Below are 57,671 nucleotides of genomic sequence, written 5' to 3'. Positions count from 1 at the left end.
CGTAAATGTCCTTACTGTGACTTTAATTCACATGCTATTAAAGATGACCTTTACCTATCTGAAAACTACTATAAAAAACTCATAGCTGATTTTGAGTACCATATAAACGATATTCAAGATAGAGAGATTATTAGTATATTTATTGGAGGTGGTACACCTTCTTTATTTAAGCCAAAATATCTAAGCAAAGTTTTAGAGCATATTAAATCACACTCAAAACTAAGTCAAAACTGTGAAATAACTCTTGAAATGAATCCTGGAACTGTTGAAAGAGGCTCTATACAAAGTTACCAAGAGATAGGGATAAATAGAATATCTTTAGGTGTGCAAAGCTTCCAAGATGACAAACTCAAAGCTCTAGGTAGAATCCACAATTGCACAAATGTGTACTCCACTATAGAGGAAATCCACCAATCTAAAATTACTAACTTTAACATTGATATAATGCATGGCTTACCCGACCAAAGTATAGAAGATGGTATATTTGATATATCTCAAGCTATAGCCATGCAACCTACGCATATTTCTTGGTATCAGCTAACTATAGAACCAAATACACTATTTGCAGCAAAACCTCCTATACTTCCAGACGAAACAACTTTAGAAAAAATAGAAATATTAGGTAAACAATTACTAGAAGAAGCAGGCTTTAGACAATATGAAGTTTCAGCTTATGCAAGAAGTGATTTAAATTCCGTACATAATACTAACTACTGGGAGTTTGGTGACTATATTGGTATAGGTGCTGGGTCACATAGTAAGATTACAAACCTTCAAACAAAACAAATTAAACGTATTTGGAAACATAAACATCCCAAAATATACACACAAGCTGACAGTTTTATAAAAGGACAAGACGTAATTTCAAAAGATGATTTAATATATGAATTTATGTTAAATACACTAAGGTTAAAAAATGGTTTTGGTCTTAAAACCTTTGAACAACAAACTTTTTTAAATAAGAACGATATTGAAAATATATTACAGCTTGGGGTTAATAAAGGTTTATTAGAATCTTCTAATAACCATGTTAAGCCAACAGATAAAGGATATTTATTTTTAAATGATTGTATCAACCTATTTGCCTAATCAAACTTTCTAGCATTTTAAAATAGATTTCTCCTCAATTACAATCTAAAATGTAATTTTAAAAAAATTTATTATTTTGAGTAAACTTATGGAAACCTTTTTTAAACTCAAAGAAAATAACACCTCGATTAAAAAAGAATTTTTAGCTGGGTTAGCCACTTTTCTAGCTATATCTTACATTATAGTTGTTAATCCTAAAATACTTGCTACTACTGGTATGCCAACTAATGCTTTGGTTACCAGCACGGTTTTAATATCTGTTATTGCAAGTATCTCTATGGGGCTATTTACACGCAATCCATTTGTAATAGCTCCTGGCATGGGAATGAACATTTTTTTTGCTTTTACAGCTGTAAAGATATATCACTTACCATGGCAAAGTGTTTTAGGTGCAACTTTTTGGTCTGGAATCATTTTTAGCTTACTTGTGATTCTTAATATCAGAACGAAAATAATGCTTAGTTTACCAAAATCCATAAAACAATCATTAGGTGCTGGTATAGGACTATTTATAGCATATATCGGGCTTATCAATAGTGGCTTTATAACCAGTAATTCTGGTATGCTTGCCTTAGCTGATTTAAATATTCATACTGGATTATTTCTGGTTTGTTTAGTAGCTTTAATAGTTTTATTCATAAAGAAAATACCAGCTCCAATAGTTATCGTTATAATATTTGGCTATATATTAGCTCTACCTTTAGAATATTTTTCTTCTGAAAAAATAATTACTCTACCAAACCAACTTGTAGCTCTACCAGACTTTTCATTACTTGGGCAAATTGATCTTGTTAACGGTCTTAAGTTTGCAATTTTACCTACCATCTTTACTTTTTGCTTTTTAAGTCTATTTGATGGCACTGGGACCATATCTAGTTTGTATAGCAGTATGAATAAAGAACATGACCACAAAGATAAAGAATTAAAGAAAACTTTCCTTGTTGATGCTGCTAGTGCAACAGCAGCAGGATTTATTGGCAGCAGTCCTTCTACCGTCGTTGTAGAGTCAGGTGTAGGTATAGCCCAAGGTGGACGCACAGGATTAACAGCAATATTTGCTGGAATAATATTTTTGCCATTTCTATTTTTATCACCTGTAATAACTTCTATACCGTTAGAAGTAGTTTCTCCCGCATTAGTTTTAATAGGAATAATGATGATGCAACAAGTAGTCAAGGTTGACTGGAATGATTTCGTTCAAGCAACCCCTGCTTTTTTCACAATTTTACTAATGACTTTATCTTCATCAATCTCTACAGGTATTGCTGGTGGGATTTTAGTTTGGTTTTTAGTCTCTCTATTTTGCAATAAAAAAGAATTAAATATTACAGCAAATATTATTGCTATATTCTGCTTGATAATGTTTTTACATGCTATGAATTTTTTTAGCTAAATTTTGGCTTATTTTTTTAAATTAAAAAATATTGACAAGTTATTAATAATTTGATAATTTTGTTTTAAAATAAATTAACTAAAAATAAAATGAAGTTATTTTTTATCACAATGTTAGCCTCTCTTGGCTTGTTTCAATTAGCATACTCAGACCATCCTACGCTTTGTAATAGAGACGTTTGTGTTTCTGTAAAAATAGTAAATGAAACTAATTACGCATTTGACTATTCAGCTATGTACATGCATGGTTACAGGGTGCCAGAAAATGATTCCCGCCGACCATTAAGTAATAATAACTTATCTTTCGGAAAATTACACTTAGCAGAGTTAACGTCTAATCCAATACTAATGCCTCACAGTGCCTCACCAGAGCAAATTTATGCTACTAATACTGGCTCTCGTTTATTAGCTGCAAACAGAGATCATGTACTTTTTAGTTTAATGATGGAAAATGGCACTAAAATGGGCCTAAAATATAAAGGAATAGTTGAACCACATTATTGTTCCGTCACAAAGGATGACACCTTTGGAACAGTATTATTCGTCATTATGAAAGATGGGCCTGACCTGAAACTGTATATCAAAATGCCAAAATCTTCAAATTGTAGCTTTCTGATTAATGAAGGTTTTGATCCATACCAAGAGTTTCAAGAACCTCCTAGTAGTAGCCAAATAGTAGATAGCTACTATAATAATACTATGTACGAAAATGAAAATAATTCTCCTTACAATGAAGAATTTTCCCCAGGACATATTGATTACCAAATAGATGTCGCTAAAGACCCCGACCTTGAGAAAAAACTAAATACCATATATGAAAAATATGCTCATAACGCCTAGCCAAGTCTAAATAATTTGTAAAAGTCTAGAGCTGAGTTTTTTACTATTGATTATCTAACCCCACATCTCTTCATACTCTTTTTTATTCCACCCTGTTCTAGCATAGTTACCATCAATTACTAGTGGCCTTTTAAACAATAGAGCATCTGTTACTAAAAGCTTAAATGCTTCTTCTTCTGATAGCTTGACAAATTTTTCTTTTAGATTCATTTCTGCAAAAAGTTTGCCATTTGAGTTAAATAAATCAATAGTTTCAAAATTGCCTAACTTTTTAATTTGTTGCATTTCTCGCCAAGTAGGCTTCTCTTTTCTTAAATTTACATATTCAACTTTTTTACCCTTTTCCTCAAAAAACTTAAGCGCATTTCTTACACTTGTACAATTATTAATTCCAAAAACTTTTATCATATTCCTCCTCCTACTCAAAAAATATTTCACCCGATTTATATGCCTGTAGAATAATATCTAACTCTTTTTTAGTAACTTTATTAGATAGCTTAGGCAGATTATCCATATCAAAAAACTTAACTTCATTAACTTCAAAATTAGGATTATTCTCTCCACCTATTATTTCCGCTAGAAACACTATACTATAAACGTTATAGATTTCACTTTGAATATGCTTATTGCGGTCTATCAAAGCCAAAAATTTCGTTACTTTTATATCAAATCCAGTCTCTTCTTTAACTTCTTTTATACAAGTTTCAACTGGAGATAAATCTATATCACACCAGCCCCCTGGTATTGTCCATTCATCTGGAGTATCAACATCTTGTGCCATTAAGAGTTTATTATTTTCAAAAATAACAACACGTACTCCCGGTTGAGGCGTTGGATAATATATATCTCGATAAATATTATACGGTTGTACATCAGAGTTAATATACTCATGGAGCATTTTTGTACTTAAGTCTAAAAGCTCATGGTAATTATCCAAAGCATAGGGACATTTTGAGTAAGTTACCCCAGTATGTGATATTGCCTGGACTTTTTTTATAAATTCAAAAATCTTGTCTTTCATCTTCTAACTATCTCAACCAACTGTAAATTTTTATCTTATAACTAATCCTTAATCAACATCATTTTCTGTGGATTGATGGTAATTGTATTCATACATAAGTTACTTTTATTCTAACAACTAAGAAGGTCAAAAAACTTTTGAAATTAGCAATAAAAAGCAAAATTTATGGGTTTGACTTAGTACTTTTAATCTCTGCGATCTTAGCTTTCCAAATTTTAGGCCCCTGCTGGTGTGCAGATACTCCTAATGAATCAACAGCAACTGTAACTGGCATATCTTCTACTTCAAACTCATAAATTGCTTCCATCCCAAGATCTTCAAAAGCCACAACTTTCGCTTTTTTAATAGATTTTGAAATTAGATAAGCCGCTCCACCTACCCCCATAAAATAAATTGCTTTATTTTTTTTGATAGAATCAATAGTTGCCTGACCACGCTCAGATTTACCAATCATTCCCATAATACCTGCTTTTTCTAACATAAATGGAGTAAATTTGTCCATACGTGTAGCTGTTGTTGGACCAGCTGGGCCTACAACCTCATCACCAACAGGATCAACAGGTCCCACATAGTAAATAAACTTATCTTTTAGGCTTACTGGAAATTCTTGGCCAGCTTCATACATGTCTTGCAAACGCTTATGCGCAGCATCACGCCCTGTCAGAATTTTACCACTTAAAAGCACATTATCACCTGATCTTAAATCTTCAATTTGCTCTTTAGTTACAGTATCCAAATTTATTCTCTTAACGTCTATGTTTTCAGCTTGCTCTATCACAGGCCAATCTTCAAGCTTAGGTGCTGGTAAATCCACAGCTCCTGAGCCATCTAAAACAAAATGCACATGGCGAGTAGCAGCACAGTTTGGAATAAGAGCTACAGGTTTACAAGCAGCATGTGTTGGGTATTCTTTTATCTTAACGTCAAGCACCGTAGTTAAACCACCTAATCCTTGAGCTCCTATACCTAGTGCATTTACTCGATTATAAATATCTAATCTTAGCTGCTCGGTTTCATTTTGCGGACCATTTTTTATTATATCTTGCATGTTTATTTCTTCACCAAGAGACTCTTTTGCAAGAAGCATTGCTTTTTCTGCAGTACCACCAATACCTATACCGATTATACCTGGAGGACACCAACCTGCTCCCATAGTTGGTAGCATCTCTTCCACCCAATCAATAATGCTATCACTAGGATTTAAAACCTTAAATTTAGATTTAAACTCAGATCCGCCACCTTTTGCAGCAATATCAATTTCAATTTTATCTCCATGCACCATATCAATATGGACAATTGCTGGAGTGTTATCTTTGGTGTTTTTTCTAGCGCCGTGTGGCGGAAAAACCATAGATGCTCTAAGAGGATTATGTTCATCAGCATAACCACGACGTACACCTTCGTTTACAAGCTCCGTAATAGTTCTATCCGTTTTATCAAGCTTAGCATCCATACCAACTTTAACAAAAGCACAGACCATCCCTGTATCCTGACAGATAGGACGCTTACCAATAGCTGACATTCTCGAATTTATAAGTATTTGAGCCATAGCATCTTTAGCTGGTTTAGACTCCTCACGTTGATAAGCCTCATACATAGCGTCAACAAAATCTTTCGGATGGTAATAAGAAATATATTGCAATGCGTCTGCAACACTATTGATCAAATCTTCTGCTTTTATAATAGCCATTTAAATAAAACCTCTTTGATTAAAATAAAAAATTTCGATGTCACAAAAAGATTATATCAGCTATCAGCTTTGGTTTTAAGCGGAGCTTTATTTTTTAGATTTATAATATGAGTTTAATAAACTTATCGTATTATAGGCTATCACTATAACTAATAGCCATTGTAACTGCTCTGTTGATAGTGCTGTGACAACATTAAAACCTATAAAAACTCCGATTATACCAAAAATTCCCACTATAAGGGCTTTTTTCAAGGGAATAGCATTATTAAAAGTAAATGCAAAAGTTGTTACTGGTTGCTGAATAGCACCTGCTGCAGTCATAATAGGAAAAGCAACAAGAGGTGACATCCCCAGTAAAAAGAGTATAGCCTGAACCAAAGCAAAAAGCCCCACACCAAAACACACCAAAAAACCCGCCACAAACATTCCAATAAAACCTAACACTAGTTTGATACCGGAAAGCTTCATCAAAGTGCCACCTATTGGTAAAAAATTTAGCAATTTACCAAGTAATAGAAATATAACCAAGATAAAAGCAAACATCATTATTAGCCTAATTGTTGCTGTGTTAATTTTTGAGGTAAATATCCCACCTATAAAGCCACCTAAGGTTGTCCCTAACACTAGTACAGTTAATGTTAGTATATCAACATGTAAAACGCCTAGGAAAAATATGGCTTCTATAGCTCCCGGTATTACTTGGGCACCATTAACAAAACCTGGAAGTTCAGCATCTTTTACAAGCTTAAAAGTTTTAGCTATTGCTATATTTACAGCAAAACTTCCAACCCCCACAGTATCTGCTAAAAATGCTGTGACTCCAGAACCTGCTAAGATAACACTCTCTTTAAGAGTTGGGTCAGGTGATTTATCTTGCTTTGTTATAAGCTTATACACCATATACACAGTGCAAAGGATAGAAAGCAAAATAATCAAAGAAATTATAAAGAAATACATAGTCTAACTCTAAAGACTCATAAAATATGCTAATGCTAATATTTTTTACATAAATAAACAACTAGCTAAATGGTTTTTGACAAGTTTTGTTCTTCCACTTCAAACTTCACTTAATTTATTCATACGTAGTTCATCTTGAGATTACTAAATGTCTTAGTAAAATTCATAAATTAAGCACAAAAAGTATGATTTAAAAATTAACCCGCATATACAGCATATACAATATTATGCAATCCGTCTTTAGTCGGAAAACTATAATCAAAAGATGGTTGACATACATGAGTATTTTGAAAGTTTGGAGCTGGTATATTCTGGCACCTTTGTGCCAAAACTTCCATTCTACTTTTTTTATGTGGACAATTTAATATCCCTGTAGTTATTTTTCTCACAGTATGTATATTTGGATAAGAAAAATGATGCTTCCATAACACTGCTCTTGCATGTATTGGCCATGCATCTACAGCAATATCTTCAAAAGAATTGTCTAAAGCAGATACGACCACTAAACAATGTCCAATAGGAGACAAGCTAACTATGAGACTTATTTTCACATTACTACTTAACATATCTTTACATAAACAGTAAGCTATCGCGTTAATATTATCACATGTCCCTGCCTGTGCCTTAAGGGCCCAAGCTGCAGCCCGTAACGGATGTGACTGATTATTGTCAATAATTTTTCGTTTGTTAATATCATAAGTTTTATGATTACCATAGCTCCAAGCTGCCCTTGAGGTAGTTGAACAATTATAAGGGTTATCATGGTAATGATTTTTCTGGTTAGAAGCTCCAAATAGCATCAATGATTTAGTTTTTCTAATTACCTCATCAGCTATTTTTAGTATTTCTAGAGTTTTTGGAGAAATTTTATATACATTGGACTTATTTAACGTTTTATCCACCACGGCTGGGCTGTATGGATTATTTACAATATGAGAAGGATTCTTAGTTTCATGACCTTTGACGTAGTTTATTATATGTGATTTATTTGTTGGTTTAGCCTCTACACCTGGCCCATATGTGTTCTTTAAAATATGAGGTGGGGTGGCGATTTCATGACTTTTAACGTGGTCGATTCTTAGTATACGAAAGTTATAATCATATTTTATTAGTAGCTTGCCACAATTTTTGGTTACGCAATTACAAAATACCTGATTTGTTGGTATATCTCTTGCATATAGATGGGATCCGATCATTGGTAAATTAACAGACATTAAAACATGGCATTTTACACATCTAATTACTGGAGCTTTAGGTAATATTTTCATTATCTTCATATCAATTAATTAAAAAAAACAACCTTGATTAGAATATAGACTAGTTAAAATATAATACACAGTCAATTAATATATGATACCTAGCCTGAAAACAATTAATGTTTAAGCAATTACAAAACTGGATATTTTTTGCTTATCCTTGCTATATTAAATGGTCATTTTGAGGTTATTTTTAACATAGTTAGCGCCGTATAATTTCACTTTGCAGCAATCTCTAAATGATTTTAGATGCTAAAAATATTTATCATAAGAATATAAAGTAAACTACTTACACAAAAAAATACAAACCCAACAATTATAGCATTGATAATATAATCCTTTCTTGACTGGAGCATGCCTTTCCTAAAGCTAAGCCTATACAACACTCTTGCTATTACCATTGTAAACACTAGAGCTATTACTATAGCCAAAACACTTGCTAGAACCATAATTAAACATCCACATACGTTATTCTTCGTTTAAACCATCTAGCTACTAGCTGAGGTATTGCTTCAGGATAATCCTGCCTTATTTGCTTAGCTAACCTAGATACCAACTGGTAATTGTCATAGTACTCGTTTATATCAAAAGTTATAAACGTTGATATACCAGATTGTTCCTTACCTAAAATGTCACCTGCTCCACGTATTTCTAAATCTTTTTCTGCTAAATAAAAGCCATCTTGAGATTGACGGATTAAAGATAGTCTTTTTTTACCAATTTCACTAATTTTATCACTATACAAAAGTATACAATAACTTTCTTTTGAGCCTCTACCGACTCTACCTCTTAACTGATGTAATTGTGAAATTCCAAGCCTTTCAGCATTGTCAATTATCATAATACTTGCATTAGGAACATCAACACCAACTTCTATAACCGTTGTTGCAACCAAAACATCGTATTTAGCTGCTTTAAAATCGTTCATAACTTGGATTTTTTCTTTGGACTTCATACTACCATATACTAACCCAACTTTATCATCTCCAAGCTCACCTGTAAGCTCTGCATACAATGTCTTTACATCTTGTAAAAAATCCATACTTTCAGATTCCTCAACAAGCGGACAAACCCAATAAACTTGCTCTTTTCTAGATATTGCTTGCTTTAATTTTGCTATTAAGTCTAATTTTCGTGAACGATTAAGAACGGTAGTAACTATAGGTTTTCTATTTGGTGGCAACTCATCTAATATAGAAAGTTCAAGATTTCCATATAAAGTCATTGCTAAAGTTCTAGGAATAGGGGTTGCTGATATTATAAGCTGATGAGGAGCTATTTTTTTTCCGTTAATGCCTTTTTTAATCAATGCTAACCTTTGCTCAACGCCAAATCTATGTTGCTCATCTACAACTACTAGTCCAAGATTGTTATATTCGACACGCTCTTGGAATATAGCATGAGTTCCAACTACAATACAATTTGATAAGTTTTTTATCCTATCTAAACTAGTTTTAGTTTGCTTTGCCGTTAATTTACCTAGCAGCGGTATAACCTCTATCCCAAAATCAGTCAAATAATCTGATAAAAACTTATAGTGTTGTTCTGCCAAAATTTCTGTTGGTGCCATAATTGCAGCTTGATAACCTGATACTGCAGCAGCATACAAAGCTACAGTTGCAACTATAGTTTTACCAGCTCCAACATCTCCTTGTAATAACCTTATCATTGTATTTGCTTTTCTAATATCAACTAAAATTTGCTTGATCGCTTTCTCTTGAGCATTAGTTAAACTATATGGCAATTTATTATAGAACTTCTCTACATCACCATCCTTTAGAGTAAGCTTAGGAGATAAAGTTTTTGAAAGATCTTTTTTTATATTTTCTTCGGCTAACTTATAAGCTAACATCTCCTCAAATTTAATAGAATACCTTGCTTTTGATAAATAGCGTTCATCTATAGTATCTGTTAGAGCATGGAGATAATATAAAGCATCAGTAAGCTTCATCAAACTATATGATTTTAGATAGGTTTGTGGAATTAAATCTTTTATTTGACTATCTTGCAAAATTTTGGTGATTATATTAGCTATTACTCTATCTGGTACTTTTTTTAGTCCATAAACTGCAGATAGTTTCTGCTCAAGTAAACATTTACCTTCTTTTATTACTGACCATTCTGGATGAATCATTTGGAAATCTTGTGATACATCTATTTTACCATAACACCTTACATACTGTGCGTTTTCTAGCATAGCAATTTGGTTTGGGTAAAATTTAAACAAAATCACAGAGCAAACACCTGTACCATCATTAATCAAAAAGCGTAAAAATTTCTTTCCTGTTTTTTTATAAGTAACATTTGTGATTCTACCTTCAATAACACTTTTTTTATCTACTACGAGATTTTTGATAGAAGTTATAAACCTAGTATCTTTATAAACTTTTGGAAAAACAAATAATAAATCCTCTGGCTGGTACAAGCTGTTTTTAGCCAAAGCCTTTATAGTAGCATCACCAACCCCTAAAAAATCTAGAAATTTCATCAAATTTTCTCTAACTAAATCCTTCTTTTGCTCAAACTTATTCTATCATTTTAAAAGCCCAATAAACAAAGCATTTGCCAAATTACATGATTACTGTTAAATTAGTCCTACTAACAATATTTTAGAACTACATAAAAAATCATGAAAAAATTATTTTTACCAATTTTTATTAGTTTCTTCCTAACCGGATGTGGACAAACAGGCCCTCTATATCTTCCTGAAGATCAACAAAAAGATAGCGATCAAACAACTAAAATAACATCTGGATCTACATTAGCTACTAAGCAAAGTACCTCAAAAGTAGATGATGATCCGACTTCACCATCTAGAAATACAAACACACCTACAAGCGAGCTTGTAGATAGTGGCGATAATTTTAATTACGACGCTAATATTCAAGACTCATCAGAAGCTGGTGGAACCCCGTAATCAATAGGTTAAGTCACCTATTAGTAAGTTTTAATATAAAATTTCAGTTTACTTTTAAATTCAAACGTAATAAAATCTTGAAGATATATGTAAAAATAATAAAAAAATTTTGCCCAAGGAGAGTTTCTAAATGTCTAAAGTTTGTATTATTACAGGTAAAAAACCCATTACAGGGAATAACGTATCACACGCACAAAACAAAACTAAAAGAAGGTTTTTACCAAACCTTCACACGCATAGATTTTGGGTAGAAAGCGAAAACAGATATATAAAATTAAGGGTTAGCTCTAAAGGTATGAGAATAATCGATAAAAAAGGTATTGATGTTGTTCTTAATGACTTAAGAACTCAAGGTCATAAAATCTAAATTCTAGAAAAGGAATTCAAACAATGAGAGAAAAAATAAGATTAGTTTCTTCTGAAAAAACAGGTCATTTTTATACTACTACTAAAAATAAGAAGAATATGCCAAACAAAATGGAAATCAAGAAGTTTGACCCAGTTGCTCGTAAACACGTAATTTATAAAGAAGCAAAGATCAAATAAGCCCATAACTAAAATTAAGGCCTTATAACCATGAAGCAAGCTTTTCATTTCAAAGGTGGCAACTATACTATAAGTGCTATCAATATCAACGTAACAGAGTTTACTCAAATTGAGAGCTTACTTAGTTCAAAGGTTGCCCAATCGAAATCTTTTTTCAAGAACACTCCCTTTGTAATCGACGTTTCTGAAATCGATCAAGATGATAAATGCAGTGTGGTTTTTTTGGAAAAGGTAATATCTTGTTTTAGGTCTAATGGTATGATCCCCGTGGGCTTTGTCGTTAACAATCAAGAGCTAAAGAGTAAACTAGCGAAAGCCGGGCATAACATTTTAAAAAACGGCAAGATCAAAGAAAATTCTTCTGAAGAGACTCCTCGCACAACAACTAAGATAATCACTTCTCCTGTGCGTACTGGGCAATCTATCACTGCTCGTGATGCTGATGTAATAGTGACAGCTAACGTGAACAATGGTGCTGAAATTATTGCCGATGGCAGTGTCATTGTATATGGAAGGATCGGAGGAAGAGTTCTTGCTGGTAGTTCTGGCAATAAAGAAGCAAGAATCATTTGTAAAGACCTAAAAGCAGAACTTGTTTCAATAGCTGGTAAGTATGTGACTCTTAACAATGAGAGCATCCCTGTTAATGAAAAAAGTACTGATGGATATATCATTTATCTGAAAGATGATAAAATTCATATAGAAGGTTTTTAGAAATTAAATTTATAAGAGGTTATAGCCAAAATGGGTGAAAAAAAACAAGGTAAAGTATTTGTAGTTACCTCTGGTAAGGGTGGAGTTGGTAAAACAACTTCAAGCGCTGCTATTGCATATGCTTTTGCTAAAAGAGGGCTAAAAACTGTAGTTATAGACTTCGATGTTGGACTTAGAAATCTTGATCTAATAATGGGTTGTGAAAGAAGAGTAGTATATGATCTAATAAACATAGTAAAAGAAGAAGCTACAATTAATCAAGCTATTATCAAAGACAAACGCATCGAAAACTTATATATAATACCAGCTTCACAAACTAGGGATAAAGATGCCCTAACAGAAGATGGTGTTGACAGAATTGTAGAAGAACTAAAAAATTCTTTTGATATCGTTTTATGTGACTCTCCTGCTGGCATTGAAAAAGGTTCTTTGATGGCTATGAGATGTGCTGATGCAGCAATCATAGTTACTAACCCTGAAGTATCTTCAGTAAGGGATTCTGACAGAATCCTCGGCATGCTTTCAAGTAAAACTTTGAAAGCTCAAAGGGAAGGCGAATTCAAAGAAATATACTTATTACTTAATAGATACGACGCTACTAGAGCAAAAGCTGGAGCGATGCTAAAAGCTGAGGATGTAAGCGAAATACTATATACTCCTATTACTGGCATAATTCCAGAATCAAAGGACATATTAGAAGCTTCAAACAGCGGGCACCCTATCACCCATTTTGCAGACTCTGTAGCTGCTAAAGCGTATTTTGATGCGGTAGATAGAATGCTAGGTAAAGATGTTCTTCCTATGAGATATACTGAGCATAAAGTCGGTTTCTTTAAAAAATTAATAGGTAAGTCATAATTATGTTTGAAAAGCTTTTCGGACCAAAGAAAAAACAAAATAGTGCTTCTTTAGCAAAAGAAAGATTACAGATTATAGTAGCACATCAAAGAAATGAACTGCAACCTAGAACTTCAAGGATTAGTAGTCATTTGCTTGCTGAACTAAAAGACGAAATAATCGAAGTAGTTAAAAAATATATTGCTCTTTCAGAAGAGAATATTAGGGATATAGATTTGAAGGTAGAAGATAACAGCAAAAACTCAACAATCGAAGTTAATATACCTTTCAACTAGATAGATACCTACTAATAAATGAGCAATATTAGCTTTAATCAAGTTTCTTTTTATAGAGGAGCTTCTTGTATATACGATAATGTTACCTTTACCATTCCATCTAAAAAAATTACTACTATCCTTGGTCCATCTGGTGCTGGCAAGACCACCATACTGCAACTAATCGCAGGACTTATCAAGCCTGATTATGGAAATATTTGTATAGATAATATTCATGTAAATAAGAAGACCACCGAAAAACAACTTGCGATACTCCGCAAAAGGATGGGTTTTTTGTTTCAATCAGGTGCCCTTTTTACTCACCTTAGCGTTTATAATAATATAGCCTTTCCATTAAGAAAAAATACTGACCTAGATGAAAAACTAATAAAGGATATTGTGTTATTAAAATTACAAGCTGTTGGGCTTGCTCATACTGTAGAGATGATGCCTAGCGAGCTTTCTGGTGGCATGGCTCGTAGAATTGCATTAGCTCGCTCTATTGCTTTAGATCCTAGTATTATGCTGTATGATGAGCCATTTACAGGACAAGACCCAGCTTCTTTTAACAAACTACTTGAACTAATATCTACACTTAATAAAACTCTAAAAATGACTTCTATAATTGTTTCTCACGATATACAAGAATCTCTCAGCATTTCAGATCACATAGTTATAGTAGCAAATAAAAAAATTTTAGCTAGCGACTCACCTGAAAATATAAAAAATAGTAAAAATGAAGACATAAAAGCCTTTTTAGCTGGCAAACCTCTTAAAAGCGGTGAACAAAACCAACAACACCCAGATAAAGACTTTTTTATTAAAGAAATTTTAAGGGCTTAGTATGTATATTTTTGGTAAAGTTTATAACTTAATGATTTCTTTTATATACAGCAGCCTAAGATCTCTACGTTTAATTATAAGCGTTCTAAGTAGCAAATTTAGTGTTCGAGATTGTATAGATCAAACAAACACTGTTGGTGTTAATTCGCTAGTTATTATAGTAACTTCAGGTGTTTTTATAGGATTAGTTTTAAGCTTACAAGGCTACTATACCTTAGCCAAATTTGGAGCTCATTCTCTATTAGGTACCATGGTAGCTTTAAGTGTATTGCGAGAGCTTGGACCTGTTGTCACAGCTATGTTATTTGCAGGTAGAGCTTGTAGTGCAATAACTTCAGAAATAGGGCTAATGAAAGCTACTGACCAAATTAATAGCTTAAAGATGATGAATGTAAGCCCTATTAGCTTTATTCTTTCAACTAGGTTTTGGGCATGTATGATAAGTGTTCCTATACTAACTTTGATTTTTTGTTCGGTATCGATTATAGCATCATATATACTAGCAGAGGCTAGCCTAGGAATAGGCTACGGAGAATTTTGGAGCAATATACAAACCTCTGTAAGCCTTTCAGATATATCAAATGGATTAATCAAAAGTCTAGTTTTTGCTTTTGTAGTAGCTTGGATAGCATTATACCAAGGATACTATTGTACACCCAACTCAAATGGTATAGCTACGGCGACAACTAAAACAGTAGTATACTGCTGTATGAGTGTTTTAGGAGCTGACCTTATTTTAACATCAATCATGTTTGGAGAAGTCTAATGAGGAGTAAATATTTTGAAACCTCTGTTGGTATTTTTATTATTTTAGGAGTTTTATGCTTAGTTTTCTTGATTTTTAAAGTAAGTGGTAGCTCATTTAAAGCTTTTAATACTAATCACTATTCTATTCAAGCACAATTTAAAAATGTAGGTTCATTACGAGTAAATGCAGCTGTAAAAATAGCAGGCGTAGAGATCGGCCAAGTAACTAACATATCTCTTGAGAAAACATACAATGGTTTTATGGCTTTGGTCACTATATCCATGAATGATGGTAAAAAAATACCTGCAAACTACTCTGCTGCTATAGCTATGAGTGGTATTCTTGGAGATAACTATATTGCTCTTAGTCCACCACAAGAGGATATTATGGCAATAGCTAGCCTAGCTGATAACTCAGCAACTGAAGATCAATACCTACATCAAGGTAGTATAATACCATTAGAAAATACTGAATCCGCTATTGATTTAGGATCATTAATTAATACTTTCGTTGCTAACAAAGATAATGAAAATAGTAAATAACATGGACATTAGATTGTATTCTCAAAATTTACTAAATATTTGAAAAAGAGTCAAAAGCAGTTTAAGAGACTACAGTTATAAGCTCAAATTAAACAGATGTTAATAATATAAAAGAGCAAAGGTACACTTTATAACTTTAATATATACTGCATTTGGGTATTTGATATAGGCTAGTTATGAACTTACTTATAAATATAAGAAATTATTTTTCAAAAAGGCCTTGACTAAAGTAAAAAAGAGCTTATAATATCCCACATGTCGCTAGCGATAGCAACTTAAGTCTTATGTCCCGTTCGTCTAGAGGCCTAGGACACCGCCCTTTCACGGCGGCAACAGGGGTTCGAATCCCCTACGGGATGCCAAGTTTAAATTTTGTTTATTAACTCATAAAAACTATTTTACATTAGCTTTTTTATAAAGCTAACAATTTAACGATTTCTTATATATTTTTGTAAAGATATTTACTTTTTTTGTCTAATTGCTATCATTAGGTTTTGTTATTTAGTGAAATTAGGAAACTTAAATGAAAATAGTGACTGCTGAATATATATGGATTGATGGAGCAAATCCTGTTGCTGGACTTCGTTCAAAGTCTAGAATATTACCACATAAAGAAAATATCAAAATAACAGATTTCCCGGAGTGGAGCTTTGATGGATCTTCTACAAACCAAGCTACTGGTGATAATTCAGATTGTATACTTAGACCTGTCAATTTTGTTATAGATCCGTTAAGAGATAGTGGTTATTTAGTTTTGTGTGAAGTTTATAACCCTGACAATCAAACACCTCATAAAACTAACCACAGAGCAAAATTAAAAGAAGTCTTAGAAAGTCTAAAAGCGCATGACATATGGGCAGGTTTTGAACAAGAGTATACTATGTTTGCTGATGGTAGACCACTTCAATGGCCAGTAGTAGGTTTTCCGGGGCCTCAAGGGCCATATTATTGTGGAGCAGGAGCTGATAGAGTGTTTGGTCGGGAACTAGTTGAAAGACACTTAAAAGAATGTATAAAAGCAGGTATTTTGATATATGGTATTAATGCTGAAGTTATGCCTAGCCAATGGGAGTTTCAGATAGGTTATAGAGGTATGGATGGTGAAGATGCAGGGATATTAAACGTTGCTGATCATACCCATATTGCTAGATGGCTACTAATAAGGTTAGGTGAAGAGTATGGCATCACAATTTCTTTTGATAATAAACCTATCAAAGGTGATTGGAATGGTGCTGGTATGCATACTAATTTCTCTACTAAAGCAACTAGAGATCCAAACCTGGGCAAACAAGAAATCCAAAGAATAGTTAAAAACTTAGAAAAAAACCATAAAAAAGACATCTTAAATTATGGTTTTAACTTGCATGAAAGATTAACTGGCTTACATGAAACTTGTGATATAAATACTTTTAGAGTTGGTGATGCTGATAGAGGTAGTTCAATCAGGATTCCTAAACCAGTTGCCTTAAAAGGGTATGGTTACTTTGAAGATAGAAGACCAGGCGCAAATGCAGATCCATATATAGTAGCTTTAGCTTTAGCTTTAGCTGCTGCTACTGAAGCGTGATTTCTTTTGACTCTAAAAATATTAGCTTTACAATAAATGAAATTTGATAGGTTTCCCAAATTTTATTCTTCTTTTTTGTAAAATATAGTTAATCAGTTATAATATTATTACAGTTAAGAACAGTGAAAAAATATAGCTAGCCTGTTTATTTTATGCGGTCTTAGTTTAATAAACGGTGTTTAGTTATCCTATGGTTTGACCACTTATATGAACTTGCTTCAGTATCATAGAATGACAAATCTATCCCGGCTTAGCTACTAGCTGATAATTAACATTAATCTAATATCTACAAAAGTTTTAAGATAAAGGAACAAAATTGAAAATTAAAACTAAAATGAACGCAGGTTACTCTGCAGGTCAAGATCACTATAAAAATATTTTCCATGTTATCTGTAATGATAATGAATGTGTTACAAAATCAGGAATTCTAGGAATTTTAGACGATTTCGGTATAGCTAGGGATGATGTGCGTATAAAAACGTTAATTGAAAAACTAGGTAAATTTTCACGTACAGAAAATATTGACTTTGAAACTTTTAAAGATGTAACTTCGGACAGTATAAACCTTATAGAAAAGGCGATTAGTAAAAGTTTTGTGATCCCAGATTTCATAGCTTTCAAAACAGAAATTCAGAATATTTTCGAAGAGACTAAGAAAAATACCTCTGGAAAGGTCGCAAACTATATTCCACAATTAGCCCGTGTTGATCCTGAGTTATTTGCAGTAGCTTTTTGTAGTGTAGATGGTCAGATGATTACCTTAGGCGATTATAACCACCCGTATTGTGTCCAGTCTACAGCAAAAGCTATAACCTACTGTATCGCTACAGAGTTAAATGGAGAGGATAAAGTTCATGAGCATGTTGGTAGAGAACCCAGTGGAGTTACGTTTAATGCTATAGCTTTGAATAAATATAATCTTCCACATAATCCCATGATTAACTCTGGAGCTATCATGACTTGTTCATTAATTAAACCGGAATGGAATATAGCAGATAGGTTTGAGTATATTACTAAAGTTTGGAAAGATTTGTCTGGTGGAGAGCCCGTAAGTTTTGATAATGCAACCTACCACTCAGAAAAAGAAACGGCAGATAGAAACTATGCCTTAGCTCACTATATGAAAGAGGTGGGAGCTTTCCCTCCTAAAACTGATATACATACATCATTAGACTTTTATTTTCAGACATGTTCGATTGAAGTTAATGCCAAGAAAATGGCAAAAATCATGTCTACTATAGCTAATGGTGGTATATGCCCATTTACCAACAAAAAGATTTTTTCACCCACAACTATTAGAAACTGTTTATCAATGATGTACTCTTGCGGGATGTATGATTTTTCAGGAGAATACGCCTTTTCTGTCGGACTACCAGCTAAATCTGGAGTATCAGGAGCTTTGGTTATAGCTATTCCAAACGTTGGTGGATTTGCAATATTTTCCCCTAGATTAGATTCTAACCATAACTCAGTTAGAGGTGTAGAGTTTAGTAGAAGATTGATAAATAAATTTAGTTTTCATAATTATGATCATATTGATAGGAATGACAAAATAAACCCCATAGAAAATCGTATGTTAGCAGAATCAAGTTTAGTTTTTGAGTTGATTTGGGCTGCAAGTACAGGAGATCTTTCTGAGGTTAAAAGAGCCGTTGCCTTGGGGGTGGATATTAATAAAGGTGATTATGATAAAAGGACAGCGCTACATTTAGCAGCAGCTGAAGGCCATGAAAATATTGTAAAATATTTAGTCAGTAAAGGTGCTGATATCACAACAACAGACAGGTGGGGTAAAACGCCTCTAGATGACGCAAGGATAAATAATAATGAAGGTATTATAAATTTGCTAACTAGTAGTTAGCTAACTAGACTAAAAACTATTTCATTAAGTTTAAGATTGATATTTCCTTTTTTTGCTCCTTTTATACATAAATCTGTATCTAAGCATTTTTGTAAACAGGATAATACAGTCTCAGAACTAACTCTATTGGCTAAACTTGTATAATATTTTTGCTTAGACGACCAAATATTATTATCCTTAAAAATCTTTTGATGATAAACATTCTGTGTTGATTTTAACTGAGAGATGACTCGCAGCTCTCTTTTTAAAGTCCAAAGTATAAGAGGAGGTTTATCACTCTCAGTAAGAATACTATTTAATATTGTTAAAGCTTTTGACTTTTGTTGACTTAAAATAGTGTCTGATAAATCAAAGACATCAAAACTAGTATGCTCATGTAAAAAAGGTCTTAAGGTTTTATCATCAAAATTTTGAGTGTTTTGGCGTGAAAGGAGCTTTATTATTTGCTTAGCAGCTATTAGATTTCCTTCAGTTTTTTGAGCTAGTAACTGAGCTGCTTCGGTCGTTAAAGTCAAACTTGACTGCTGTAACTCATGATTTATTATAGTTATAGCATTAGTTATATCCGGCTGATGTATGTGTATATGAAGAGCATTTTGGACTAAACTTTGAAACCATTTACTTGATAAATTTTGTTTCTTAAGCCCATTAAAAGCTAATAAATAGACATTATCACTAGGCTTTAAAATATTTTCAATAAGAGCCTGCTGCAAAGATTTTTGAGGAACTTTTTCAAAACTGAACTGTATAAACTTATCTACGCTAAATAGACTAAGGCTATCAGCTTCTTGATAGAGAGTATCATAGTTTTGCTCACTTAAATCATGCCTAACTATTTCAAAATTCCTGTTTTTGAACTCATTTGTGATTTTTTCAATAACATTATAACGCTGTAAAGGCTCATCTCCTGTAATTATAAAAAGTTTGTATTTTGCCAAGTCTGTCATTTTTATAAAGTCAAAATAGCTTAATTCCATAAATTACAAATATTTAAATATGTTTATTTCACTAGTTAGTTTATTATATTAATAAAGTGTTACCAATACAAAGATGTTATGAAAGCAAAACTATTAATTATTTTAGTATTTTTTTCTTTATTAGTGGGATGTGTGACAAAGCCTGCAGATATTCAACCAGTAGATAATTTTCAAGCAAATAAATATTTAGGTAAATGGTATGAGATAGCTCGTTTTGACAATAGCTTTGAAAAAGGAATGACTCATGTATATGCCGAATATAGCTTAAATCCTGATGGTACAATAAAAATTATAAATAGTGGTGTAGATCCTGAAAGCGGTAAAAGAAGTTATGCAAAAGGGGTGGCTAAGTTTGTTGAGGGAGAAAATATTGCATACTTGAAAGTATCTTTCTTTAGACCTTTTTATGGGGCTTATGTAGTGTTTAATCTTGATAAGGATTATAAGTATGCTTATGTTGCAGGAGCAAATAAAGATTATCTATGGTTATTATCTCGTACCCCGACAATTTCTGAGAATATCAAAAAAGACTTTATTACCAAATCGAAAGCCTTAGGTTTTGATACAGACAAGCTTATTTGGGTTAAACAATAAGCTTCATATTTACTAATTATTTAAAAAAAATCCTTTTTACTTATAATTTATAGTATACATACAGTTGTTTATACAATTTTTATCAAATAGAATAAAATCTATTTAAAAATCTAATCTGAGTGAGATTTGAATCATGCAAGATATTTCTAAGATCAATAAATTTGATCTTGGGTGGCTAGTAGTTAGTTTCGGTATGGCAATAGGTGCTGGTATAGTGCTAGTTCCTGTGAGTATCGGGGTAGTTGGTTTTGTGGTTTTTGCTATTTCTATATTAATAGCTTATCCAGGGATTTATTTATTCCAAAAGCTATATATATGTACTTTATTTGCCTCAGATAAACCTAAAATCTATAAAGATGTTGTGGGAGAGCTTTTAGGAAAAAACTGGTCTATTTTTCTAGGTATTCTGTATTTTTTAATGATGTTAATATGGACAGTAATATATGCACAAGTTGTTGCTAAGTCTTTGGCAGCATATTTGTATTTATTTAATATCACTAATAATCCTCATCTTGAGCAGAACATTTTATATAGTGCCATTTTGATGGTAGTTTTAATTTTTGCTGGAATGAAAAGTCAAAGAATTCTAATAAGAGTATCAACTATCTTTGTAGTAGTTTTAACTGTAGCAATTATTGTAGTTTCTTTATCTTTAATCCCTCTATGGACAACAGTAAATATTACGACACTACCTAATAATAGCTATGAGCTAGTCACTAAAACTATTATTATGCTACCATTTTCTCTAACATCTATTCTTTTTATTCAATCTCTAAGTCCAATGGTGTTAGGTTATCGATTACGTTATCCTAACTTTGATAATAATTTAGTGCTTAAAAAATGTTTACGCACTATGAAATTAGCTTTTGTTTTTCTAGTTATATTTATAGGGTTTTATGTATTATCATTTTCTTTTGTTATACCTAAACAATTTGCTTTAGAGGCATCAGCTAAAAACCAGTCAGCATTTTTACTATTAGAACAGCATGGCATGTCAAACATAATTTTATATGTCTGTGGCATAGTAATTAGTATATGTGCTATTTTGACTTCTTTTTTAAGTATTTTAGCTGGCATGGCAGAATCTTTAAAAGGGATGTTGAGAATAAGTTTTAACCAACCAAGAGCAACCGAAAAAATAAGCCCTAAAGTTATAGATGTAATCGTTATTTTAATAATCTTTTTTTTAACTTGGTTATCTATAGTGTTTGACGCTCCAGTTTATACACTTGTACCGTTGTCTGGCCCAATATTTGGTATTTTAGGTTGTTTAGCACCAGCATATATGGTTTTTAAAGTTCCAGCTCTTAAAATATATAGAACAAAGAGTATTTATTTTGTTATTTTTGTTGGGATTATCTTAGTGATATCACCGTTGTTAACTTCGGCTTTTTCTTAGTGTTTATCAAAGTATATACTTGTAAACCTAATTTTCTCATACTAAAAAAGTTATTTTAAATATATAAATTTATTTAATAAAATCATTTTATATATATATTGATATCTTTTTAAAGATATTTTAAAATATATTTTAAATATTTATTTTTTGATATTTAACTGGAGTGATATGAATGTGGAATGAAGAAAAAAGTAAATTAATTAAAAAAGCTGTTGACAACTTTGTTGATGATCCTAGTACAGTGGACTTATCTAGCAACAATCTAACTGAAAACGAGGTTAAAACCTTAGTTAATGAAATTCTAAAAGATAAAATATATTCAGGAAAAATAAACAAAGGTATTAAATTTATAAAACCCTCTCTTAATCTTGATGGTAATTACAAAATTGGAGATGGATCATTAAAGTATCTATCTAAACTAAAACCCTTAAAAAATCTGTACCTTTCAAACTGTGGTGTTACTGATCAAGGTGTAGAGTACATAACTAACAATCTAACAAATCTGGAAGTATTAAATCTTTCTAAAAACAATATTAGTGAAAATGGTATAGGAGCTATTGCCAATAAACTACGCGAGTTAAAATCTTTAGACATTTCAGAGAATACATTTGGGTGGCCAGGAGTCAAAGCTCTTTCTGAATTTAAAGAATTAAATTTAAAAACTTTGAACATTTCTAATGACAAGTTACTTAAAGAGGACCTCCCGGGTCTAATAGATATATCTTATGGGGACGTGTTTCTTGAGCTCATCAAATGTCTACCTAAATCATTAGATTCCTTAAGTATAGCAGGTTATCAGCAATTAGATGATAGGATCGCAGGTGCTATAACAAATATGCATAATAAACAAGCAAAATCTACAACTCAAGGTCTACTAGGCTTAAGCAGTCTAAATCTTTCCGGCTGTAGTATTAGTGATCAAGGAGTAAAGATTCTAATTGCACACCTATGGATATTAAGCTCATTAAACCTTTCAAATTGTAAGGACATTACTGACCTAAGTTTAGCCCATATTGCAGAAGGGGCAAACAATAAGTACGGTGACTCTTCAAACCCCACACAATTAAATCTTTCCAACTGTAATCAAATTACTTCAAAGGGAATAGAATATCTTAACAAATGTAAAGTTCCTTTAACGCACCTAAACCTTTCAGGTTTTAAACAAATTCATATTCGTGACCTTTTAAGACTAACATCGTTACAATCATTAGACCTTTCAGATAGCGATATCTTTTCGGATACCCCGAATGTACTTATTCATGATTTAACATATTTAAAATTCCTAAATATTTCAAACTGTAAAAATATTACTCCCAAAGAGTTAAAAGAACTTCAAATGAGCGCTAAAAAAAGAGGGATAAAAATAAAATGTTCAGAATTACCTTATCAAAATTATCCAACCTCTAGGTTTAATATAAATTACTTCAGTTCGTCAGATTCTGAATAGAAATGCAATAAGAGTTGGTTAAAAAGGAAAGTTTATTATCAGAAGGCTTTAAAGAAAATATAAACTCATGCTTTTAGGTAGCCCATAAATACAAGACCCTTATTGCTCATTAGCAGCTACAGTCTTCATTGATAGCGCGTGCAGCTCCCCAGATAATATATATTCGTTAATTTTTGAATATACTAATTGCTGTCTTTTTACCTTGCTTTTAATATCGTTAAATTCTTCGGCAACTATAGTTGCTGTAAAATGTACATTATCATCGCTTTGAACATCAGCTGTACAATTTTTTAGAGATTCTTCTAGAATTTCTTTTAGTTGTTCTTTTGTCATTTCTTTCTCCGTTTTCTAAACTCAAATATAGCTGGAATTTATAGATATCCTCTATAATTTATAATTCTAGCTAGAGTATTGCTCTAAAATACTTTTTATGCCATAAACTTTAGATAGTGAAATAGTATCTTTACTAAGGTTTTTAAGCTGCAATTTTATACTATTGTTTTTGGCATATTTTATATACTCAATTATAAGTGCTAACCCAGCACTATCAATTTTGTTACAGTTTGAAAAATCAATAATCCAAGAACCTTTCAGTCTTTCTAAGTGCTTAGCGTATCTTTTAACTACGCTAGGCACATTTACCATAGTTAGCTCTGTATCAATAGACCACATATTATCAGTTATCTTTATCATTCTATGTTCTGAAGTTTATAATTATCATCTAAAAGTTTAGGGTAGTTTTTCTTTTTAATATTGGTAGTAACCCTTTCAGCCGCTTTGGTCATTTCTGGAACCGTTGCATAAGGAGCAAATTGCTCTTGGTATGCTTTTAAGATACTTACTCCAGCAACATCAAAATCATAAATATGCCATTTACCATCTTTTTGAAACATTTTCACAGCAAAATCAGAACTTTGATTATTATCAATATTTGTTATTTTACCGTTTACTACAACTATAGCTTTTTTTTGCCAATTACTATCATCTTTATTGAAGGGGAATAAACTTATTTTATATTTGCCAGCATACGCAACGTTTTTAGCATACATAAATGTCAGCATTTCAGTAGCAGAATGGATAAAATCTTTTTGTTCTTCAGGGGTGGCTTTTTTCCATTTTGCGGTACCAACTACAAGTTGAGCTACAACTTTTGGTGCAACGATAGGAACAATCTCTTTATCTACTAACCCTAAAAGTTTATAAGGATCTTGTTTATATTCAGCAGAGTTTTTGATTAGCTTATCTTGAGTTTTGACTATTGTATTGTTTAGCATATCTACAGGATTTTCTATAGCAGCCCATGCAACTGATATTGTTATAGCCAATAAAGCTATTAAAATTATAAATTTGCGTAACATAATTTAAGTTTTCTAACCTTTTCACTTAGTTGATAAATTCTAATATAAAAAATTAACTTTTTAAAGATGGTATTATTAAGAGTGTAAAACTACAGATAATTTAACAACAAAATTTACTTTATATTCTAGTTTTGCGAATATTTATACCATGGAATATAAAATCTAATTCTGTCAGTTTAAAGACCTTTATAAAAGTTAACTGGTGGACCAATCAGAATCATTTTACCAACGATCTAATTATCAAAAACCCTTACCTCTTATTAAATATACTATCTATCAAGTTATACTTTAAACCAATATAGGTTCCATGAACAAAATTTTTGCATAAAGAAGTTAAGTGTATTTAAATAGTTTTGCGAAACAAGAAACACACTTAACATAAATGAAATATTATATATCAGAGTCAAATTGGTCAACTATTTTAATTTTTCTTAAGGCCCAAAAGGGTTTACATATCAAAGACACTCAAAAGCTTAGAATATTTGTAGAAGCAGTATTCTATATTCTAAAAACAGGTGCTCAATGGGGCTATCTTCATAAGGATTATGGCAATAGTAGAGCTATCCATAAACGCTATAAATACTGGGCAGATAAGGGTATTTGGTGTGACTTAATGACTTATGTTTCTGATGTTGACTCTGAACAGTTTATGATTGATTCATTATCTGTAAAAGCACATGCTTGTGCTAGTGGTTATGAGATAAACGGTAATGAAATTCATGCACTTGGGAGAAGTGTTGGTGGATTTACAACTAAAATTCATACTGTAACAGACGCATTGGGTAATCCTGTTGGATTTATGCTATCAGCTGGTAATGTTCACGACATTATTCCTTCTCAAGATCTATTAAAAGGTATAAGAGGTGCTCAAATATTGGCAGATAAGGCTTATTTTTCTGAGGACAATCTAAGGTTTCTAACAAAAAATGGTAATACAGCCATTATTCCTGCTAAAGAAAATTATACTAAAAATCACCATATTGATTGGCATATATACAAAGATAGGCATCTAATTGAAAACTTTTTCTCTAAAATTAAGCATTTTAGAAGGGTTTTTTCTAGATTTGATAAAACTTGCTCCGCTTTTCTAGGGTTTGTGGCATTAGCAAGCACATTTATTTGGCTAAGATAATTTTTTGTTCATGGAACCTATTTATCCATGCAAAGTAAAACAATTTAGAAAAGGAAAAACCTATGGCTATAAATCATCAAATAAATAGTTTAATCGAAATTCTTTCTTTTGCATCCTCTATTTGTAACAGCAATAGAAAAAAGCTTCTTTTACAAAACTTGATTAATATTTGTAGGGTTAATAAAATGGTTGTTAATATGTCAGATATTTCTACCGTTTTAGAATTACTAATAATTATTTCTTCTATTAATCGACATTTTACTTGGTACCGAAATAATGATACCAATATGCTAAATGCTCTTTCCCAAAAGATTAATACCAATAATAGCTTTAAAAACCTTTTAGAAATACCTGAAAACACAAATGTTTCTCCAGAACTGTTAAAAAGTTTATTTTTAAACATATGGGAAACTTTTAAAGACGGCAATAAAAACTTAAACATAGACCAGGTTTACCAAAAACTCCAGCAACATGTAGAGACATTAGCTGAACATATAAATAAGAAACAGCACGATAAGGAAATAGAAGCCGCAGGAATTATAGTAAACGCAATAAAAAAATATCTACGAAAACCATTAGATGAAAGAATAAAAATAGAATTTGATGATTATATAGAACAAGTAGAAATATCTTCTACGGGGGTAGATCCATCTTGGGCCAATCATATAGGAGCAAAAAGGCTTGCTCAATATCAAAAAACTTCTAGAAAAGAAGCTGAAAAATTAATCAACCTAGTAAGAAAAGGAGGCTTTAATCCGGGCCTACAAAGTTTACAAAAAACAAAACTCTATCGCGCTGGTAACTGTGGAGACCAAGCAGTTGCTATGGCTCATATGTTAAACAGGAGAAAAAATAAAGGAGTCGCGCATCCAGTAGGTTTAATAAATGAAGATCATGCATTTGTTTTATATGACACAACTGGAATAAGCCTACAAGCAAATGGGGTTTTCAATTTTAGACCAGGAACAGTTTATGTGATAGACCCATGGAAAGGAGCTGCGTTTTTATTTACAAAAGGGGATATCCAACCAATGAAACTAATTACTCAAACAGGGAAACTTAAAGAAATAATTTTTAATGCCCCAAAAGGCAACTCTAACATGTAGTAGCTCAAACTTGATCTGACAGTCACCAATTAATTTGAGACTGAATTTATTTCTAAACTAGTGTCAGATTTATCAAACATATTACCTAAATTTTTCTCTTTTGCCAAAGGTTTTGAGTCAATAAAAGTTTTCATAGGCGTTTTTCCATAACAGTGCTTACCAGAATGTGGTCTATCGTTATTGTAATAATCCAGCCATATATCAACATCTTGCTGAATCTCCTCAATCGTTGAATAAACCTTTTTTCTAAACATTGTCTCATAACATTCATTTTTCATAGTTTTATGAAATCTTTCACAGATACCATTAGTTTGAGGGGAGTTAGCTTTTGTTTTAGTATGGTCAATGTCTTCTATGCTTAAGTACATCTGGTAGGAATGATTCTCCAGCTTTCCACAATATTCCGTGCCTCTATCTGTTAATACTCTTAATAGATCTATTCCATGTTCCTCAAAGAATGGTAATACCTTATCATTAAGCATATCAGCAGCTACTATTGCATTTTTTTCTGTATATAACTTAGCAAATCCTACTCTAGTATACGTATCTACAAATGTCTGTTGATATATCTTACCTATACCTTTTATATACCCTACATAGCTATCTTGAGATCCTAAGTAACCTGGATGATGCGTTTCAATCTCACCAGTAGCAACCTTTTTAGCTTTTTCTTTTTCTAAAGCTTGTAATTGAGCTTCTGTAAGTATAAAGCCATCTTGAGCTACTTTGGTCTCTAGTGCTGTTAATCGCTTCTTAAAATTCTCTAAGTCATGTCTAAGCCAAATAGATCTAACTCCACTTCCTGAGACTAATATTCCTTGCTTTGCTAATTCATTTGATACTCTATGTTGTCCATACGCCGGATATTCATAAGCCATATTAACTACTGCTTGCTCAATATGTGCCTCAACTCTATTTTTCTCTAATGGCTTCTTACGGGATATTTCTTGTAAAGCTAATTCTCCACCATTATCGTATAACTCTTTAAAGCGATAGTAGCTGTCTCTTGAGTAACCCATCACTTTACAAGCTTGCTTGACATTACCTAATTGTTTTGCTAATTCTAACAGACCTAATTTGGGTTTGATTATCTTTTGAGATGCATTCATTTTATTCTTCCTTAATTTGACATCTTATTTTATACACAATGTCAGATTAAGTCAAAGCTATTACATCTAACATAGATTTTGCATAACAATCTGATTTAACTAAGCCTATGTGCTTCAGTTAAAATTATAATTCGTTAAGCATTATACCATTACAGTTACAAACATAACTTTAGAGCTTTACTTAACCTTGAGATCACCTTATTTTTACCAAGCAACTTTAAAGTAATACCTATATCAGGAGACTGGCCGGAACCTGTCACAGCAACTCTTACAGGCATACCAACTTTACCCATACCACATTCACATTCTTCTGCTGTTGAGCTTATTATAGAGTGTAATATAGCTTCCTCTTGCCAGTCTTGGTCAGATAGTGATTCAAATTTAGTTAAGGCAACCTTCAAAATATCACCTGTAGTAGCTTTAAAGTGTTTTTTTACTGCATTTTCGTCATAAATTATATCTTGTATATAAAAATAGTTAGAGTTTTCAGCAAGCTCTTTAAGCGTGTCTACTTTTTCTGCCATAACAGCTAGTAAATCTCTTAAATCAGGGCCGTTAGAAAGATTCAATCCTGCTTTGGTGAAGTGATATTCTACCTCAGCCTGAATATCCTCGAATTTTGATTCTTTGATGTAATACTTATTTAACCATTTTAACTTCTCAAAATCAAAACGCGACGGTGAAGTACTAATATGTTCAAGATTAAAACTGTCAATCATTTCATCGATTGAAAATATTTCTTGATCGCCATTTGACCAACCTAACCTTACAAGATAGTTAAGCATAGCTTGTGGTAAATAGCCATCATCACGATACTGCATAATATTTACAGCACCATGACGCTTGGAAAGCTTTGTTCCATCTGGACCTAGTATCATCGGCACATGTGCAAACACTGGAACTTGAGCTTGTAAAGCTTGATAAATATTAATCTGCTTAGGAGTATTATTCACATGGTCATCGCCACGTATAACATGTGTAATCCCCATATCCACATCATCAACAACTACACAAAAATTATACGTTGGTGAACCATCAGCTCTTTGAATAATCATATCATCAAGCTCTTGGTTAGCTATTGAAATTTTACCCTTTACAGCATCATTCCAACTTACCACACCTTGTTCTGGGTTTTTAAATCTTACAACAAAGCTTTCACCATGATTAGGAATATAGTTAGCGTTTCTACATTTTCCATCATATCCAGTTTTTAGATTATTTGCTTGCTGATTTTCTCTTAACTTTTCCAATCTCTCTTTAGAACAATTACAATAATAAGCTTTATCTTGATTTATAAGCTCACCTATAACTTGATGGTATCGATCAAAGCGTCTTGTTTGATAATATATCTGATCATCATTTTTTAAACCCAACCAACTCATACCATCTAAAATAGCATCTACTGCTTCTTGGGTAGATCTTTCTAAATCTGTATCCTCAATCCTTAATAAAAATTTCCCGTTGTTTTTTTTAGCATATAGCCAACTAAATAGCGCTGTTCTAACACCACCTACATGTAAGAAACCTGTCGGGCTTGGTGCAAATCTTGTGACTGTCATATTTATATCTACTGTAAATAAAAGATTATTGCTAGATTAAACCAGTTCGATAAATGTTTCAAGGTTAAAGACAACCTAGTAAACTATCAAAAATCCTATTTTAGAAATTTTTAATAACGTCACTTTCGAAAAGTGTTTTCAAGATAAGTGACGGACTTCGATATAAAAGTTTAACGTAAATATCTCTAGAGGTCAAAATTTTTGTATTTTTAAGATTGTTACTTACAGTTCTAGTTTGAGATTTTATTTCTTTAGCGAAAGCTTTTATAAATAAGTTGGGTGATAAAGCTAAAGTATTAGCGTCACGCTGAATTTTGGTTATTACTATTGCAAGATTATCAGGTAATATTTCATTATTAACCCTTTTCCCTGCGTAACCAAAAGATATTTTTCTATTTCTGACTTTATTTCCGTATTTATTTATGACAGCTTGTATTAACTGTTGGTTAATCTTAACATTTTGTTCTTTATCTGAACTACCCCAGACTCTTACATCCCCGCCGCCGTTATGCCTGTTATACGTTATACTTAATATCTTTCCATTTGGTAATAAAAATACTCTTACTGACTTAGGATAGAAACTACTAGCACGGTATTTTAGCTCCACAGGTTTGTTAGGTCTGGATAAATCCCAAATTTGGATGTTAATTTCAAATCTTTCTCTCTTTAAAGTTACTATTCTTTCATCTGGTAATACCCCAACCAAATCATAAGGATAATTATCTATTTCACTATTATCTACTAACACGATAGGATTGTGGTTATCTATAGGCTTGTATACATCCCAAATCAGTATAGTAACTCGGTCTCTTCCTTCTACTCTGTTTATTCTGTCTACTAATTTACCTATTATTTTTCCACTTGATAGTACATATACTTTGTCAAAGCACAAGCCTAAACCTCGATGTGTACTTAACACAATAGGGTTTTTTGAACTTGTAGGCTCATCTAGATTCAAAATCCCTATACGGCCACCCACTGCTTGGAATACTATTGTTCTATTTGATACTACCTTCAATTCCGAAATAAGTTGGTATTGACATTTAAACACGGTAGGATTTGTTAGGCTTATAGGCTTATCTAAATCCCAAACTCGTATAATATCAGAATAATAGTCTACCGCTCTTCCATCTGGCAATGTCACCATTAGTAAACCAAAGTGGGCTTTTAAATTCCTTTGTTCAATACAATTTATAGGCTTACCCAAACTCCAAATTCGCCTATTAAAATAGTGGCTAAGTGTACCAATATTCACTCTATCACCCAAAGTTTGGCTTACTATTTTACCACTCGGCAATATTTTTAATTCTAGAATATTATCCTGATGACTTAATACAATAGGGTTAGTGCCATAATCTCTGGGGCTACTTAAATCCCAAACCCGTATAGTTTTATCACTCGAGGCGCTTACTATTTTACCATCCGGCAATACATCTAGTATTGAAATTTTATCTTGATGACCACTTAATAAGATAGGGTTGGTATTATCTATAGGCTTCTTTAAATCCCAAACTTGGATATTCCGCGCTAGCACATCATTATCATTTTGTGGTTGCCATGCACTTGCTATTTTTCCATCTGGTAATATTATGGTCATATGTTTATGGGCATTTTTTAACGTCAGAGGGTTGTTATTAGATATAGGCCTATCTAAATCCAAAACTAATTTGTATGGTTCAGACTGTGTGTTGAGTAATATCTTTCCATCTGGTAGTATCTCTAATTTCATAATAAAAATACCTGGGAACGTTTTCAAGATAGGATTTTCAAGACTTTTAGATTTATCTAAATCCCAAACTCGTATAGTATCAGAATGATAATCTACCGCCCTTCCATCTGGCAATATCAAGATATTGCTGTCCATATCTTGTGAATTAGAAGAACCTAGTATATTGCAGTTTTGGTAATTTATTGGTAATAGCGGTAAAGGTGGTAACTTTTGATATGTTGATTTATTTGTTCTTCTAAATTTCTCATAACTTGAACTATCCAAATAGTCACATATCAAGCCTACTAATCCTCTTGATATAAATACTTTCTCTCTGTTACTAACTTTTAAACCTGCTCCTGACTTTTTATCTGAAGAAGGTAACATTAGATATGTTGATTTATTTGTTGTTTTAAATTTCTCATAACTTGGATCATCCAAATATCCACCTATTAAGCCTAGTAATTTTTTTGTTGTAAATACTTTCTCTTTGCTACTAATCTCTTTGTTACTAACTTTTAAACCTGCTTTTGACGTTTCATAATTATTGAATATAAGCTGACTTTTGCTTAAACGACGAGCGTACAAAGCGTATAGCAACTTAAGCTCATCTCTTATATTATCATGTATTTCTGCCAAATCAGGAGCACTTTTTTCTTTACTATTTACTACATAAGATATTGCATTTAAAAGCTGGGCTAATTTTTTGTAATTTGCCGTAGGCTTAGTCACCTTTTTATGATCATTTTCTAGAGAAAACATAGGTTCTATAGCTTTTTTATTTAGAGGTTGTAAATCATTTTCCAACAGTTTTGCTACAACTACTGATAAGATTTTATACCAATATACATCAAACTCATGGTCAGTCATAAAATTTCCAATTTTATATATTCTAATACTTAATATTATTTTATGCAATTAAATTTAATTTTCAAATATTTACATAATTTATTTTAATTTTTTAATAAATTTATTTTAACAGTTATGGGTCTGCTAATATATCTCTAATGATACTATATTTTGCTGGCGTCAAAATTACCAAATTTGTCACCATGAATTCGTTTGATTGATTTCAACCACAACTGAAGAATTTAAATCATTTATACCAATTCCAACATAAATTGGTGCATTTATCACAAAGGAGTTTATGACTAATTTAAGCAGGCAATAACAGTCACTATTGGCAAATATTAAAGGATTAAATTAGGTATAAAATACAAAGTTAGAAAGTAATAATATGCGTTGGAATTGGTATTACTTAATAACAGCTTTTAAGATTGAAAAATATGTTGTAAAAAATGATTTTGGGAGGTTTATTTCAAGAGTAATTAGCTAAACTAACAAAACAAAAGGTTAATCCTTCGAATAATATAACCCTTTAGAAGAGTTAAGTGCTTTTAAGCGAGCATCAGCCTCTCTTAATCTTTGATGAGCAGCTTCTATGTCAAGTTTTGATGCATCTGGATTTTTTAAAGCGTCCTCTGCTCTTGCTTTTGCTTTTTCAGCTTCTGCTTGATTAAGATTTTCTGCCCTTTCCATTTCATCAACCATAATAGTAACTCTAGTAGGAGTAACCTCTATCAGCCCACCGGATACATATAAAACCTCTGTATCGCTGTCTTTTTTAATATTAACCACGCCTGCTGGCATAGTTGATAAGAGCTCTGTATGTCCATATGCTATACCCATCTCACCAGCTGAACCACGCAAGCTGACCATGTCAGCTTCACCTGTAAAAACTGAACCTGAAGGGCTAACAACACTGACTTTTAGATAGTTCTTAGACATATCAGTTTACCTTATAAAGTTTTTGCTTTTTCGATAGCTTCTTGGATAGATCCTACCATATAAAAAGCTTGTTCTGGTAAGTGGTCATACTCACCATTAACAATAGCCTTAAAGCTAGCAACAGTATCTTTCAAAGATACAAACTTACCAGGGTTACCAGTAAATACTTCTGCTACATGGAAAGGCTGAGATAAAAATCTCTGAATCTTACGAGCTCTATCAACAGTCTTTTTATCCTCGTCTGATAACTCATCCATACCCAAAATAGCGATAATATCTTTTAACTCTTTATATCTTTGTAGGGTCTTTTGCACTGCACGCGCTGTTTCATAATGGTCCTGACCAACTACTAATGGATCTAACTGTCTAGATGTAGAATCTAGAGGATCCACAGCCGGATAAATACCCAATTCAGCAATTTGACGTGATAGTACAATTGTGGCATCTAAATGTGAGAATGTAGTTGCTGGAGATGGGTCAGTTAAGTCATCAGCTGGTACATATACAGCCTGTACAGATGTAATCGAACCAGTCTTAGTTGATGTGATTCTCTCCTGTAAAGCACCCATTTCAGCTGCTAGAGTTGGTTGATAACCCACCGCAGATGGCATACGACCTAAAAGAGCTGAAACCTCAGTACCTGCTAATGTATAACGATATATGTTATCAATAAACATTAACACGTCACGCTTTTCATCACGGAAACCTTCTGCAATAGTTAAGCCTGTTAGTGCAACTCTTAATCTATTTCCTGGTGGCTCATTCATCTGACCATATACTAGGGATACTTTATCAAGTACGTTAGAATCTTTCATTTCATAATAGAAATCGTTACCTTCACGTGTTCTTTCACCAACACCAGCAAATACAGAGTAACCACTATGCTCTTTTGCAATGTTGTTGATAAGCTCCATCATAGTAACTGTTTTACCAACACCAGCACCACCGAATAAACCTACCTTACCACCTTTTGCAAAAGGGCAAATAAGGTCTACTACTTTGATACCTGTTTCTAAAATTTCTGTATTAAGAGCTAGTTCATCATAAGCTGGAGGAGCTTGATGGATAGATCTTTTCTCAGTATGCTCAATTGGACCTGCTTCATCTATTGGCTCACCCAATACATTCATGATACGACCTAACGTACCATGACCTACTGGAACTGAGATAGGAGCATTTGTATTTATAACTTCCATACCACGTCTTAACCCATCACTAGAACCCATTGCGATAGTACGGACCACTCCATCACCTATTTGCTGCTGTACTTCTAATACTAAATCTGTCTCTTGAACTTTCAGAGCATCATATACTTTTGGAGTGTTATCACGAGAAAACTCTACATCTATAACCGCCCCGATTACTTGAATAATTTTACCTGTATTCATTTATTTTATCTCTCCTAAACTGCTGCTGCACCTGAACAAATCTCTGCAAGCTCTTGGGTAATCATAGCTTGCCTTACTTTGTTATAATCTAATTTTAGTTGATCAATAATATCACTTGCATTATCTGTAGCATTTTTCATAGCCAACATACGTGCAGCTTGCTCACATGCCGCATTTTCTAATATTGCACCTCTAACTTGGGCTTCTATATACCTCATACATAAAGCGTTTAGAACTTCCTCTATATCTCTTTCATAAATATAGTCCCAATGCCCTTTGGATACATCTTTGTCATCTGCCTTTTGCTCTTGTGTAAGCACATCTTGTATCGGAAGCAACACTTGTTGCCTTGGCTTTTGTTTTATTGTGCCAATAAACTGGTTACTAGATAAATATAATTTATCAATTTCACTATTTGTGAACTTATCGAGCATTACTTTCACAGCTCCAGAAACCATTCTAATACTAGTTTCTAAATCTTTATCATTATAGTGAGCAACAGCCACAACATTAACGCCTTTTAACTTCCTAAAAAAAGTCTCTGCTTTAGATCCTATAACACATATATCCACTTCGATTCTATCATCAAGATGTTTCTTAATATCTTTCAGAACGTGTTTAAAAAGATTAATGTTTAGACCACCACACAGACCTCTATCTGTTGAGGTAACTATATAACCAACTCTTTTAACCTCTCTTTCAAACAAGTAAGGGTTAGGATAATCAATACTAGCTGCTACAACATTTTTAATAATTGTATTAGCACAGTCTACATAAGGACGCACGTTATTCATCTTAACGATCGCTCCTCTCATCTTACTAGCTGCTACTAATTCCATAGCGCCAGTGATTTTTTGAGTATTTTTCACACTCTGCACTTTGGAACGTATTTCTCTAGCATTAGACATAGTCTACTCCTACCAAGCTTGAGTTGCTTTACAATCTTCTACGATTGCTTTTAGCTTATCAGCAATTTCAGCATCGTAGCCACCAGTTTTATTAATCATTTCTATCACAGCTGCGTACTTATCTGTCGCTAAAGCATGTAATGCTGATTCAAACGGTATAACCTCTGAAACTTCTAAACTATCTAAATAACCATTATCAGCAGCATATAAAGATAATGCCATCAATGCCACAGATAGTGTTGAAAACTGCTTTTGTTTTAGAAGTTCAGTAACCCTTTGACCTCTATTTAACTGTGCTCTTGTTGCCTCATCAAGATCTGATGCAAACTGAGAGAAAGCTTCCAATTCACGGTACTGTGCTAAAGCTAAACGTATACCGCCACCAAGTTTTTTAATAATCTTAGTTTGAGCAGCACCACCAACACGAGATACTGAGTTACCTGGGTTGATAGCTGGTCTTAGACCTGAGTTGAATAAGTCTGTCTCTAAGAATATCTGACCATCTGTAATAGAAATTACGTTTGTAGGTACAAAAGCAGAAATATCACCAGCTTGTGTCTCGATAATTGGTAAAGCTGTAAGTGAACCTGTTTTACCTTTAACTTCACCGTTTGTATATCTTTCAACATACTCTTCATTTACTCTAGCTGCTCTCTCAAGAAGTCTTGAGTGAAGATAAAATACATCACCAGGATATGCCTCACGTCCAGGAGGTCTTTTCAATAAAAGTGAAATTTGTCTATAAGCCCATGCTTGTTTAGTTAAATCATCATAAACAATTAAAGCATCTTCGCCACGGTCTCTAAAGTACTCACCCATAGAACAACCAGCGTACGGCGCTATATATTGTAAAGCTGCAGAATCTGACGCTGTAGCAGCCACTATAATAGTATGCTCCATAGCACCGTGCTCTTCTAGCTGTCTTACAATATTAGCTATTGATGATGCTTTTTGACCTATTGCCACATAGATACATTTAACGCCTGTACCTTTTTGATTAATAATAGTATCAATAGCAATAGCAGTTTTACCAATTTGTCTATCACCAATAATAAGCTCTCTTTGACCTCTTCCTACTGGAACCATCGAATCTATAGACTTAATACCAGTTTGTAATGCTTGATCTACTGACTTTCTCCAAATAACTCCTGGAGCAATTTTTTCAATTGGTGAACTATGATCTGCAGCTATCTCACCCTTACCATCAATAGGGTTACCCAAAGCATCAACCACTCTACCAAGTAAAGCCTGACCAACAGGAACTTCTAGTATTCTGCCTGTGCAGTATACTTTATCACCCTCTTTTAGATGCTCATATTCACCTAAAACTACTGCTCCAACTGAATCAGTATTTAAGTTAAGTGCCAAACCATATACATCACCTGGCATTTTTATCATTTCACCAGCAGTTACATCATTCAAACCGTATATAGTTACAATACCGTCAGCAACACTAACTATAGTACCTTCTGACTTTAATTCGATAGAATTATCAAACTTTTCTATTCTCTGTTTAATCAAACCACTAATTTCTGATGGACTTAGTTGCATAAGCTCACTTCCTATAATTTATGATAATAAAATACTTTTTAATTTTTCTAAACGTCCAGACACTGAGCTATCTATAACTGTGTCTCCGACTCTAACAATCGCCCCACCAACTATAGCCGGGTTTATCTCAACCTCAAGGCTCATAGAGCAACCAAATTTTTTCTCTAGACTTGCCTTTAAACTATTTAACAAATCTTTATCAGTAGCATAAGCTAAAGTTACTTTGGCTACTTTGCTATTGTTTTGAGCATTTTTAAACAACTCAAATTGTTCTGAAATTAAAGGCAAAACCATTAACTTTTTATTTTGAGCAATCAATGTTAGAAAATTATAAAAATTTTCATTTAGCTGACTTTTTAAAACTTCCACAATCTCAGATTGAGAAAATATAGGACTAGTAATAATGCTTTGCATTGAATCATCTTGTACCAACTTGGAAAAAGTTTTAAGTAACATAGACCATTCTTGCGATAAGCTGTTTTCGTTTGCAAACTCAAACGCTGCTTTTGCATATGGTTTTGCAATTACGCTTAGATCTGCCATGTATTTACCCTATTATTTTTATATCTTAGCAACAAAATCTTTTAAAAGATCGTTACTAGCCTTTTCATCTACCTTTGCAGATATAATTTTACTAGCTCCCGCTATAGCAAGACTTACTAATTCTTGCTTAAGCTCTTCTCTTGCCTTGATTTTCTCTTGATCGATTTCAGCCATAGCCATGCTTTTAACCTTTTCAGCTATAGCAATAGCTTCTTCTTTAGCCTGCTCATCAATTTTATGAGCTCTAACATAGGCATTTTCAACTATTTCCGTAGCTTTTGCTTTTGCTTCACGTAGAATTTCAGCAGACTGTCTTTTTGCAACTTCTAGCTCTCTAGAAGCTCTATCAGCAGAAGCCAAGCCATTAGCTATCTTTTCTCTACGCTCTTCTAAAGCTGTACGTAGCGGCGGCCATACAAACTTCATTGTAAAAACAACAAAGATTGCAAATGTTATCATCTGACCTATTAAAGTTACGTTGATATCCATCTACTTATCCTTTAGATAATTTATCTTGATTTATATGAAAGTATAATTATGCACCAACAACTTTTTGAGCCGCATCAACTAAACCAGGTATAGCCAATGGGTTTGCATAAAGTACTAAGAATCCTATAGCAATTGAAATAGCAGCAAATGCGTCAACAAAAGCAGCAACAATAAACATACGACCCAAAAGCATACCGCCTAATTCTGGCTGACGAGCAACACCCTCTAGATATTTACCACCTAGAACACCAAAACCAATAGCTGTACCTAAAGCTGGTAAAGATATCAATAAAGCTACCGCTATAGCTGTTAAACCATTTAAGTTACCTAAAACCTGTAAAGACATATCCATTTTATTATTCTCCTATTTTATATATTATATTATTAAAGGTTAAATCTAAACTAGTGAGCTTCCTGTGCCATATTTAAATAAACAACAGTCAACATCATAAATACAAACGCTTGTATTAAAACTATCAATATGTGGAATATCGCCCATATACTTCCCAATACCACTCCAGCTCCGCCAGCTACCCAGCCTGAAACATATAAAAGAGCTATAAGGATAAATATAAGCTCACCTGCAAATATATTACCGAATAAACGCAAAGATAAAGATACTGGCTTAACTACTTCATCAACCAGTCTAAAGAAAATATTTAAAGGAAATAACCAAATTCCAAAAGGAGCACTTAAGATCTCTTTAACAAGCCCAAAACCTTTTGCCCTAATATTATAAAAAATAACCAAAAAGAACACCGCTATAGACATAGCAAAAGTAACGTTTGGATCAGCAGTAGGTACAACCCTAAAGTAAACCTCATGACTATTAGTGAAAAATCCTATGATCCAACCAAAAATATCAACTGGTAGCAGATCCATAAAATTCATTAACACTACCCATACAAATATAGTAAGAGCTAAAGGAGTTACGAAGTTTCTTTTATAATGGTAGTTCTCAGCAACTAATCCATCCATCCATTCCCAAATAGCCTCTACTATATTTTGGAATTTTCCAGGCACATCAGCACTAGCACGCCTTGCCACTAGGAACATTATAAATATAAACATACTCCCTAGCACTATACTAACCAACAGCGAATCAACATTAAGTTGCCAAAAGGAACCCTCACCTAAGCTTACTTGCCAATGTTGCAAGTGATGTTGGACATATCCGGTTGCAATTTGAGAGCTAGACTCAGTATTTGCCATTATTTTTCCACCAATTACTAATAATTAACCCAATAAACACACAAAAAAGACCTATCTAACTCGCTTAAGTAGAAAAGGTACAAAACACACCGCTAATTGTAACAAAACTATTCCAAAAATGTAAGGAAATAATTTGGGTTTTACGTAAATAGCTAGCAATATAGTGGTAACACCTACTATACTTAATTTTAACATTTCACTAAGAAAAAAAATCATAATTTCTATCGTCGGTGAAAACTGTTTACTTACAAATAACCTGACAAAAAACACAAAATTTGCCAAAAACATGATTAGTCCACCTAATAAAAATGATTGAGAGTATGCCCACCCATAAAAGATCAATGTAACTGTACAGCCAAAAAAAAGTAATAACATTTGCACCAATAAAAATTTTTTAAAGTCAATTTTTATGTTAGCTAACATGTTTTATATATGTAGATTTTAATTTGAGATTTATCATACCAGAAAAGTAAAGATTGACAAAGAAAAAGAATTCTTTCTTGAATTACTTTACTATCAGACATAAAATAATATCTTATTTAACAATTTTTTAATTTTACTCCATGACTCAGAAAATACACAATATACGTGGCTATGCTTGGATAATAATTGCTTTTAGTTCTTTTTTACTATTTGACAAATACATTATGCAAGTTTTCCCTAGCCTAATCACTGATGATATGATGCAAAGCTTTGGTACTAATGCAACCCAAACAGGAGCACTTGGATCAGCGTATTTTTGGTCAATTATTATTTGCCAACTTTTTATAGCTGGACCCATAGTAGATAAGTTCGGCTTTAGACTTATTAGCCCAATATCTATAACTATTTCAGCCGCAGGAGTAATATTATTTGTTGTTGCAGCTAATTTTGGTAGCTTAAGCACAGCCTATATTGCTCGTATAATTACTGGTATGGGGGTATCATTTGCTACAATATCTTATTTAAAAGCTGTATCGGTGTGGTTTGATCCACGTAAATTTGCTTTTGCTGCAAGCTTTCTAGCTACTGCCGCTATGATTGGAGCATTGTGTGCTCAAGCACCTTTAGCATACTTGATAGCTTTGTGTAATGATTGGAAAATGGCTATGCTTTTAGTTTGTATAGCTAGTTTATTTATAGCAGTTACTTACTACATTGTTGTTCGTGATTATAACCCTCAGCAACCAGAAGCTAGCTCATCTAATAATCAACTAGGTACCTTAGAGGCTTTAAAACAGGTTGTAAAAAATAAAAACAACTGGTATTTAACATTATATGTTGGCTTAAGTTTCACTGCAGTTGATGCCTTTGCTGGTTTTTGGGGAAATGCATATTTTCGAGAAGCTTACAATATCTCTAAAGAACAAGCAGCCAGCATAATATCTATGATTTTTATTGGAATGGCAATAGGCTCGCCAATACTAGGTAAAGTATCAGAAATTCTTGATAACCGGAAATGCGTAATGGTTGTTTTTCACATAATTGGAACTATTGCCCTAAGTATAGTACTGCTCACCAAAACTAGTACTTTTGCTTCTGCGGTACTATTATTTATTTTTGGGATTTGTTTAGGTATTTACATGTTATCTTTTGCCATAGGAAATAGAGTAAATCCTATAATAATAACTGCTACAGTAGCTGCTTTTATAAATACAGGTGAGCCAATACTAGGTGCGATTTTTGATCCTTTAATTGGATATTTTCTTGATTGGTCGTGGACTGGTAAATTTATGAACTCCGCTGGTGAAATAATCTCCCAAAAAACTAGCTCTTTGGATATAAAATACTTTGAGTTAGCTTCTTACCATTTTGCCTTTACAACATTAGTAGCGAGTATGGCAATATCTTTAATTATCCTGCTGTTGATAAAAGATAGTAAGGAGTAATTTTATTTATAAAAACTTATAAAACCTTTCATCTAAATTAGCTTCTATAGTAATTTTTTGTTGTTGCTTTTCATCAAAAAATTCTAACTTACTAGCATGCAACAAAAGCTTATCTATACCTTGTTTAGCCAGCTTTTCATCAATACTAACAAACCCATACTTTTTATCTGCAACGATCGGGTGTCCCATAGCTTTACAGTGCACTCTTATTTGATGTGTTCTCCCTGTCTCTAACTTTAACTTAAGTAAGCTATATTCCCCAGGTAAATGTTCAACAGACAAAATATTAGTAATAGCTGTTTTACCTTCTTTTTTATCAACTTTAACTATTCTCTGCCCATCTTTTGTTTCTGTTCTTTTAAGAGGCAAATCTATTTTCTTAATATTTTTATCCCAAAACCCATGAACTATAGTATAGTAAATTTTGTCTACTTTTCTTTGTTTAAATAAATCAAAAAAATATACCAATGCGCTATGCTTTTTAGCTAACAGCACACAACCAGATGTTTCTTTGTCAAGCCTATGAACCAAATCCAGACGCCTAGCTTGTGGACGCAGCTGCCGAAGTCTTTCAACAAGCCCAGAGTTAACCCCTGAGCCACCATGTACGGCTATTCCAGAGGGTTTATTTACTACTATATAGTTATCCGTTTCATATAAGATAATCTTCTCTAAAAAATCTAAATGTGACTGATTGATTTTAACTGGTTGCGTATCATCTTGAACACTAAAAGGAGGGATCCTAATTATATCTCCAGAACTTACACGGGAAGTTTGCTTAACTCTTTTTTTATTTACCCGCAACTCACCCTTTCTAATCCAGCGATATATCAAAGGTTTAGGTAACTTAGTAAATCTGCCAATCAGATAATTATCTATTCGTTGCTCAATAACATCATCAGAAACTTCTAAATATTGTACACTAGTCATCTAAGACTCCAAAACCAGGGTTCTGCATATCGTTAAGTCGGCTTATAGTTCGTTGGAACTCAAAGCTTAATCTCTTGCCCTTATAAATTTCTTTAAAGTCACAATCTGCCAAAATTATAACTTTTTTATTTTGATCATAGCATTCATCTATTAACGAGATAAATCTCCTAGCCATATCCTCATTTGCCTGACTAAAACTTTTTAGATTGTAGACAAATATCTGTCTATAGATTTTACAAATTTCAATATAGTCATTAGCACTACGCCCATCACCACAAATTGCCTTAAAATCTAAGCAAACGTCCTTAGAACTAACTAAAATGATATCGATATCCCTATTTAAAACGTTTATCTTCAAATCTTTATCAAAGTATTTATTACTTAAAAAAAACTTATCAAAAAAATTTTTCCTGTTAGCTTCATTATATGGGTATAAATAATTAAGATATTCATTTGGTAAGCGAAAACGGTAATCCACCCCTGAATCAAGATTTAAAACATCAACATTTGCTATCAGCACATCTATTGCAGGTAAGAACAGCTCTCTTTGTAAGCCATTTAAATATAGTCTTTGAGGTTCGATATTTGAAGTTGCTACCAAGACCACTCCTAAATTAAACAGCTCTTTAAAAATATTACCTAAAATCATAGCATCTGCAATATCTTCAACAAAAAATTCATCAAAGCAAATAAGTTGAGTATCTTTTGCAATGTCATAGGCTACTTTTGCAATAGGGTTTTTACTCCCTTGGTAACTACGCAGACGAGTATGAATATCTTTCATAAAATGAGAAAAATGCTGACGTTTTTTCTTTGATGTAGGTACTTCATTATAAAAAATATCCATAATGAAAGTTTTACCTCGTCCCACACCGCCCCACATATAAAATCCTCTAATGTGGGGGTAAATAAATTTGTTAAAAAAAAGTTTTTTAGGCTTTTTTTTTGTCGTCAGCTCATCTATTATTCTCTGCAAAGACTGTATAGCTTCCAGCTGTAGTGGATCAACTTTCAACCCTAACTGTTTTATTTTTGCAAAATATACTTGCTCTAAGGTCATATTGATTTATTTAACTTCCTTATCCTTTACTAATATTAGTAGGAAAAACGATATAAACATGCTAAACACCAATATTAAAAACGCTCTATGATAAGCATTAATACTAAAGTATCTATGAGCTCCGTCAGTGGCGATATTTACAATATTATTATGCATATCTATGTATTGACCACTCCATGTCATATCTAAGAAGTATCCTATAAGTGGGTCAAATAATGCTCCCAATAATGGTTCGCCTGTATTTATAAGAGCAGCTACAGTTGCAGCTACTACTATAGGATTAATACGATTGCCTATTGCAAAAGCTAACATATATACACCCAAGCAAAAACCAAATATAAATAATAAAGTACCAGATATTGCCGGAGTAAGTTTAAATTCAAGCACTACTGCTAAAGCTACTGTAGCAATAATATGAAAGAAAACCATTATATTAACTCTATTATCAAACTTCTCTGATAATTTCCCTATAACAGGCGAACCTATAGCTAAACCTAAAAACATCATAGAAACTATATAAGAAGCTTCTTTAGCATCAACACCATATAATCCTCTAAAGTAATTATTACCCCAAATACCTCCAAACACATCTATAGTAGTAAAAGTCAGACCTGTATACATGGTTAGATACCAGTTGTTTTCGTTTAACAATACTTTTTTAATACCTTCAAGAGTGCCCGTTTTTTGCCTTAATTGGTTTGAAAATGAAGCATGAGGATTATAATCTCTAACTAAAGCTAAATATAGAAAAGCTATAACTATACTAAAACACGCATAGCTAATTAAAGCACTATGCCAAGAACCTGTTAGTTCTATAAGATAAACCAAAGGAACTTGCCCAAGTAAAGCACCTGTCATTGCTGCTGACATTAAAAAGCTACACACAAAAGCAAACTTGCGCGGGTCAAACCATACAGCTGCTGCTTTGATATATCCAACAGTAGCAAAAGATGCTCCTACACCTATCATCAGTCTTGAAACACACCCCAATAGAAAACTATGTATATCAGCAGCAAGAACAAATAGTAATAATCCTATAGCTGACAATATAAGAGAAAAGAAACTTACTTTCCTAAACCCTAGTTTATCGATGATAGGCCCAGCAACAAAAAACTGACAAAAAACAACAGACCACAGAAAAAGTGAAACCATCGCGCTCATTTGTGTAGCATTGATAGAGAAACTACTCATCAATTCGTTAGCTATTAAGCTAGGAGAAACATTCATAATATACTTATCAATAAGTAAAAATGAACTTAACCCTACCACGATCCAGGCATAACCTTTTATGTTATATAATTTCATAGTTTATTTTTCTAAAAAGTTTATTAGCTCTTCAAATCCAACTTGGTGCTGGGGCTTATTTTCTTGCAAATACTTTATCACAGCTTGACGTTTTTCTAACTCCTCAGAACCAATTATTACTGCGATCTTCGCTCCAGATTTATCTGCTTTCTTAAATTGTGATTTGAAACTACCAAACTTCAAATCCATATCAAATTTTAAACTACTAAGCTCATAACGTATATAATCAACTAGAGCTAATGTTTTATACAAACTTTCTTTTTCTAATATGAAAAATACGTCACATACACTATTTTGTGAAGGTAATTTACCTAGAGTTTCTAACAAAAGTAAAAGTCTTTCTATACCTATTGCAAAACCTATGGCGCCACTACTTTGGCCACCAAGATCATCTATTAAATTATCATACCTACCACCGGCACAAACTGCACTTTGAGCACCGAGCTTATCTGTAGTCCATTCAAAAACTAAACCACTATAATAGTCAAGGCCACGTACTAAATTTTTGTTAACCGTGTATTTAATACCTAATGACTCTACATATTGACACGTTTGTTGAAACCTTTCCAATAATTCAGTCTCTATAAAATCCATAAGCTTAGGGGCATTTTCAAGGATTTTTTGTGTAGTAGAAACCTTTGAGTCAAGTATTCTTAAGGGATTTTTAGCCAGCCTTTTTATAGAATCGTCATCAAGTTGATCATGAAATGGTTTAAGGTAATCTAATAACGCTTTAGTATACCTTTGCCTATCTAAACTAGAACCTAAACTATTTAGCTCTAAGGTTATATGATCCACCAACCCAAGTTTTTTAAATAAATTCCAAACTATAGATATAACTTCTAAATCTATAGCTATACCATCAAACCCATAAGCTTCTACCCCAAGTTGGTAAAACTGCCTATATCTTCCTTTTTGTGGCCTTTCGTATCTAAACATTGGACCACAATACCAAAGTTTTTGGGTTTGCCCTCTATTTATAAGATTATTCTCTAGAACCATTCTAACACATCCTGCTGTACCTTCAGGACGCAAAGTCAGACTATCACCATTTCTATCAGTAAAATCATAAGTTTCTTTTGAAACAATATCTGATGTCTCACCAACGCTTCTATGGAATAATTCACTTTTCTCTAGAATCGGCAGTCTAGTTTCATTATAGTTATATTGGTCTAAAATCTCTCTTAGCTGTGACTCTAGATATTGCCACTTATAACTATCGTTAGGTAGAATATCATTAAAACCCCGGACAATAGTAAATTTACTCATAAATTCAACCTATCTTAATTTCTCTACGTCATCATCTTTAGGTTTTCGGTAGTTATCTTCCAATGAAGCATCATTTTGACTTATAAATTTGGCATCTGCATCCAGGGCTTTTGAAATTTTTTCTTCCATTTGCATACCATAATCAAGGGAACTATCATAAATAAATTTAAGATCTGGAACCACCCTTAAACTCAATGACTTTGCAATAGATGATCTAAAAAAACCTTTTGACTTTACAAAGGCTTTTGAAATATAAGCGGTATCTTCTGAAATCAAACACGTATAATACACTTTTGCAAAAGATAAATCCTTAGAAACTTCTACTTCTGTAACCGTTGCACTTGCTAGCTTTGAATCCTTAATCTTAGAACGTAATAGCAAAGATATCACTTTCTTAAGCTCACTTGCTACCCTTTGCACTCTACCTTCTGTTGCCATGATTACAACTCCTTAGCCACCTCAACGACTTCAAATACCTCTATCTGATCTCCAGCTCTAACATCATTATAGTTTTTAACACCTATACCGCATTCAAGACCTTTTTTAACCTCAGCAGCATCATCTTTGAATCTTTTCAAAGACTCAAGGCTTCCTTCATATATAACAACATTATTTCTAAGTACACGTATAGGATTAGCCCTTTTGACTAGACCCTCTATAACCATACACCCAGCTATAGAACCAAACTTAGAAGATCTGTACACTTCTCTAACTTCTGCTATACCAACTATTTGCTCTTTCATCTCTGGAGATAAAAGACCACTCATAGCTTTTTTAACATCATCTATCAAATCGTAAATAATATTGTAATAACGTAACTCTACACCATCTGCTTCTGCTATTTTTTTAGCAGCAGCATCAGCACGAACGTTAAAACCAACAACTACCGCCATAGATGCTACTGCTAGAGTAATGTCTGATGAAGTAATTCCACCGATACCGCTAGCAATAATCTCAACCTTGACTTCATCTGTAGATAATTTAAGTAAAGAATCTCTAATAGCTTCAACAGAACCTTGAACATCTCCTTTGAGAATAATTTTTAAAGTTTTTTGTTCGCCATCTTTACCTATATGGTTAAACATATTTGATAATTTCAAAGTCTGCTCATGAGCTACCTTAGCGTCTTTTTGTTTTTGAGCTCTTTGGGAGGCAACCTCTTTTGCTTTTTTCTCACTTTCAACAGCTATCACTTGGTCACCAGCAGCTGGCACCCCTGACAAACCAAGGATTTCCACTGGGGTAGATGGTCCTGCTGATTTAATATTTTTGCCCAAATCATCATACATAGCTCTAACACGACCAAATTCTGTACCACACAGGACAACATCACCTTGCTTTAAATTACCATTTTGGATAAGTATAGTTGCTACAGGACCCCTTCCTTTTTCTAACCTTGATTCAACAACAACTCCTTCAGCATAACCATCAGCGAAAGCTTCTAACTCTAAAACTTCTGATTGTAGGAGAACTGCATCAAGCAAATCTATAATACCCTCACCTGTTTTAGCAGAAACATTTACAAACATAACATCCCCACCCCAGCTTTCTGGTATAACATTTCTCTGAGTAAGCTCACTTATAACTTTTTCAGGATCAGCTTCTGGCTTATCGATCTTATTTACTGCCACAAGTATTGGGACCCCTGCTGCTTTAGCATGCTGTATAGCCTCTTCAGTTTGTGGCATAACACCATCATCTGCAGCAACGACTAAGATAACTATATCTGTTGACTTAGCCCCTCTTGCACGCATAGAAGTAAATGCTTCATGCCCTGGAGTATCTAAGAAAGTGATAGATCCTTTGTTAGTTTTTACAGAATAAGCCCCTATATGTTGAGTAATACCTCCAGCTTCCCCAGAAGCAACTCTAGATTTACGGATGTAGTCTAATAAAGAAGTCTTACCATGGTCTACATGTCCCATAATTGTTACAACTGGCGCTCTTGATAACTTTTGGGTACCACTTCTATCAACCACAGTTATAGCTTCTTCTAAAGCATTTTCATTATGCAAAGTATATTTATGACCCATATCTTCAACTATCAATATAGCTGTATCGTGGTCTAAAGACTGATTAATAGTTGCCATAACTCCCATGTTAAAAAGAGTTTTAACTATCTCTGCACCTTTTACGGACATTTTTTGAGCTAAATCACTTACTGTGATACCTTCATATATTTCTACAGTCTTTACTGTATTTTCAACTGGTTTTGTAAATTCTTGTTTTTTAACTTTTGGAGCTTTAAGCTTGCCTTTTTTAGCTCCAAACTCATCAAAAGACTCTAAATCTCCAGCTAGTTGTGATAACTGTCTTGGATTTGCTTTTTTAAATCCTTTACCAGCCGCCTTTTTAGTTTTTGCACGTTTATCTTCTTCTTCTCTTTTATATTTAGTATTTGTCGTAGAAGTGCTAGCAAACTCTTTTTTGACTGTTTTCTTTTTAGCCGTATTTATTACACTAGACTCAGTATCAGTTGTTGCTATTTGTTCTGGTATAGAAATAAACTTAAAACCACTATCTTTTGGCGCTATAGTTTTTTGCTCTTTTGCATCTGCCACCACAGAACTCTCTACTATAGCAATATCCTTAACAAAAGTTGAATCTTGTTTTTTTAGCTCAAGCTCTGTTTTTTGAGTTAGTTCTTTCTCATGAGGCTTACCAACTACTTGAAAGCCTTCTTTTTGTGTAATCAAAGCTTCCTCATTAGCAACGGTCGATTCTTCTATCCTTCCAGCAACTCGTCTTTTTCTTTTAACAGAAACATTTATTTTATGTTTGCCATCAAGTTTCATTGTAGTTGTCACTTTTTTTCTAGTTGCAGAACTTTTTGCGCTATTTATTTTTTCCAAAAGTGTCTTCATTTCTACTGGGGTTAAAGTATCATTTTCACTAACTTTATTAATACCAAAAGACTTTAACTGCTTTAACAAAGTCTCAACATCTTTATTTGTTTGTTGTGCCAATTGCCCAACCGTAATTTCTGCCATCTCTCTCTCCTTATGTACTTTTATCTCGGTACTTTCTTACTCAAACCAAGGAGCTCTTGCTTGCATTATTAAGTCTGTAGCTTTTTGTTCATCAACTTTTACAATCTCAAGCAACTCATCTACTGATAACTCTGCTAAATCTTCCATAGTTACTATATTCGCTTTCGCTAACTGCTTAGCCAAATCTTCCTGCATACCCTGCATATTTAAAAGATCTTCTGCAGGCTCCTTATCACCTAACGCTTGAGATAAAAGAGCTGTCTTAGCTCTTTCTTGCAACTCATTAACTATATCTTCATCAAATCCTTCGATTTCTAAAAGCTCTTCTTTATCTAAATACGCCAGGTCTTCTAATGTCTCAACTCCTTCTTCAATTAAAACTAAAGCAAAATCATGATCAATATCTAAAACTTCCACAAATTTTTCTACTATAGACATTTGTTTTTCTTCTTGCTCAGCATCTGAAAGGACGTTAATTTTCCAGCCAATTAAAGCACTTGCTAATCTTACATTTACACCATTTTTACCAATAGCTTTAGATAAGCTTTCTTGTTTAACAACTATATCCATAGAGTTAGTTTCTTCATCAACATTAACCTCTAAGATATCCTCTGCAGCAACTGGTGATAAAGAATTAATAGCATATTGTACAATATCTTGGTCCCATAATATCACATCTACCTTTTCACCATTTAATTCACTCATTATGGAATGAATCCTAGAACCTCTAACTCCCACACAAGCACCACAAGGATCTATTCTTTGATCATTACTTTTTACTGTGACCTTAGCTCTAAAACCTAACTCGCGAACTACATTAACTATAGTAATAATTTCTTCTTCAACTTCTGGAACCTCTAGCTTAAATAATGCTTTTAGCATAGTGTTACTAGCCCTACTTAGCATAATAGTGTTAGGCTTACCTTCATCGTCACAGTCTACACTTTCAACACAAGCTCTAATTTTATCACCAACACGAAATCTTTCTCTTGCTATTAAATCTTTTTTTGGCAATATCCCTTCAGCGTTGTTACCTAAATCTACAATTAACAACTCATATGTAGCTCTTTTAATTTCTCCATAAACAATATCACCAATTTTATCTTGATATATTTTTGCTGTTTTCTCTCTTTCGAAACTTTTGATTTTTTTCATTAAGATTTGCTTCGCCGTAGCAGCAGCTATGCGTCCAAACTCTTTGACTTCAACATTTTCTCTGAATACATCACCCGCTACAACATTGTAACCTTTCTCTCTAGCAACATCTTCGTATAATTCTTTAGAATAATCTATTAGATCCTTATCTTCAGAAACAATATGCCATACACGTTCAGCCTTAAAATCACCTGTAACTCGATTAATCTTAACTTCTATATTCATCCTATCATCAAGCTCTTTCTTAAGTATCGTGACTAAGGCTTCCTCCATAGCTTCAAATAGAAGATTTTTTGAAATATCTTTTTCATTTGCTACCGTTTCTAATACTAATAGTAATTCTTTACTCATATTCTTACCTCTATTAACTAAAACTCTGGTGAAACTCTTAATTTCTTGAGTTCTTGAAAATCAAAACAAACTTCTTTACCATCATCTAACTTTAAAACTATACTATTTCCTTCAACTTTATCTAAAACTCCTTTGAATTTTGTTTGTGAGTTTACTGGTTCAAATGTTACAGCCTTTACAGTGAATCCTATTAAAGCTTGTGCCTGATTAATATTGAAAATCTGTCTATTCATACCCGGTGAAGACACTTCTAGTACATACTTACCAGAAATAGGATCCTCAACGTCAAAAATAACACTTAACTCTTTACTTACTGTTTGACAATCATTTACAGACACTCCGTTTTCGTGATCGATAAACACTCTCACTGTAACCGTGCCACTACCAACAATCTCTATTCCCCAAAGAATATAACCTAAATCTGCAGTTATAGGCTCTACTATATCATATAATTTATCTAATAACATTTTTACCCCTTAATTTTGCTTATCTCCAGATAGCAAAAAGGCCCTTGAAGGGCCTTTAAATAAAAAATTCTATTTGGTAGCGGGGGCTGGATTTGAACCAACGACCTTCGGGTTATGAGCCCGACGAGCTACCAAGCTGCTCCACCCCGCGTCTATTATGGATATATAATAGCACTATTTTATACTATTTCAAGTCTTTCTTAGCAATTAAAATTTCTAATAGCATAAATCATAGCTTTTACGTGTTCAGGATTAATATCTGGATATATGCCATGACCTAAGTTAACTATATAATTATTAGCTTTATCTGACTGGATAAAATTCATATGTTGCCTTACTGTTTTTTGAATACTTTCTTTATCTGCATATAAAAATGCTGGATCAAGGTTTCCTTGTAAAACTTTACCACTACCTATCCTTTGACGAGCTTGTTCAATAGTTACACTCCAATCAACACCAACTCCATCACAAGACAAATCTTTATATTCACCAAAAAAGTTTGAGCCTCCTTTTGTAAAAAACACTATTGGTACTGATGGTACAACCCGTTTGACATTTTTAGCTATGTATTGCATATAGTCTAAAGAAAAATCTTTATATTGAGCTAACGGTAAAACCCCGCCCCAAGTGTCAAATATCATCAAAGAATCAGCACCTGCTTTTATCTGCTCTAACAAATAGATAACTGTAATATCTGCTAGTTTCTGTAATAATTGATGCATTAATTGTGGATTTGCATACATCATTTTTCGCAGCTTACTAAACTGCTTGGAACCTTTTCCCTCTATCATATATGCAGCCAATGTCCATGGACTACCAGTAAACCCTATTAGAGGAACATTTATAGCAGCCTTAGTTGTTTGAACGGCAGCATAAACATACTGTAACTTACTTGCGCTTTCATCAACTTCAAGTAGCTTATTTAGATCGTCACTAGTCTCTATAGGATTTAAAAAAATAGGGCCTTCTCCTTTTACAAACTTAAGATCTAACCCCATAGCTTCTGGGATAGTCAATATATCCGAAAAAACAATTGCTGCATCTAGGTCATACCTTCTAAGAGGTTGTAAAGCCACCTCACAGCATGCATCTGGATTGCGACACATATCCATAAAATCTGCAAATTTAGACCTAACCTCTCTATACTCTGGTAAATACCTACCAGCTTGACGCATTATCCAAACAGGAGGCTTCTCTAATTTCTCATGCTTAAAAGCATCTAAAAATAATTTTCTCATACTATTCTGCTTTAATATAATAAACCAACAAAAGGCCGGCACACAGGCACGGCCCCCTACATTATTTAATAAACTTATCCATTTTCCTGTAGCTTATAGCTTCTTGAATTGCTTTTTTATCAACCTCATCATTACCATTAAGGTCAGCTATAGTCCTAGCTACTTTAAGTATCTTATAATATCCTCTTGCTGATAACCCCAGCTTTTCTATTGCTAATTCAAGCATTTTTTTACTATCCTCGCCAAGCGAACAAACTTTATCAAGCTCTTTACTACTTAGCAACGCATTAATTTTATTCTGACGTGATATTTGCAACTGTCGTGCCTTTTCAACTCTAGCTCTAACTAAGCTACTTTTTTCACCCTTAAGATTTTGGTTGGTAAGGTCTTGTTTAGACAATTCTAAAACTTCCACATGTAAATCTATCCTGTCCAGCAAAGGACCTGATAACTTATTTTGGTACCTACGTATTGTTTGTATAGAGTCTGTACATTCTTTAGTTTGAGACCCTAAATATCCACAGGGACAAGGGTTCATAGCAGCAATTAGTTGGAAGTTTGCTGGATACTCTACTTGGCATCTAGCACGAGAAATATTCACAACTCCTGTTTCTAAAGGCTCCCGTAACACTTCTAAAACTTTACGGTCAAATTCAGGTAACTCATCTAAAAACAATACCCCGTTATGAGCTAAAGAAATTTCTCCTGGCATAGGGTTACTACCACCGCCAACTAAAGATACTCCTGAAGATGTATGGTGAGGGTGTCTAAAAGGTCTTTTATAAAAACTCTCTGCTATATGAGACTCTCCTTTAATTGAGGCTATCATTGCTGATGAAAGAGCTTCTTGTTTATCCAATGGTGGTAAAATTGAGTTTAGTCTACTAGCTAACATTGTTTTACCTGTTCCTGGTGGTCCTACTAAAAGAATATTGTGTCCACCAGCTGCAGCTATTTCTAAAGCTCTTTTCGCTTGATATTGACCTTTTACGTCCTCCAAGTCTTGATAAAGACTATCAAAGTCAATATCTAGATTGGGCTTTACTTTTGACTTGTTAATTTCACCTGATAAAAAATCCACAACCTCTTTTAAGTTAACAAAACTATAAGCTTCAACACCTTCAACCAAACCTATTTCTTTTTCATTCTGAACAGGTAAAATAAGTTTTATAGCAGCTTGCACACACTTAATAGCCATTGGTATAGCACTAGATATTCTTCTAAGCTCACCACTTAAAGATAACTCTCCAGCAAATTCAAAATCTTCAACATTCTTACTAACATCTATTTGACCTGATGCGTAAAGTATTCCTAAAGCTATCGGTAAATCAAATCTACCACTACTTTTAGGTAGATCAGCAGGAGCTAGATTAATCGTAATTCGCTTATTAGGAAAGTTAAAACCTGAGTTTATAATAGCACTACGAACTCTATCTTTACTTTCCTTAACAGCAGTTTCTGGTAATCCAACGATTGACAGGCTTGGCAAACCATTTGATAAATGAACTTCTATAGAAACTGAAGGAGCCTCTATACCAAGCTGAGCTCTACTTTTTAGTACTGCTAAAGACATAGCTATTTTTTCTCTGCTAACAGCTGATCTAATTTAGCTTCTATACTTTCAAGTTTTTGACGAGTTTTTAAAAGTATTTTCTTTTGCACTTCAAACTCCTCTCTACTTACTACATCAAGCTTTTTAAGGCTTTTTTTCAGGATACTTTCTTTTGAATTTTTAATTATATCATTTATTGGGCTAAGAACTTTTTTCATAATATATTTAAGTTTTTGCGTAGTATTATTAAAAGTATAGTTTGTACAATTCAAATAGGCAACTAAAGATTAAATCTCAGACCTCTTGTGAAATACTCAAGTTAAGCTAGCATTTACTTTTATTTGGTTACATTTTAGAATCAAAATAAACGTTAAGACTACAATTTAAGATTACTCTAGCAATGCTTGTTGAACCAAATCACAGTAATTTTGTTGATTATTATATAATTTTTTTAAAGAGAAATCGGGGATATTATATTTTAACATATCAAGTAAACGACCATATCTCTCACTAATATTAATTGTTTCATTTCGTGCTCTTCGTACCCAATCCAAGTTTAAATTGCCTATTTGTTCTAGATCGAGCTTAGATTCAGGAACTACACTTGAGTTAAAAATGCATCTAGCTAATTTACTCTGATGGATAGTGGACCTTGACAAGTTTTTAGGCTCTATATAAAAATCTTCCAAAGTAGCAAGGACTGTTAGAGTTCTCCAAAATATTTGGTTTATTTTATATCTAGAAGGATATGATTTATTACGGCTACAGTCTTCTAAATATTTAATTACAGAAGTTAATATTCTACCTTTTTTATTATTATATTCAGCTACATTATACCACTGGCGCAGCAAAGCATTAAAAAAACTTTTTAAACTAATAATTAATTGATTTTGTTTTCTTAATTTTGTCTGCTTAGATTCCAAATAATTACGGCGTGTTAATTGGATTTTCACAACTTGTTTATCAAAATATATAGCTTTATTCATAAGGTCTTTTTCTACACTATCACATCTACGACCTATTGCATTCAATTTATTCCGTTGCTCTTCATAAAATTTAGCAAACGTTTCTATGTACTTTTGCTCCTCTTTACAAGACAATATATCCTCTTTATCCTGTGGTAAAAGTGGAATAGTAATATCTATCTTCATAAATTCAATTTCATCAGTTTCACTTTCATTGGTAGATATAAAGTTTCCTTGAACTCCGTAAAGGGATGCATGATCGAAATGTAATGCAAAATCAGATAATTTTGTAGCCTTATATATCCAAGGATCAACAATAATTGCATTATCGAAGTCTTTATCTTCTATAATAGCCTCTAACTCATAGCTAATGTCATCTCCAATTCCACCCTTGTACTGATGAATTAATGCTACTGCATGATCCCTACCAGAGAACTGAATTAAAGAAAGATAGAATTTTCTTCCTTGTAATTTTATTATTTCAGATGCTATGGCTGCTATATAGAGACAAGCTAATGTTAGATCACTACAATTACCTACACCTATATTTAATGCGTTTTTTGCTCTTTCATATAACATGCCTTTACTTCCTATATTGCAATATTTACCCCAATGCGTAGAAAGTAGATTACTATTGTATTTACATAAATCAGTATTTCCATAATCTTTATTGAGTAAGTCTATATTTTGGGAATATGGAATATAAGTTCTGACACTTTGAACGAGAGCGGACCCTAACGCTAATAACTCATCACTATTTATTTTCATTATGATACATTAAATAAAATATTTAATATATTTTAACATAAAATAATTAAAGTATGCCTAAATATTTAGTTTGTATAATCCAAATAGGCAACTAAAGATCATCCGCTCCTTTAACATGCCACCTAACGTCACTTACAATCGCTTGCATAAATAAATCATTAATTTTACCTGACTCTATTTCATGGTTTGACAACGTTATGATTTTCTGTAAAGTCAGCTCCACTGCGTCAGCGTAAATGTTTGTAGCTATACTCATATTTTTATAATCAATTGAAAAACTTCTTGGAAGCTTTACGCGTATTGAATCATAATCAATAAAACTCAATAAGCTTTTGATTTCTAATAAAGTTGCCTTTGTTAAGTATAAATGTGCAACACTATTAATTTGAGATATCCCAGACATCGCAGTTGACCTAAATTCAAATAAAGTTTTAGGAGACAAATCAGCATCTACTATAAAAAATTGCTGTTTTACTCCTCCCCAATTTCCTAGGTTTATAGCTATATCATTAATGTACAAACAAGAAAATGCTAGTTTTGCTAAACCTATCTCACCACCAATATTTTTTAGAAAAGTTTCTCTTATAAATCTTTTCTCATCAGTTATAGGTATTTTTTTTACCAAAAATTCTCTATTAGCTTTTTTTACAAACTGTGAAGCTGGTTGAAACTGATATTCAAATTTAGTCCCATACAATTTTTCTGCTGGAATATTTTTATCTCCGTGAAATACAGAACCACCTTTTTCATAAAAGAATTTACCCTCAGGAGCATCAATACCAATGCTCTTTAGAAATGCAAAATTCAAATGCCCTTTAATCATATCAGGAGAGACATTTAATCCACCAGGTTGCTCTAAAGACTTAAATACATATCTTTCATTATTATATGTACATACTTTACCTGCACTTACACCTGCTGACTTACTTATACAATCTGACAATATCAGCGATACATCTTCAAATAAATTTTCATCAAAAACCAGCGAAGTCGAAGTTGTAATTGCACTAGATTTTGCAATACGAGGAAGCATCACGATTAGTAACATAATTAACAATGCTTTTAGTGTAATAGGGTACTTATATTTATAAGCCAAAGGGATTGTATTGGTTGCATAAGTTTTTTGTTTTTCAGCTTGAATATTACTAAAAGCAATTTCTTTTAATATTTTATAAACATCGGCACTATGAGCCTGATAAGTTTTATCAAGCTTCATATGAAAATCCTGATTTGACCTCTCTAGAAATTTCAACTGACGCTTAGAGATTTTCCTATCTGGAATCTTATGAAGGTATGGTTTAAACATAAATTAGCGTATGGCTTATCTTCAAAGTAATATTAATGTGCAATTTTAACTAAAAATTTAATAGTATACGACAAATAGTATTCATTTCTATTTAATGGCATTATTAAATAACATTCACAACCTGAGAAAGAACGCCCAAAAGAAGCATCGGCATAATACCTAAAAATAGTAATACCAAACCGTTTACACTTAATGCCACTAAAGAGGTAAGTGGTGCTTTTACTGTCTCTTCATTCTCAGGTTCGTCAAAATACATCATCTTGATAATACGGATGTAGTAGAATGAAGCTATCACCGCCATAAATAATACAAAGCAAGCTAAAACATAACTACCATTATTTATCAGCCCCATAATAACAAATAGTTTTGCTATAAAGCCACCAAATGGTGGAATACCTGCCATTGAAAACAATACTATTAACAAAATGAATGCCAACCAGGGATCTTTGGTATTAAAACCTTTTAGATCATTAAAGCTTTGTACCTCATAACCACCAACACTTATAGTAGTCAAAACACCAAATGCTGCCAAAGTTGTAAATACATACACAATCACATAGAAACTAGCTGCTGTCAAGGCATAACCTTGTGGTTCCAAAGTCGTTGCTAACAATACAAAACCAATTTGTGAAACTGTTGAATAACCCAACAGTCTTTTTATATTAGTCTGTGATAATGCTACTAAACTACCAAAGAATATTGATGCAATACCAATTAATCTAAACAAATATACCCATGATGCCTTAAATTCTGGAAAGCCAACAAATAAGATATTTACCAACATAGCAAATGCTGCTACTTTAGGAATAGTTGCTACAATATTAGCAACCGCGTTTGGTGCTCCTTCATACACATCTGGTAACCACATATTAAATGGTGCCGCACCAAGCTTAAATAAGAAAGTTGCTGTCATCATTACTAAACAGATTAGTAAGAATTTGTATTCTAAACTGTCAAAACTATGCGCAGTTATAAATTTAGCAATATTGACGATATCTAGCTGCCCTGTAATACCATAAACGAATGACATACCAAAGAGTAATAATCCTGAAGCAATTGCTCCAAGGATAAAATACTTAATTGC

Annotated in this window: 56 protein-coding genes and 2 tRNA genes (2 of these 58 only partly in view); 21 read left to right on the top strand and 37 right to left on the bottom strand. The window is 32.9% G+C overall.

Annotation, left to right across the window (positions count from 1 at the left end; all coding sequences use genetic code 11):
* The 3 genes from hemW to FRA_RS01035 all read left to right on the top strand — a co-directional run.
* Window positions 1-1,089: the 3' portion of a radical SAM family heme chaperone HemW gene (hemW, locus tag FRA_RS01045; protein ID WP_035720935.1), read on the top strand. The gene continues 54 nt to the left of window position 1, outside the view; the window shows 1,089 of its 1,143 coding nt (coding positions 55-1,143); the start codon falls outside the window, past its left edge; it ends in the stop codon at window positions 1,087-1,089.
* Between the two features lie 73 nt (window positions 1,090-1,162).
* The gene (locus FRA_RS01040; protein ID WP_155960895.1) at window positions 1,163-2,482 is read left to right on the top strand and encodes an NCS2 family permease; all 1,320 of its coding nucleotides are present in this window, start codon (window positions 1,163-1,165) and stop codon (window positions 2,480-2,482) included.
* A gap of 89 nt (window positions 2,483-2,571) precedes the next feature.
* On the top strand, window positions 2,572-3,321 hold the full coding sequence (locus FRA_RS01035) for a hypothetical protein (protein WP_035720931.1): 750 nt from the start codon (window positions 2,572-2,574) through the stop codon (window positions 3,319-3,321).
* A 54-nt stretch (window positions 3,322-3,375) separates the two neighbouring features.
* Here the strand turns inward: FRA_RS01035 and FRA_RS01030 are convergent, their stop codons facing one another.
* From FRA_RS01030 to FRA_RS01005, 6 genes are all read right to left on the bottom strand, one after another.
* Window positions 3,376-3,729, bottom strand: a complete 354-nt coding sequence (locus FRA_RS01030) for an arsenate reductase family protein (protein ID WP_035720929.1) — start codon at window positions 3,727-3,729, stop codon at window positions 3,376-3,378.
* Window positions 3,730-3,739: 10 nt separating this feature from the next.
* Complete coding sequence (locus FRA_RS01025) at window positions 3,740-4,342, bottom strand: NUDIX hydrolase N-terminal domain-containing protein (RefSeq protein WP_035720928.1); 603 nt, start codon at window positions 4,340-4,342, stop codon at window positions 3,740-3,742.
* Window positions 4,343-4,505: 163 nt separating this feature from the next.
* Window positions 4,506-6,032 carry a fumarate hydratase gene (locus tag FRA_RS01020; RefSeq protein WP_035720925.1) on the bottom strand — a complete coding sequence of 509 codons (1,527 nt, stop codon included), beginning with the start codon at window positions 6,030-6,032 and terminating at the stop codon, window positions 4,506-4,508.
* 87 nt (window positions 6,033-6,119) lie between these two features.
* A complete protein-coding gene (locus FRA_RS01015) occupies window positions 6,120-6,989 on the bottom strand; it encodes a sulfite exporter TauE/SafE family protein (protein ID WP_051686792.1) in 870 nt (289 codons plus the stop codon).
* 197 nt (window positions 6,990-7,186) lie between these two features.
* Window positions 7,187-8,257, bottom strand: a complete 1,071-nt coding sequence (locus FRA_RS01010; protein WP_035720923.1) for a hypothetical protein — start codon at window positions 8,255-8,257, stop codon at window positions 7,187-7,189.
* A 439-nt stretch (window positions 8,258-8,696) separates the two neighbouring features.
* Entirely contained in the window at window positions 8,697-10,733 is a 2,037-nt protein-coding gene (locus tag FRA_RS01005) for an ATP-dependent DNA helicase RecG (RefSeq protein ID WP_035720920.1), read from the bottom strand.
* Window positions 10,734-10,874: 141 nt separating this feature from the next.
* Here FRA_RS01005 and lptM point away from each other — a divergent pair, with 141 nt between their 5' ends.
* From lptM to glsA, 12 genes are all read left to right on the top strand, one after another.
* Window positions 10,875-11,162 (top strand): LPS translocon maturation chaperone LptM, encoded by a 288-nt coding sequence (lptM, locus tag FRA_RS01000; RefSeq protein ID WP_051686791.1) that lies wholly within the window; start codon window positions 10,875-10,877, stop codon window positions 11,160-11,162.
* A gap of 130 nt (window positions 11,163-11,292) precedes the next feature.
* A complete protein-coding gene (gene rpmB, locus FRA_RS00995; RefSeq protein ID WP_035720917.1) occupies window positions 11,293-11,529 on the top strand; it encodes a 50S ribosomal protein L28 in 237 nt (78 codons plus the stop codon).
* Window positions 11,530-11,552: 23 nt separating this feature from the next.
* Window positions 11,553-11,708, top strand: a complete 156-nt coding sequence (gene rpmG, locus FRA_RS00990) for a 50S ribosomal protein L33 (RefSeq protein WP_035720914.1) — start codon at window positions 11,553-11,555, stop codon at window positions 11,706-11,708.
* A 30-nt stretch (window positions 11,709-11,738) separates the two neighbouring features.
* On the top strand, window positions 11,739-12,422 hold the full coding sequence (gene minC, locus FRA_RS00985; RefSeq protein WP_035720912.1) for a septum site-determining protein MinC: 684 nt from the start codon (window positions 11,739-11,741) through the stop codon (window positions 12,420-12,422).
* Between the two features lie 30 nt (window positions 12,423-12,452).
* The gene (gene minD, locus FRA_RS00980) at window positions 12,453-13,280 is read left to right on the top strand and encodes a septum site-determining protein MinD (RefSeq protein WP_035720909.1); all 828 of its coding nucleotides are present in this window, start codon (window positions 12,453-12,455) and stop codon (window positions 13,278-13,280) included.
* A 2-nt stretch (window positions 13,281-13,282) separates the two neighbouring features.
* Window positions 13,283-13,555, top strand: a complete 273-nt coding sequence (gene minE, locus FRA_RS00975; RefSeq protein ID WP_035720907.1) for a cell division topological specificity factor MinE — start codon at window positions 13,283-13,285, stop codon at window positions 13,553-13,555.
* Between the two features lie 18 nt (window positions 13,556-13,573).
* Entirely contained in the window at window positions 13,574-14,377 is an 804-nt protein-coding gene (locus tag FRA_RS00970) for an ABC transporter ATP-binding protein (RefSeq protein WP_035720905.1), read from the top strand.
* A gap of 1 nt (window position 14,378) precedes the next feature.
* Complete coding sequence (locus FRA_RS00965; protein WP_035720902.1) at window positions 14,379-15,143, top strand: MlaE family lipid ABC transporter permease subunit; 765 nt, start codon at window positions 14,379-14,381, stop codon at window positions 15,141-15,143.
* Window positions 15,143-15,667 carry an outer membrane lipid asymmetry maintenance protein MlaD gene (gene mlaD, locus FRA_RS00960; protein ID WP_035720899.1) on the top strand — a complete coding sequence of 175 codons (525 nt, stop codon included), beginning with the start codon at window positions 15,143-15,145 and terminating at the stop codon, window positions 15,665-15,667. The genes FRA_RS00965 and mlaD overlap by 1 nt, the downstream gene beginning before the upstream one ends.
* 286 nt (window positions 15,668-15,953) lie before the next feature.
* Window positions 15,954-16,029 (top strand) — tRNA-Glu (locus tag FRA_RS00955).
* 161 nt (window positions 16,030-16,190) lie between these two features.
* Window positions 16,191-17,234 carry a glutamine synthetase beta-grasp domain-containing protein gene (locus FRA_RS00950; protein ID WP_035720896.1) on the top strand — a complete coding sequence of 348 codons (1,044 nt, stop codon included), beginning with the start codon at window positions 16,191-16,193 and terminating at the stop codon, window positions 17,232-17,234.
* Between the two features lie 334 nt (window positions 17,235-17,568).
* Window positions 17,569-19,095: a glutaminase A gene (gene glsA / locus FRA_RS00945; RefSeq protein WP_155960897.1), complete on the top strand. Its 1,527-nt coding sequence runs from the start codon at window positions 17,569-17,571 to the stop codon at window positions 19,093-19,095.
* Here the strand turns inward: glsA and holA are convergent.
* Window positions 19,092-20,072 carry a DNA polymerase III subunit delta gene (gene holA / locus FRA_RS00940; RefSeq protein ID WP_035720894.1) on the bottom strand — a complete coding sequence of 327 codons (981 nt, stop codon included), beginning with the start codon at window positions 20,070-20,072 and terminating at the stop codon, window positions 19,092-19,094. The two genes, glsA and holA, sit on opposite strands and share 4 nt — an antisense overlap.
* Window positions 20,073-20,150: 78 nt before the next feature.
* Here holA and FRA_RS00935 point away from each other — a divergent pair, with 78 nt between their 5' ends.
* The 3 genes from FRA_RS00935 (at window position 20,151) to FRA_RS00925 (ending at window position 23,512) form a co-directional block, all read left to right on the top strand.
* Complete coding sequence (locus tag FRA_RS00935) at window positions 20,151-20,666, top strand: lipocalin family protein (protein ID WP_035720891.1); 516 nt, start codon at window positions 20,151-20,153, stop codon at window positions 20,664-20,666.
* A gap of 133 nt (window positions 20,667-20,799) precedes the next feature.
* Window positions 20,800-22,065, top strand: a complete 1,266-nt coding sequence (locus FRA_RS00930; protein ID WP_035720889.1) for an amino acid permease — start codon at window positions 20,800-20,802, stop codon at window positions 22,063-22,065.
* 172 nt (window positions 22,066-22,237) lie between these two features.
* Window positions 22,238-23,512 carry a leucine-rich repeat domain-containing protein gene (locus FRA_RS00925; protein WP_035720888.1) on the top strand — a complete coding sequence of 425 codons (1,275 nt, stop codon included), beginning with the start codon at window positions 22,238-22,240 and terminating at the stop codon, window positions 23,510-23,512.
* 99 nt (window positions 23,513-23,611) lie between these two features.
* Here the strand turns inward: FRA_RS00925 and FRA_RS00920 are convergent, their stop codons facing one another.
* The 3 genes from FRA_RS00920 to FRA_RS00910 form a co-directional block, all read right to left on the bottom strand.
* Window positions 23,612-23,845 carry a BolA family protein gene (locus FRA_RS00920; RefSeq protein ID WP_035720886.1) on the bottom strand — a complete coding sequence of 78 codons (234 nt, stop codon included), beginning with the start codon at window positions 23,843-23,845 and terminating at the stop codon, window positions 23,612-23,614.
* Window positions 23,846-23,911: 66 nt separating this feature from the next.
* Entirely contained in the window at window positions 23,912-24,205 is a 294-nt protein-coding gene (locus FRA_RS00915) for an STAS domain-containing protein (protein WP_035720884.1), read from the bottom strand.
* On the bottom strand, window positions 24,202-24,870 hold the full coding sequence (locus FRA_RS00910; RefSeq protein WP_035720882.1) for an MlaC/ttg2D family ABC transporter substrate-binding protein: 669 nt from the start codon (window positions 24,868-24,870) through the stop codon (window positions 24,202-24,204). The genes FRA_RS00915 and FRA_RS00910 overlap by 4 nt, the downstream gene beginning before the upstream one ends.
* Before the next feature lie 382 nt (window positions 24,871-25,252).
* Between FRA_RS00910 and FRA_RS00905 the strand changes: the two genes are divergently transcribed.
* The gene (locus FRA_RS00905; RefSeq protein ID WP_035720880.1) at window positions 25,253-26,002 is read left to right on the top strand and encodes an IS5 family transposase; all 750 of its coding nucleotides are present in this window, start codon (window positions 25,253-25,255) and stop codon (window positions 26,000-26,002) included.
* Between the two features lie 62 nt (window positions 26,003-26,064).
* Complete coding sequence (locus FRA_RS00900; RefSeq protein ID WP_035720878.1) at window positions 26,065-27,108, top strand: hypothetical protein; 1,044 nt, start codon at window positions 26,065-26,067, stop codon at window positions 27,106-27,108.
* A 29-nt stretch (window positions 27,109-27,137) separates the two neighbouring features.
* Here the strand turns inward: FRA_RS00900 and FRA_RS00895 are convergent, their stop codons facing one another.
* From FRA_RS00895 to FRA_RS00840, 12 genes are all read right to left on the bottom strand, one after another.
* Window positions 27,138-28,217: an IS481-like element ISFw3 family transposase gene (locus tag FRA_RS00895; RefSeq protein ID WP_035718769.1), complete on the bottom strand. Its 1,080-nt coding sequence runs from the start codon at window positions 28,215-28,217 to the stop codon at window positions 27,138-27,140.
* A 155-nt stretch (window positions 28,218-28,372) separates the two neighbouring features.
* Window positions 28,373-29,776 carry a glutamate--tRNA ligase gene (gene gltX, locus FRA_RS00890; RefSeq protein ID WP_035720876.1) on the bottom strand — a complete coding sequence of 468 codons (1,404 nt, stop codon included), beginning with the start codon at window positions 29,774-29,776 and terminating at the stop codon, window positions 28,373-28,375.
* A gap of 100 nt (window positions 29,777-29,876) precedes the next feature.
* Complete coding sequence (locus FRA_RS00885; RefSeq protein ID WP_035720874.1) at window positions 29,877-32,354, bottom strand: WD40 repeat domain-containing protein; 2,478 nt, start codon at window positions 32,352-32,354, stop codon at window positions 29,877-29,879.
* A 483-nt stretch (window positions 32,355-32,837) separates the two neighbouring features.
* Window positions 32,838-33,272, bottom strand: a complete 435-nt coding sequence (locus FRA_RS00880) for a F0F1 ATP synthase subunit epsilon (protein WP_035720872.1) — start codon at window positions 33,270-33,272, stop codon at window positions 32,838-32,840.
* Window positions 33,273-33,283: 11 nt separating this feature from the next.
* On the bottom strand, window positions 33,284-34,660 hold the full coding sequence (gene atpD, locus FRA_RS00875; protein WP_035720870.1) for a F0F1 ATP synthase subunit beta: 1,377 nt from the start codon (window positions 34,658-34,660) through the stop codon (window positions 33,284-33,286).
* Window positions 34,661-34,674: 14 nt separating this feature from the next.
* Window positions 34,675-35,568, bottom strand: a complete 894-nt coding sequence (locus FRA_RS00870) for a F0F1 ATP synthase subunit gamma (RefSeq protein ID WP_035720868.1) — start codon at window positions 35,566-35,568, stop codon at window positions 34,675-34,677.
* 9 nt (window positions 35,569-35,577) lie between these two features.
* Window positions 35,578-37,119, bottom strand: coding sequence for a F0F1 ATP synthase subunit alpha (gene atpA, locus FRA_RS00865; RefSeq protein ID WP_035720866.1), 1,542 nt, complete (start codon window positions 37,117-37,119; stop codon window positions 35,578-35,580).
* 18 nt (window positions 37,120-37,137) lie between these two features.
* Window positions 37,138-37,662 (bottom strand): F0F1 ATP synthase subunit delta, encoded by a 525-nt coding sequence (locus FRA_RS00860; protein ID WP_035720864.1) that lies wholly within the window; start codon window positions 37,660-37,662, stop codon window positions 37,138-37,140.
* Window positions 37,663-37,680: 18 nt separating this feature from the next.
* Complete coding sequence (locus FRA_RS00855; RefSeq protein WP_035720862.1) at window positions 37,681-38,151, bottom strand: F0F1 ATP synthase subunit B; 471 nt, start codon at window positions 38,149-38,151, stop codon at window positions 37,681-37,683.
* A 46-nt stretch (window positions 38,152-38,197) separates the two neighbouring features.
* Window positions 38,198-38,503 (bottom strand): F0F1 ATP synthase subunit B, encoded by a 306-nt coding sequence (locus tag FRA_RS00850; RefSeq protein WP_035720860.1) that lies wholly within the window; start codon window positions 38,501-38,503, stop codon window positions 38,198-38,200.
* Window positions 38,504-38,553: 50 nt separating this feature from the next.
* Window positions 38,554-39,363 (bottom strand): F0F1 ATP synthase subunit A, encoded by an 810-nt coding sequence (gene atpB, locus FRA_RS00845; protein WP_035720859.1) that lies wholly within the window; start codon window positions 39,361-39,363, stop codon window positions 38,554-38,556.
* Window positions 39,364-39,414: 51 nt separating this feature from the next.
* Window positions 39,415-39,786 carry an ATP synthase subunit I gene (locus tag FRA_RS00840; protein WP_035720857.1) on the bottom strand — a complete coding sequence of 124 codons (372 nt, stop codon included), beginning with the start codon at window positions 39,784-39,786 and terminating at the stop codon, window positions 39,415-39,417.
* Window positions 39,787-39,926: 140 nt separating this feature from the next.
* Here FRA_RS00840 and FRA_RS00835 point away from each other — a divergent pair, with 140 nt between their 5' ends.
* Window positions 39,927-41,231 carry an MFS transporter gene (locus FRA_RS00835; protein ID WP_035720855.1) on the top strand — a complete coding sequence of 435 codons (1,305 nt, stop codon included), beginning with the start codon at window positions 39,927-39,929 and terminating at the stop codon, window positions 41,229-41,231.
* Between the two features lie 6 nt (window positions 41,232-41,237).
* Here the strand turns inward: FRA_RS00835 and FRA_RS00830 are convergent, their stop codons facing one another.
* From FRA_RS00830 to FRA_RS00760, 15 genes are all read right to left on the bottom strand, one after another.
* Window positions 41,238-42,161 (bottom strand): RluA family pseudouridine synthase, encoded by a 924-nt coding sequence (locus FRA_RS00830; protein WP_035720852.1) that lies wholly within the window; start codon window positions 42,159-42,161, stop codon window positions 41,238-41,240.
* Window positions 42,154-43,221: a cell division protein ZapE gene (gene zapE, locus FRA_RS00825; protein ID WP_035720849.1), complete on the bottom strand. Its 1,068-nt coding sequence runs from the start codon at window positions 43,219-43,221 to the stop codon at window positions 42,154-42,156. Before zapE ends, FRA_RS00830 begins: the two co-directional genes overlap by 8 nt.
* 6 nt (window positions 43,222-43,227) lie before the next feature.
* A complete protein-coding gene (locus tag FRA_RS00820; protein WP_035720847.1) occupies window positions 43,228-44,526 on the bottom strand; it encodes an MFS transporter in 1,299 nt (432 codons plus the stop codon).
* A 3-nt stretch (window positions 44,527-44,529) separates the two neighbouring features.
* Complete coding sequence (gene hisS, locus FRA_RS00815; RefSeq protein WP_035720846.1) at window positions 44,530-45,795, bottom strand: histidine--tRNA ligase; 1,266 nt, start codon at window positions 45,793-45,795, stop codon at window positions 44,530-44,532.
* A 9-nt stretch (window positions 45,796-45,804) separates the two neighbouring features.
* On the bottom strand, window positions 45,805-46,233 hold the full coding sequence (gene rbfA / locus FRA_RS00810; protein ID WP_035720844.1) for a 30S ribosome-binding factor RbfA: 429 nt from the start codon (window positions 46,231-46,233) through the stop codon (window positions 45,805-45,807).
* A 2-nt stretch (window positions 46,234-46,235) separates the two neighbouring features.
* Window positions 46,236-48,785 carry a translation initiation factor IF-2 gene (infB, locus tag FRA_RS00805; protein WP_035720841.1) on the bottom strand — a complete coding sequence of 850 codons (2,550 nt, stop codon included), beginning with the start codon at window positions 48,783-48,785 and terminating at the stop codon, window positions 46,236-46,238.
* A 36-nt stretch (window positions 48,786-48,821) separates the two neighbouring features.
* Complete coding sequence (nusA, locus tag FRA_RS00800; RefSeq protein ID WP_035720838.1) at window positions 48,822-50,291, bottom strand: transcription termination factor NusA; 1,470 nt, start codon at window positions 50,289-50,291, stop codon at window positions 48,822-48,824.
* A gap of 17 nt (window positions 50,292-50,308) precedes the next feature.
* Complete coding sequence (gene rimP / locus FRA_RS00795) at window positions 50,309-50,758, bottom strand: ribosome maturation factor RimP (protein ID WP_035720835.1); 450 nt, start codon at window positions 50,756-50,758, stop codon at window positions 50,309-50,311.
* A gap of 74 nt (window positions 50,759-50,832) precedes the next feature.
* Window positions 50,833-50,909: transfer RNA gene (locus tag FRA_RS00790), tRNA-Met, on the bottom strand.
* A 49-nt stretch (window positions 50,910-50,958) separates the two neighbouring features.
* Window positions 50,959-51,996, bottom strand: a complete 1,038-nt coding sequence (gene hemE / locus FRA_RS00785; RefSeq protein ID WP_035720832.1) for a uroporphyrinogen decarboxylase — start codon at window positions 51,994-51,996, stop codon at window positions 50,959-50,961.
* Window positions 51,997-52,057: 61 nt separating this feature from the next.
* Entirely contained in the window at window positions 52,058-53,569 is a 1,512-nt protein-coding gene (locus FRA_RS00780) for a YifB family Mg chelatase-like AAA ATPase (protein WP_035720829.1), read from the bottom strand.
* Between the two features lie 2 nt (window positions 53,570-53,571).
* The gene (locus FRA_RS00775) at window positions 53,572-53,820 is read right to left on the bottom strand and encodes an accessory factor UbiK family protein (RefSeq protein ID WP_321174131.1); all 249 of its coding nucleotides are present in this window, start codon (window positions 53,818-53,820) and stop codon (window positions 53,572-53,574) included.
* Between the two features lie 117 nt (window positions 53,821-53,937).
* On the bottom strand, window positions 53,938-55,281 hold the full coding sequence (locus FRA_RS00770; RefSeq protein WP_035720824.1) for a hypothetical protein: 1,344 nt from the start codon (window positions 55,279-55,281) through the stop codon (window positions 53,938-53,940).
* Between the two features lie 91 nt (window positions 55,282-55,372).
* Entirely contained in the window at window positions 55,373-56,497 is a 1,125-nt protein-coding gene (locus FRA_RS00765) for a hypothetical protein (protein WP_035720821.1), read from the bottom strand.
* 193 nt (window positions 56,498-56,690) lie between these two features.
* A protein-coding gene (locus tag FRA_RS00760) for an NADH-quinone oxidoreductase subunit N (RefSeq protein WP_035720818.1) crosses the window boundary here: on the bottom strand, window positions 56,691-57,671 show its 3' portion. 468 nt of this gene lie beyond the right edge of the window; only the last 981 of its 1,449 coding nucleotides appear in the window; its start codon lies off the right edge, out of view; it ends in the stop codon at window positions 56,691-56,693.

Source organism: Allofrancisella heilbronnii (genome assembly GCF_000710735.2).
Taxonomy (GTDB): Bacteria; Pseudomonadota; Gammaproteobacteria; order Francisellales; family Francisellaceae; genus Francisella; species Francisella frigidaquae.
Note: the sequence above shows the minus strand (reverse complement) of the source record. Positions and strands in the feature narration are given on the sequence as shown.

Excerpts from the sequence above, each read along its gene's own strand:
- FRA_RS00905 (WP_035720880.1), top strand. The coding sequence starts at position 25,253 with ATGAAATATTATATATCAGAGTCAAATTGGTCAACTATTTTAATTTTT.
- FRA_RS00970 (WP_035720905.1), top strand. The coding sequence starts at position 13,574 with ATGAGCAATATTAGCTTTAATCAAGTTTCTTTTTATAGAGGAGCTTCT.
- atpA (WP_035720866.1), bottom strand. The coding sequence starts at position 37,119 with ATGCAACTAAGTCCATCAGAAATTAGTGGTTTGATTAAACAGAGAATA.
- FRA_RS01010 (WP_035720923.1), bottom strand. The coding sequence starts at position 8,257 with ATGAAAATATTACCTAAAGCTCCAGTAATTAGATGTGTAAAATGCCAT.
- rimP (WP_035720835.1), bottom strand. The coding sequence starts at position 50,758 with ATGTTATTAGATAAATTATATGATATAGTAGAGCCTATAACTGCAGAT.
- atpB (WP_035720859.1), bottom strand. The coding sequence starts at position 39,363 with ATGGCAAATACTGAGTCTAGCTCTCAAATTGCAACCGGATATGTCCAA.
- atpD (WP_035720870.1), bottom strand. The coding sequence starts at position 34,660 with ATGAATACAGGTAAAATTATTCAAGTAATCGGGGCGGTTATAGATGTA.
- FRA_RS00830 (WP_035720852.1), bottom strand. The coding sequence starts at position 42,161 with ATGACTAGTGTACAATATTTAGAAGTTTCTGATGATGTTATTGAGCAA.
- FRA_RS00880 (WP_035720872.1), bottom strand. The coding sequence starts at position 33,272 with ATGTCTAAGAACTATCTAAAAGTCAGTGTTGTTAGCCCTTCAGGTTCA.
- infB (WP_035720841.1), bottom strand. The coding sequence starts at position 48,785 with ATGGCAGAAATTACGGTTGGGCAATTGGCACAACAAACAAATAAAGAT.
- FRA_RS00925 (WP_035720888.1), top strand. The coding sequence starts at position 22,238 with ATGTGGAATGAAGAAAAAAGTAAATTAATTAAAAAAGCTGTTGACAAC.
- lptM (WP_051686791.1), top strand. The coding sequence starts at position 10,875 with ATGAAAAAATTATTTTTACCAATTTTTATTAGTTTCTTCCTAACCGGA.
- FRA_RS00780 (WP_035720829.1), bottom strand. The coding sequence starts at position 53,569 with ATGTCTTTAGCAGTACTAAAAAGTAGAGCTCAGCTTGGTATAGAGGCT.
- FRA_RS00965 (WP_035720902.1), top strand. The coding sequence starts at position 14,379 with ATGTATATTTTTGGTAAAGTTTATAACTTAATGATTTCTTTTATATAC.
- FRA_RS00835 (WP_035720855.1), top strand. The coding sequence starts at position 39,927 with ATGACTCAGAAAATACACAATATACGTGGCTATGCTTGGATAATAATT.
- FRA_RS00820 (WP_035720847.1), bottom strand. The coding sequence starts at position 44,526 with ATGAAATTATATAACATAAAAGGTTATGCCTGGATCGTGGTAGGGTTA.
- FRA_RS00860 (WP_035720864.1), bottom strand. The coding sequence starts at position 37,662 with ATGGCAGATCTAAGCGTAATTGCAAAACCATATGCAAAAGCAGCGTTT.
- FRA_RS00935 (WP_035720891.1), top strand. The coding sequence starts at position 20,151 with ATGAAAGCAAAACTATTAATTATTTTAGTATTTTTTTCTTTATTAGTG.
- gltX (WP_035720876.1), bottom strand. The coding sequence starts at position 29,776 with ATGACAGTCACAAGATTTGCACCAAGCCCGACAGGTTTCTTACATGTA.
- FRA_RS00920 (WP_035720886.1), bottom strand. The coding sequence starts at position 23,845 with ATGACAAAAGAACAACTAAAAGAAATTCTAGAAGAATCTCTAAAAAAT.
- FRA_RS00930 (WP_035720889.1), top strand. The coding sequence starts at position 20,800 with ATGCAAGATATTTCTAAGATCAATAAATTTGATCTTGGGTGGCTAGTA.
- glsA (WP_155960897.1), top strand. The coding sequence starts at position 17,569 with ATGAACGCAGGTTACTCTGCAGGTCAAGATCACTATAAAAATATTTTC.
- mlaD (WP_035720899.1), top strand. The coding sequence starts at position 15,143 with ATGAGGAGTAAATATTTTGAAACCTCTGTTGGTATTTTTATTATTTTA.
- zapE (WP_035720849.1), bottom strand. The coding sequence starts at position 43,221 with ATGACCTTAGAGCAAGTATATTTTGCAAAAATAAAACAGTTAGGGTTG.
- FRA_RS00950 (WP_035720896.1), top strand. The coding sequence starts at position 16,191 with ATGAAAATAGTGACTGCTGAATATATATGGATTGATGGAGCAAATCCT.
- FRA_RS00870 (WP_035720868.1), bottom strand. The coding sequence starts at position 35,568 with ATGTCTAATGCTAGAGAAATACGTTCCAAAGTGCAGAGTGTGAAAAAT.
- FRA_RS01030 (WP_035720929.1), bottom strand. The coding sequence starts at position 3,729 with ATGATAAAAGTTTTTGGAATTAATAATTGTACAAGTGTAAGAAATGCG.
- FRA_RS00910 (WP_035720882.1), bottom strand. The coding sequence starts at position 24,870 with ATGTTACGCAAATTTATAATTTTAATAGCTTTATTGGCTATAACAATA.
- hisS (WP_035720846.1), bottom strand. The coding sequence starts at position 45,795 with ATGAGTAAATTTACTATTGTCCGGGGTTTTAATGATATTCTACCTAAC.
- rpmG (WP_035720914.1), top strand. The coding sequence starts at position 11,553 with ATGAGAGAAAAAATAAGATTAGTTTCTTCTGAAAAAACAGGTCATTTT.
- minC (WP_035720912.1), top strand. The coding sequence starts at position 11,739 with ATGAAGCAAGCTTTTCATTTCAAAGGTGGCAACTATACTATAAGTGCT.
- minD (WP_035720909.1), top strand. The coding sequence starts at position 12,453 with ATGGGTGAAAAAAAACAAGGTAAAGTATTTGTAGTTACCTCTGGTAAG.
- FRA_RS01025 (WP_035720928.1), bottom strand. The coding sequence starts at position 4,342 with ATGAAAGACAAGATTTTTGAATTTATAAAAAAAGTCCAGGCAATATCA.
- FRA_RS01005 (WP_035720920.1), bottom strand. The coding sequence starts at position 10,733 with ATGAAATTTCTAGATTTTTTAGGGGTTGGTGATGCTACTATAAAGGCT.
- FRA_RS00895 (WP_035718769.1), bottom strand. The coding sequence starts at position 28,217 with ATGAATGCATCTCAAAAGATAATCAAACCCAAATTAGGTCTGTTAGAA.
- FRA_RS00770 (WP_035720824.1), bottom strand. The coding sequence starts at position 55,281 with ATGAAAATAAATAGTGATGAGTTATTAGCGTTAGGGTCCGCTCTCGTT.
- holA (WP_035720894.1), bottom strand. The coding sequence starts at position 20,072 with ATGGAATTAAGCTATTTTGACTTTATAAAAATGACAGACTTGGCAAAA.
- minE (WP_035720907.1), top strand. The coding sequence starts at position 13,283 with ATGTTTGAAAAGCTTTTCGGACCAAAGAAAAAACAAAATAGTGCTTCT.
- FRA_RS00765 (WP_035720821.1), bottom strand. The coding sequence starts at position 56,497 with ATGAAGCTTGATAAAACTTATCAGGCTCATAGTGCCGATGTTTATAAA.
- FRA_RS01035 (WP_035720931.1), top strand. The coding sequence starts at position 2,572 with ATGAAGTTATTTTTTATCACAATGTTAGCCTCTCTTGGCTTGTTTCAA.
- FRA_RS00855 (WP_035720862.1), bottom strand. The coding sequence starts at position 38,151 with ATGGATATCAACGTAACTTTAATAGGTCAGATGATAACATTTGCAATC.
- FRA_RS00915 (WP_035720884.1), bottom strand. The coding sequence starts at position 24,205 with ATGATAAAGATAACTGATAATATGTGGTCTATTGATACAGAGCTAACT.
- rbfA (WP_035720844.1), bottom strand. The coding sequence starts at position 46,233 with ATGGCAACAGAAGGTAGAGTGCAAAGGGTAGCAAGTGAGCTTAAGAAA.
- FRA_RS00885 (WP_035720874.1), bottom strand. The coding sequence starts at position 32,354 with ATGACTGACCATGAGTTTGATGTATATTGGTATAAAATCTTATCAGTA.
- FRA_RS01015 (WP_051686792.1), bottom strand. The coding sequence starts at position 6,989 with ATGTATTTCTTTATAATTTCTTTGATTATTTTGCTTTCTATCCTTTGC.
- FRA_RS00900 (WP_035720878.1), top strand. The coding sequence starts at position 26,065 with ATGGCTATAAATCATCAAATAAATAGTTTAATCGAAATTCTTTCTTTT.
- rpmB (WP_035720917.1), top strand. The coding sequence starts at position 11,293 with ATGTCTAAAGTTTGTATTATTACAGGTAAAAAACCCATTACAGGGAAT.
- hemE (WP_035720832.1), bottom strand. The coding sequence starts at position 51,996 with ATGAGAAAATTATTTTTAGATGCTTTTAAGCATGAGAAATTAGAGAAG.
- FRA_RS00840 (WP_035720857.1), bottom strand. The coding sequence starts at position 39,786 with ATGTTAGCTAACATAAAAATTGACTTTAAAAAATTTTTATTGGTGCAA.
- nusA (WP_035720838.1), bottom strand. The coding sequence starts at position 50,291 with ATGAGTAAAGAATTACTATTAGTATTAGAAACGGTAGCAAATGAAAAA.
- FRA_RS01020 (WP_035720925.1), bottom strand. The coding sequence starts at position 6,032 with ATGGCTATTATAAAAGCAGAAGATTTGATCAATAGTGTTGCAGACGCA.
- FRA_RS00850 (WP_035720860.1), bottom strand. The coding sequence starts at position 38,503 with ATGGATATGTCTTTACAGGTTTTAGGTAACTTAAATGGTTTAACAGCT.